The organism is Arthrobacter zhaoguopingii (genome assembly GCF_009828605.1).
Classification (GTDB): Bacteria; Actinomycetota; Actinomycetes; order Actinomycetales; family Micrococcaceae; genus Arthrobacter_D; species Arthrobacter_D zhaoguopingii.
This window is the reverse complement of sequence record NZ_WIAE01000006.1, coordinates 55,601-111,096: the sequence shown is the minus strand read 5'-3', so window position 1 is coordinate 111,096 and position 55,496 is coordinate 55,601. Positions and strand designations below refer to the sequence as shown.

General features: G+C 70.3%; 53 protein-coding genes (2 of these 53 running past the window's edge). 25 read left to right on the top strand and 28 right to left on the bottom strand.

From position 1 onward, the window contains the following. A protein-coding gene (locus GVV77_RS10115) for an ATP-dependent DNA helicase UvrD2 (protein WP_159617994.1) crosses the window boundary here: on the bottom strand, window positions 1–1,194 show its 5' portion. 909 nt of this gene lie to the left of the window's left edge; the window shows 1,194 of its 2,103 coding nt (coding positions 1–1,194); its start codon is at window positions 1,192–1,194; its stop codon lies off the left edge, out of view. After that, on the bottom strand, window positions 1,191–2,150 hold the full coding sequence (gene nudC, locus GVV77_RS10110; protein ID WP_159617993.1) for an NAD(+) diphosphatase: 960 nt from the start codon (window positions 2,148–2,150) through the stop codon (window positions 1,191–1,193). The genes GVV77_RS10115 and nudC overlap by 4 nt, the downstream gene beginning before the upstream one ends. A 157-nt stretch (window positions 2,151–2,307) precedes the next feature. On the opposite strand from nudC, the gene GVV77_RS18565 reads away from it, so the two are divergent. Further along, window positions 2,308–3,927 (top strand): phosphotransferase, encoded by a 1,620-nt coding sequence (locus GVV77_RS18565; protein WP_425483355.1) that lies wholly within the window; start codon window positions 2,308–2,310, stop codon window positions 3,925–3,927. 235 nt (window positions 3,928–4,162) lie between these two features. On the opposite strand, the gene GVV77_RS10100 is transcribed toward GVV77_RS18565, so the two are convergent. Genes GVV77_RS10100 through GVV77_RS10090 form a run of 3 tightly spaced genes read right to left on the bottom strand, consistent with a single transcriptional unit; the run spans window position 4,163 to window position 11,352 of the window. After that, entirely contained in the window at window positions 4,163–7,612 is a 3,450-nt protein-coding gene (locus tag GVV77_RS10100; protein ID WP_159617991.1) for an ATP-dependent helicase, read from the bottom strand. Beyond that, entirely contained in the window at window positions 7,609–10,914 is a 3,306-nt protein-coding gene (locus GVV77_RS10095) for an ATP-dependent helicase (RefSeq protein WP_159617990.1), read from the bottom strand. The genes GVV77_RS10100 and GVV77_RS10095 overlap by 4 nt, the downstream gene beginning before the upstream one ends. A gap of 30 nt (window positions 10,915–10,944) precedes the next feature. After that, window positions 10,945–11,352 carry an MGMT family protein gene (locus GVV77_RS10090; RefSeq protein ID WP_159617989.1) on the bottom strand — a complete coding sequence of 136 codons (408 nt, stop codon included), beginning with the start codon at window positions 11,350–11,352 and terminating at the stop codon, window positions 10,945–10,947. Between the two features lie 64 nt (window positions 11,353–11,416). Between GVV77_RS10090 and GVV77_RS10085 the strand changes: the two genes are divergently transcribed. From GVV77_RS10085 to GVV77_RS10070, 4 genes are all read left to right on the top strand, one after another. Further along, complete coding sequence (locus tag GVV77_RS10085) at window positions 11,417–12,133, top strand: 3'-5' exonuclease (RefSeq protein WP_159617988.1); 717 nt, start codon at window positions 11,417–11,419, stop codon at window positions 12,131–12,133. Window positions 12,134–12,362: 229 nt separating this feature from the next. Beyond that, entirely contained in the window at window positions 12,363–13,370 is a 1,008-nt protein-coding gene (locus GVV77_RS10080; RefSeq protein WP_159617987.1) for a methionine ABC transporter ATP-binding protein, read from the top strand. Further along, a complete protein-coding gene (locus tag GVV77_RS10075) occupies window positions 13,367–14,110 on the top strand; it encodes a methionine ABC transporter permease (RefSeq protein ID WP_159617986.1) in 744 nt (247 codons plus the stop codon). Before GVV77_RS10080 ends, GVV77_RS10075 begins: the two co-directional genes overlap by 4 nt. Before the next feature lie 160 nt (window positions 14,111–14,270). Continuing rightward, window positions 14,271–15,113 carry a MetQ/NlpA family ABC transporter substrate-binding protein gene (locus GVV77_RS10070; RefSeq protein ID WP_159617985.1) on the top strand — a complete coding sequence of 281 codons (843 nt, stop codon included), beginning with the start codon at window positions 14,271–14,273 and terminating at the stop codon, window positions 15,111–15,113. 98 nt (window positions 15,114–15,211) lie between these two features. Here the strand turns inward: GVV77_RS10070 and hemL are convergent, their stop codons facing one another. From hemL to hemE, 8 genes are all read right to left on the bottom strand, one after another. After that, entirely contained in the window at window positions 15,212–16,534 is a 1,323-nt protein-coding gene (gene hemL, locus GVV77_RS10065; RefSeq protein WP_159617984.1) for a glutamate-1-semialdehyde 2,1-aminomutase, read from the bottom strand. Window positions 16,535–16,545: 11 nt separating this feature from the next. Further along, the gene (hemB, locus tag GVV77_RS10060; RefSeq protein ID WP_159617983.1) at window positions 16,546–17,532 is read right to left on the bottom strand and encodes a porphobilinogen synthase; all 987 of its coding nucleotides are present in this window, start codon (window positions 17,530–17,532) and stop codon (window positions 16,546–16,548) included. Further along, window positions 17,529–18,395: a uroporphyrinogen-III synthase gene (locus GVV77_RS10055; RefSeq protein ID WP_159617982.1), complete on the bottom strand. Its 867-nt coding sequence runs from the start codon at window positions 18,393–18,395 to the stop codon at window positions 17,529–17,531. Before GVV77_RS10055 ends, hemB begins: the two co-directional genes overlap by 4 nt. Window positions 18,396–18,400: 5 nt before the next feature. After that, entirely contained in the window at window positions 18,401–19,348 is a 948-nt protein-coding gene (gene hemC, locus GVV77_RS10050) for a hydroxymethylbilane synthase (RefSeq protein ID WP_159617981.1), read from the bottom strand. Further along, a complete protein-coding gene (locus GVV77_RS10045; RefSeq protein ID WP_159618190.1) occupies window positions 19,348–20,502 on the bottom strand; it encodes a ferrochelatase in 1,155 nt (384 codons plus the stop codon). Before GVV77_RS10045 ends, hemC begins: the two co-directional genes overlap by 1 nt. A 44-nt stretch (window positions 20,503–20,546) precedes the next feature. After that, window positions 20,547–21,272 (bottom strand): hydrogen peroxide-dependent heme synthase, encoded by a 726-nt coding sequence (gene hemQ, locus GVV77_RS10040; protein ID WP_159617980.1) that lies wholly within the window; start codon window positions 21,270–21,272, stop codon window positions 20,547–20,549. 72 nt (window positions 21,273–21,344) lie between these two features. Then, window positions 21,345–22,820: a protoporphyrinogen oxidase gene (gene hemG / locus GVV77_RS10035; RefSeq protein WP_159617979.1), complete on the bottom strand. Its 1,476-nt coding sequence runs from the start codon at window positions 22,818–22,820 to the stop codon at window positions 21,345–21,347. A 2-nt stretch (window positions 22,821–22,822) separates the two neighbouring features. Then, the gene (gene hemE, locus GVV77_RS10030) at window positions 22,823–23,884 is read right to left on the bottom strand and encodes a uroporphyrinogen decarboxylase (RefSeq protein WP_159617978.1); all 1,062 of its coding nucleotides are present in this window, start codon (window positions 23,882–23,884) and stop codon (window positions 22,823–22,825) included. Window positions 23,885–24,067: 183 nt separating this feature from the next. Between hemE and GVV77_RS10025 the strand changes: the two genes are divergently transcribed. After that, entirely contained in the window at window positions 24,068–25,465 is a 1,398-nt protein-coding gene (locus tag GVV77_RS10025; protein WP_159617977.1) for a glutamyl-tRNA reductase, read from the top strand. 32 nt (window positions 25,466–25,497) lie between these two features. Here GVV77_RS10025 and moeB read toward each other — a convergent pair whose 3' ends face one another. Then, window positions 25,498–26,694 carry a molybdopterin-synthase adenylyltransferase MoeB gene (gene moeB, locus GVV77_RS10020; RefSeq protein WP_159617976.1) on the bottom strand — a complete coding sequence of 399 codons (1,197 nt, stop codon included), beginning with the start codon at window positions 26,692–26,694 and terminating at the stop codon, window positions 25,498–25,500. A gap of 106 nt (window positions 26,695–26,800) precedes the next feature. On the opposite strand from moeB, the gene GVV77_RS10015 reads away from it, so the two are divergent. Beyond that, window positions 26,801–27,421 carry a TetR/AcrR family transcriptional regulator gene (locus tag GVV77_RS10015; protein ID WP_246199746.1) on the top strand — a complete coding sequence of 207 codons (621 nt, stop codon included), beginning with the start codon at window positions 26,801–26,803 and terminating at the stop codon, window positions 27,419–27,421. Window positions 27,422–27,468: 47 nt separating this feature from the next. Continuing rightward, window positions 27,469–27,693 carry a DUF3107 domain-containing protein gene (locus GVV77_RS10010; protein ID WP_120165026.1) on the top strand — a complete coding sequence of 75 codons (225 nt, stop codon included), beginning with the start codon at window positions 27,469–27,471 and terminating at the stop codon, window positions 27,691–27,693. Between the two features lie 37 nt (window positions 27,694–27,730). On the opposite strand, the gene GVV77_RS10005 is transcribed toward GVV77_RS10010, so the two are convergent. Continuing rightward, window positions 27,731–28,465 (bottom strand): ferritin-like fold-containing protein, encoded by a 735-nt coding sequence (locus tag GVV77_RS10005; RefSeq protein WP_159617974.1) that lies wholly within the window; start codon window positions 28,463–28,465, stop codon window positions 27,731–27,733. 124 nt (window positions 28,466–28,589) lie between these two features. Here GVV77_RS10005 and GVV77_RS10000 point away from each other — a divergent pair, with 124 nt between their 5' ends. The 3 genes from GVV77_RS10000 (at window position 28,590) to GVV77_RS09990 (ending at window position 32,930) form a co-directional block, all read left to right on the top strand. Then, window positions 28,590–30,092, top strand: a complete 1,503-nt coding sequence (locus tag GVV77_RS10000) for an RNB domain-containing ribonuclease (protein WP_159617973.1) — start codon at window positions 28,590–28,592, stop codon at window positions 30,090–30,092. Window positions 30,093–30,335: 243 nt separating this feature from the next. After that, window positions 30,336–32,051, top strand: coding sequence for a DEAD/DEAH box helicase (locus GVV77_RS09995; protein WP_159617972.1), 1,716 nt, complete (start codon window positions 30,336–30,338; stop codon window positions 32,049–32,051). A gap of 6 nt (window positions 32,052–32,057) precedes the next feature. Next, the gene (locus GVV77_RS09990) at window positions 32,058–32,930 is read left to right on the top strand and encodes a DNA-methyltransferase (protein WP_159617971.1); all 873 of its coding nucleotides are present in this window, start codon (window positions 32,058–32,060) and stop codon (window positions 32,928–32,930) included. A 15-nt stretch (window positions 32,931–32,945) separates the two neighbouring features. On the opposite strand, the gene GVV77_RS09985 is transcribed toward GVV77_RS09990, so the two are convergent. Continuing rightward, window positions 32,946–33,788, bottom strand: a complete 843-nt coding sequence (locus GVV77_RS09985) for a PHP domain-containing protein (RefSeq protein WP_159617970.1) — start codon at window positions 33,786–33,788, stop codon at window positions 32,946–32,948. A gap of 83 nt (window positions 33,789–33,871) precedes the next feature. Here GVV77_RS09985 and GVV77_RS09980 point away from each other — a divergent pair, with 83 nt between their 5' ends. Beyond that, on the top strand, window positions 33,872–35,503 hold the full coding sequence (locus tag GVV77_RS09980) for an aminopeptidase P family protein (protein ID WP_159617969.1): 1,632 nt from the start codon (window positions 33,872–33,874) through the stop codon (window positions 35,501–35,503). Window positions 35,504–35,597: 94 nt separating this feature from the next. Here GVV77_RS09980 and GVV77_RS09975 read toward each other — a convergent pair whose 3' ends face one another. Further along, window positions 35,598–36,488, bottom strand: a complete 891-nt coding sequence (locus GVV77_RS09975; RefSeq protein ID WP_201293208.1) for a YflT domain-containing protein — start codon at window positions 36,486–36,488, stop codon at window positions 35,598–35,600. Between the two features lie 126 nt (window positions 36,489–36,614). Beyond that, a complete protein-coding gene (locus tag GVV77_RS09970; protein ID WP_159617968.1) occupies window positions 36,615–36,974 on the bottom strand; it encodes a hypothetical protein in 360 nt (119 codons plus the stop codon). Window positions 36,975–37,063: 89 nt separating this feature from the next. Between GVV77_RS09970 and GVV77_RS09965 the strand changes: the two genes are divergently transcribed. Continuing rightward, window positions 37,064–37,738 carry a winged helix-turn-helix transcriptional regulator gene (locus GVV77_RS09965; RefSeq protein ID WP_159617967.1) on the top strand — a complete coding sequence of 225 codons (675 nt, stop codon included), beginning with the start codon at window positions 37,064–37,066 and terminating at the stop codon, window positions 37,736–37,738. Between the two features lie 44 nt (window positions 37,739–37,782). On the opposite strand, the gene GVV77_RS09960 is transcribed toward GVV77_RS09965, so the two are convergent. Further along, window positions 37,783–38,463: an SDR family NAD(P)-dependent oxidoreductase gene (locus GVV77_RS09960; protein ID WP_159617966.1), complete on the bottom strand. Its 681-nt coding sequence runs from the start codon at window positions 38,461–38,463 to the stop codon at window positions 37,783–37,785. A gap of 102 nt (window positions 38,464–38,565) precedes the next feature. Here GVV77_RS09960 and GVV77_RS09955 point away from each other — a divergent pair, with 102 nt between their 5' ends. The 4 genes from GVV77_RS09955 to GVV77_RS09940 all read left to right on the top strand — a co-directional run bounded on the left by GVV77_RS09955 (window position 38,566) and on the right by GVV77_RS09940 (window position 42,479). Then, window positions 38,566–39,417, top strand: coding sequence for a helix-turn-helix transcriptional regulator (locus GVV77_RS09955; protein WP_159617965.1), 852 nt, complete (start codon window positions 38,566–38,568; stop codon window positions 39,415–39,417). A 68-nt stretch (window positions 39,418–39,485) separates the two neighbouring features. Then, entirely contained in the window at window positions 39,486–40,769 is a 1,284-nt protein-coding gene (locus GVV77_RS09950) for a magnesium transporter MgtE N-terminal domain-containing protein (RefSeq protein WP_159617964.1), read from the top strand. Beyond that, window positions 40,762–41,361 carry a DUF1003 domain-containing protein gene (locus GVV77_RS09945; RefSeq protein ID WP_159617963.1) on the top strand — a complete coding sequence of 200 codons (600 nt, stop codon included), beginning with the start codon at window positions 40,762–40,764 and terminating at the stop codon, window positions 41,359–41,361. Before GVV77_RS09950 ends, GVV77_RS09945 begins: the two co-directional genes overlap by 8 nt. Further along, entirely contained in the window at window positions 41,358–42,479 is a 1,122-nt protein-coding gene (locus GVV77_RS09940) for an Mrp/NBP35 family ATP-binding protein (protein ID WP_246199745.1), read from the top strand. Before GVV77_RS09945 ends, GVV77_RS09940 begins: the two co-directional genes overlap by 4 nt. Before the next feature lie 79 nt (window positions 42,480–42,558). On the opposite strand, the gene GVV77_RS09935 is transcribed toward GVV77_RS09940, so the two are convergent. Both GVV77_RS09935 and sigE read right to left on the bottom strand, forming a co-directional pair. Further along, window positions 42,559–42,942 (bottom strand): sec-independent translocase, encoded by a 384-nt coding sequence (locus tag GVV77_RS09935; protein WP_159617962.1) that lies wholly within the window; start codon window positions 42,940–42,942, stop codon window positions 42,559–42,561. Window positions 42,943–42,996: 54 nt separating this feature from the next. After that, the gene (sigE, locus tag GVV77_RS09930) at window positions 42,997–43,620 is read right to left on the bottom strand and encodes an RNA polymerase sigma factor SigE (RefSeq protein WP_159617961.1); all 624 of its coding nucleotides are present in this window, start codon (window positions 43,618–43,620) and stop codon (window positions 42,997–42,999) included. Window positions 43,621–43,871: 251 nt separating this feature from the next. Here sigE and GVV77_RS09925 point away from each other — a divergent pair, with 251 nt between their 5' ends. Beyond that, window positions 43,872–44,510 carry an O-methyltransferase gene (locus GVV77_RS09925; protein WP_159617960.1) on the top strand — a complete coding sequence of 213 codons (639 nt, stop codon included), beginning with the start codon at window positions 43,872–43,874 and terminating at the stop codon, window positions 44,508–44,510. A gap of 55 nt (window positions 44,511–44,565) precedes the next feature. Here the strand turns inward: GVV77_RS09925 and GVV77_RS09920 are convergent, their stop codons facing one another. The 5 genes from GVV77_RS09920 to GVV77_RS09900 all read right to left on the bottom strand — a co-directional run bounded on the left by GVV77_RS09920 (window position 44,566) and on the right by GVV77_RS09900 (window position 47,958). Beyond that, window positions 44,566–44,733, bottom strand: a complete 168-nt coding sequence (locus GVV77_RS09920; protein WP_081737717.1) for a DUF3117 domain-containing protein — start codon at window positions 44,731–44,733, stop codon at window positions 44,566–44,568. Between the two features lie 177 nt (window positions 44,734–44,910). Further along, entirely contained in the window at window positions 44,911–46,131 is a 1,221-nt protein-coding gene (locus GVV77_RS09915; RefSeq protein ID WP_246199744.1) for a hypothetical protein, read from the bottom strand. Next, window positions 46,128–46,745: a DNA-3-methyladenine glycosylase I gene (locus tag GVV77_RS09910; RefSeq protein WP_159617959.1), complete on the bottom strand. Its 618-nt coding sequence runs from the start codon at window positions 46,743–46,745 to the stop codon at window positions 46,128–46,130. The genes GVV77_RS09915 and GVV77_RS09910 overlap by 4 nt, the downstream gene beginning before the upstream one ends. Then, the gene (locus tag GVV77_RS09905; RefSeq protein WP_246199743.1) at window positions 46,742–47,095 is read right to left on the bottom strand and encodes a DivIVA domain-containing protein; all 354 of its coding nucleotides are present in this window, start codon (window positions 47,093–47,095) and stop codon (window positions 46,742–46,744) included. Before GVV77_RS09905 ends, GVV77_RS09910 begins: the two co-directional genes overlap by 4 nt. 53 nt (window positions 47,096–47,148) lie before the next feature. After that, complete coding sequence (locus tag GVV77_RS09900; protein ID WP_159617958.1) at window positions 47,149–47,958, bottom strand: LOG family protein; 810 nt, start codon at window positions 47,956–47,958, stop codon at window positions 47,149–47,151. Between the two features lie 116 nt (window positions 47,959–48,074). On the opposite strand from GVV77_RS09900, the gene GVV77_RS09895 reads away from it, so the two are divergent. From GVV77_RS09895 to GVV77_RS09880, 4 genes are all read left to right on the top strand, one after another. Then, complete coding sequence (locus tag GVV77_RS09895) at window positions 48,075–48,851, top strand: amino acid ABC transporter ATP-binding protein (protein ID WP_159617957.1); 777 nt, start codon at window positions 48,075–48,077, stop codon at window positions 48,849–48,851. A 65-nt stretch (window positions 48,852–48,916) separates the two neighbouring features. Then, on the top strand, window positions 48,917–49,771 hold the full coding sequence (locus GVV77_RS09890; protein ID WP_159617956.1) for a glutamate ABC transporter substrate-binding protein: 855 nt from the start codon (window positions 48,917–48,919) through the stop codon (window positions 49,769–49,771). A 76-nt stretch (window positions 49,772–49,847) separates the two neighbouring features. Next, window positions 49,848–50,525 carry an amino acid ABC transporter permease gene (locus GVV77_RS09885; protein ID WP_159617955.1) on the top strand — a complete coding sequence of 226 codons (678 nt, stop codon included), beginning with the start codon at window positions 49,848–49,850 and terminating at the stop codon, window positions 50,523–50,525. Then, window positions 50,522–51,400: an amino acid ABC transporter permease gene (locus GVV77_RS09880; RefSeq protein ID WP_159617954.1), complete on the top strand. Its 879-nt coding sequence runs from the start codon at window positions 50,522–50,524 to the stop codon at window positions 51,398–51,400. The genes GVV77_RS09885 and GVV77_RS09880 overlap by 4 nt, the downstream gene beginning before the upstream one ends. A gap of 148 nt (window positions 51,401–51,548) precedes the next feature. On the opposite strand, the gene dapE is transcribed toward GVV77_RS09880, so the two are convergent. Beyond that, complete coding sequence (gene dapE, locus GVV77_RS09875; protein ID WP_159617953.1) at window positions 51,549–52,643, bottom strand: succinyl-diaminopimelate desuccinylase; 1,095 nt, start codon at window positions 52,641–52,643, stop codon at window positions 51,549–51,551. Between the two features lie 33 nt (window positions 52,644–52,676). Here dapE and dapD point away from each other — a divergent pair, with 33 nt between their 5' ends. Both dapD and GVV77_RS09865 read left to right on the top strand, forming a co-directional pair. Next, window positions 52,677–53,654: a 2,3,4,5-tetrahydropyridine-2,6-dicarboxylate N-succinyltransferase gene (dapD, locus tag GVV77_RS09870; protein WP_159617952.1), complete on the top strand. Its 978-nt coding sequence runs from the start codon at window positions 52,677–52,679 to the stop codon at window positions 53,652–53,654. Between the two features lie 6 nt (window positions 53,655–53,660). Then, the gene (locus tag GVV77_RS09865; RefSeq protein WP_159617951.1) at window positions 53,661–54,527 is read left to right on the top strand and encodes a hypothetical protein; all 867 of its coding nucleotides are present in this window, start codon (window positions 53,661–53,663) and stop codon (window positions 54,525–54,527) included. Between the two features lie 77 nt (window positions 54,528–54,604). Here the strand turns inward: GVV77_RS09865 and GVV77_RS09860 are convergent, their stop codons facing one another. Next, on the bottom strand, window positions 54,605–55,216 hold the full coding sequence (locus GVV77_RS09860; protein ID WP_159617950.1) for a hypothetical protein: 612 nt from the start codon (window positions 55,214–55,216) through the stop codon (window positions 54,605–54,607). Window positions 55,217–55,340: 124 nt separating this feature from the next. Here GVV77_RS09860 and galE point away from each other — a divergent pair, with 124 nt between their 5' ends. Beyond that, window positions 55,341–55,496, top strand: partial view of a UDP-glucose 4-epimerase GalE gene (gene galE / locus GVV77_RS09855; protein WP_159617949.1) — the start only. It continues 858 nt past the right edge of the window; only the first 156 of its 1,014 coding nucleotides appear in the window; the start codon lies at window positions 55,341–55,343; its stop codon lies off the right edge, out of view.

Here is a 55,496-nt window from a genome sequence, read left to right as displayed (position 1 = left end):
GCGTTCCCCGCCGCGCAGCTGGTAGCCGATGCCGGCGCTGGCGAGCGCCTGCTCGTACGCCTCGGACTGCCCGTTGGTCCGGAAGAGAATGGCGATCTCGCTCGCCGGGACGCCCGAGGCCAGCAGTTCGCCGATGCGCCGTGCCACCTCGGCGGCCTCGGCCTCGTCGTCGGTGCACTCGGTGAAGGCCGCTTCGGGCCCTGCCGGGCGCTGCGCGACCAGTTCGAGCGGAGCCGACCAGGAGGTGGCCCCGGCCCGCCGATCCACCTCGCTGCTGCGCGCAGCGAGGAGCGTGTTGGCCAGCCGGACGACCTGGGGGGTGGACCTGTAGTCCCGGACGAGCCGCACCACCTGGGCTCCCTCGTAGCGGCTGGTGAAGTCCAGCAGGTGCCGCGAGGTCGCCCCGGTGAAGGAGTAGATGGTCTGGCTGGCGTCGCCGACCACGCACAGCTCCCGCCGGTCTCCGAGCCACAGGTCGAGGAGGCGCTGCTGCAGGGGCGAGACGTCCTGGTACTCGTCAACGACGAAATGCCGGTACTGGCTGCGGACGGTCGCCGCCACCTTCTCGTCCTCCTGCAGGATCCCCACCGTGGTCAGCAGGACGTCCTCGAAGTCGATCAGGTTCCGGTCGATCTTGAGGTCCTCGTAGGCCGAAAAGATCCGGGCGACGGTCGTGAGGTCCATGCCCGCGGGTTCCGCCCGGCCGGCGGCGGCCACGACGTAGCTGTCGGGCATCAGCATCGACACCTTCGCCCACTCGATCTCTGCGGCGACATCCCTGATGGCCGCACGGTCGGTGGAGAGGCGCAGGCGCCGGGCGGCCTCGGCGATGAGCTGGGCTTTGTGATCGACAAGCGCCGGCAGGGGTCCGCCGACCGCCGAGGGCCAGAAGTACTGGAGCTGCCTCAGCGCGGCGGCGTGGAAGGTGCGCGCCTGGACGCCGCCTGCTCCGAGGTCGCGCAGCCGGGTGCGCATCTCGGCGGCGGCCCGGGCGGTGAAGGTGACGGCGAGGACCTGCTGGGGCTTGTACACCCCGGTGTGGACGCCGTACGCGATGCGGTGCGTGATGGCGCGGGTCTTGCCCGTTCCGGCGCCGGCCAGGACGCACAGGGGGCCCGCCAGCGTCGTGGCCACGGCGCGCTGTTCGTCGTCGAGGCCCTCGAGAATGCGTTCTTCAATCGGCTGATCGCTCACTGGAGGAGGGCTCCGTCCGGTTCGGCCTCGAGCGGTCCGCCGTACCAGCGCTCGATCAGGGCGCGGGCGATGGAAATTTCCCCCGCCACGGTGATTCGGCCGTCGCGGAGTTCGTCGTGCAGTTCGCGGCGGGTGAACCACCTGAGCGTCTCGATTTCGACGCCGTCCGGCCGCAGGTCCGTTTCTGCCGCCACAGCGGTGTAGCCGAGCATGAGGGAGGCGGGAAACGGCCACGGCTGGGAGCCAAGGTACTGCGGGGAATGCACCTCAACCCCGGACTCCTCGGCCACCTCGCGGAGAACGGCCGCCTCAAGCGACTCGCCGGGCTCGACGAAGCCGGCGAGGGTGGAAAACCGGTTGGCAGGCCAGGCCACCGCCGAGCCAAGCAGGATCCGGTCCTCGGCGTCGATCACCGAAACGATGATGGCGGGATCGGTGCGCGGATAGTGAAGCGAATCATCAACCGGGCAGCGGCGCACCCAGCCGCCGTCCTCGGGCACGGTGGGGCTGCCGCAGCGCGGACAGTGGGTGTGGGTGGCATGCCAGTGCGCCAGTGCCGCGGCCTCGACGAACAGGCCGACGTCGCGGGCGTCGAGGAAGGCGGCAACCTCGCGCAGCCCGTGCCACTCCGCGCCCGGGGCGAGCGCTTCGTCGAGGTCATCGAGCATCACCAGCACCACGTGGGCGCCGGCGGCCCGCGCCCCGGGCAGGACCCGGCCCAGATAAACCGGGTTCTCCGGGCGCGGCACCTCGTCCGTCCCGAACAGCCCCAGCGCACCGCCGGCCAGCGGGGTGCGCCCCTGGGCCAGGACCAGCACTTGGGTGTCGGCGGACGCCCACAGCCCGGCGAACAGGTTGGGGGTGAGCCGGAAATCTGCTCCGCGGTCGGCGTGGGAGCGGGAAAGCGGAAGGGTAACGAGCGGCGGCTGGAGGAGAGTGCGCAGGGGTTCGCTCATCCTTCTACGGTACTAACTCGGTCCCCCAAAAGACATTTGGGGGCCGGGGCGGTGGAGGAGAAGTCGCGGAATTTCGAGGCATTCGACGACTCGCCGCCGCTGAGTTGTCCCGAGGTGCATCGATGCACCTACCGTTGACAGTGTGAAACGGACTCCCATGGAACTAGCTGCCATCGCCAGCGCCGCTGTGCCTGGGCTCGCACCCACCGGTGTCACCGGCGCCCCGGACGACAGCGCGGATTTTGACGCCGCCCTGCTCGTGGACGCCGCCGGCAAGCAGTGGAGGGTCCGTTCCCCCCGTCACCCGGAGGCCAGCATGCGCCTCGAAACCGAGCTACAGGCCCTGAGGGCGTTCACGCCGGCCGTCCGCGCCGAGCTTCCCTTCCTCATCCCGCACATCGCCGGGAGCGTCCGCCAGGGCAACCTGAGCACCTTCGTCTATTCACACCTTGAGGGCAGCACCAGGGACCTCGAGACCCTCGCGGCCGGCGGCCGCGGCATGGCAGCCGAGATCGGCCGGGCGCTGGCAGCCATCCATGAACTGCCCAAGGCGCTCGTGCAGCAGGCCAACCTTCCAAGCTATGAAGCGAACGAGTTTCGAACACGCAAGCTCAACGAGCTCGACCAGGCGGCGACGACGGGCCGGATCCCCTCGGTCCTGCTGCGCCGGTGGGAGCACGCACTCGAAGACGTGACCCTGTGGCGCTTCAGCCCCACGGTGGTCCACGGGGACCTGCACGAGGACCACCTCCTGATTTCGGGCAGCCGGATCTCGGCCGTGACCGGGTGGACCGACCTGCGGATCGGTGATCCTGCTGACGATTTCGCCTGGCTCGCGGCCGTCGCGGATGCGGCGTTCGTGGATTCGGTCTACGCCGCCTACGCCAAGGCACGCGGCGCAGCCGACCAGCACCTCGCCCGGCGCGCGGCGCTGGCCGCCGAGTTCGCCCTGGCCCAGTGGATGGTGCGCGGCCTGGCCATGGAGGACCCCCAGATGATCGCCGAGGCGCACGACATGATGGCCTCCCTCGAGACCGATGTTGTGGCCTTCGACCTCGCCTCCCCGGGCGACGGCCACAGTCCCGGACGCGATGGCGGCCCCTCCAACACCCCGGGGACCACGGGCCCCGGCACCGCAGGCACCGCAGGCACCGACATCACGGGAGCAGCGACGGTGGTCACCGCCACAGCCGGACCCACGACGGCGGGCAGCACGTCGGTTGCCGGCAGCACGACGACCGGCACCACGTCGATCGGCACGGCGGCGGGCAGCACCCAGGCAACCAGCACGACGGCGGGCGGCGAACGCCCGGAGGCCTCGGCCGGTACCGCCGGAGGACCGAAGCCGGCGGTGGCGACGCCGACCGTGGTGACGCCAGCGGTGATCGCCCCGACAATGATCGCCCCCTCAGTCATCGCGCCCCTGGCGGTTCCGTCGGTGGACCCGATGCCGTCACCGGACCTCCCGGCTCCAGAGCTCGGACAGCAGGGAAAGACTTCCGCCCAGGATGCCGCACAGCCCTCGCCGGAAGAGCCGGCCGAGCCTGCTGCCGGTCCTGCGGCACCGTCCGTCCCCGCCCCTTCGACCCTGCCTGTGGCCCAGCGGGCCGACAGCCGGGCCGGTGCCGCTACCCACCGGGTGCAGGCCGATGGCGCGAAGGAAAACCTCCCAGCGGTGACGCTGCTCCGCCCCGCGGGCACGCCCTCACCACCGGCCGTCGGGTCGACCGACCACCTTGCCACCTCGGCAATGCCGATCATCTCCTCCAACCGCTAGGAGCCACGCGCCGGAAGGCAATCCTCGTGGCTGCCCCACCCCCGGCGTAATCAGCCCGGGGTCATCAACCCGGCGTCATCAACCCGGCGTCATCAACCCGGCGTCATCAACCCGGCGTCATCAGCCCGGTGTCAGCGGCCCCCGGTGTAAGCAGCCCCGGGTAATCGACCGGACCGGTGAGCGCTCCGGTGAGCGCTCCGGTGAGCGCTCCGCCAGCCGCGCCCCGCAGGCGGCCCTACCCGCCGAGCTCGACAGCGGCGGCGATGATCCCTTCGAGTTCGGCTTCCCCGGCGAGGTCGTGCGGGCGGATCAGGGCCTTGTCCGCCACATAGAAGAAGGCTGCCCGGACCGATTCCAGCGGCACCTCCTTGAGGCGGGCCCAGGCCAGCCGGTAGAGGGCGAGCTGGACCGATTTTGCGGCCCGTTTCGCCTCGCTGGGCGGCCGGCCGGTCTTCCAGTCGATGAGGTCCCACCCACCGTCGGCGTCCTGGAACACCGCATCGATGCGCCCACGCACAATGACTCCGCCGACCTTCGTCTCAATAGGGACCTCGATCCCAGCCGGGGTGCGGGCGGCCCAGGACGAGTTTCGAAAGGTCTCGGCCATCTCGTCAAGGCCGAGTGCCTCATCGACATGGGCGTCGGCGGCTCCCGGGTACTCCCCCAGGTCGAGCATGCCGCTGGTGCCGTAGAACTCCTCGATCCAGGCATGGAAGGCCGTTCCCTTGCGGGCGGCGGAACCGGGCTGGCGCGGCACCGGCCGGCGCAGCTGCGCCAACACGGCGGCGGGGTCTTCGCCCAGTTCGACGAGCGTCGACGCGGAGATGTGGGCCGGCAGGGTCACCGGGAGTTTCTCCTCGTCCTGGGCGCGCCGGGCGAGGGCGAGCTCGACCTCCCGGCTCCACCGGCCGGCCGGGGGGGCCCACGCGTCCCGCGCGGCCGGCCCGGCGGCGGCGAAGGCCTGCGCCGCTCCCGCGACGGCACCGGCCGCCTCGCTCAGGGCCGGACGCCGGGGACCGAGCGGATCGATGGGCCACGTTGCGCGCTGCGGTACGGCAGCGGCAGGGTTCTCGTCGCCCTCGTCCTTTGCGGCCAGCCAGTGCAGGACGGCGAAACCGTCCTCCCCCTGTTCGGCCAGGGTGAGCAGGTCGAGCAGGTAGCCCGAGGCGGGCGTAGGCCGCGTGCGTCCGCCGCCCCAGGCCGAGGAGGTGCAGACCAGGACGTGCTTGGCCCGGGTGAAGGCCACATAGGCGAGCCGGCGTTCCTCCCGTTCGGCATGGGCCCGTGCCTCGTCGGCATACCGCTTCTCGCTTTCCAGCCACTCCTTCGAATCGGGCTGCTCCCAGTCCCACTGGGGCAGTTCGGGAGCGTCGCCACGCAGGGTCCAGGGAATGGCCGAATCGCCGCTGCTCCATCGGGACGCCGTCCCGCTGGGGAAGGATCCCTCATTCAGCCCCGGAACGAGAACCACATCCCATTCAAGGCCCTTGGAGGCGTGAACGGTGAGCAGCTGGACCGCCTCGCGGCTTGCTTCAAGCTGGGTGACCGGGAGGCCGTCCTCCTCGGCGTCGGCCGCCTCAAGCCACGCGAGGAAGGCCGGAAGGTCGACCCTTTCGGCCGTCGAGGTGAATCCGGCCACCGCCTCGGAGAAGGCATCGAGGTTCCGGCGGGCGTCGTGGATGCCGACGCCGGGCTTGGCCGCCACCTCGATATCGAGCAGGATGCTCCGCTCCACCTCGCCGATGATCGTGCCGAGGTCGTCCCCCACGTAATCGCGGAGCCGCCTCAGCTCATCACGCAGGCGCCCGAGCCGATCCCTTCCCTCACTTGTCAGGCTGCGGCCTGCCCCGGACTCCCAGCCTTCGGGCGGGAGGTGGTCAACGGCCTCGACCAGGCTGCCGCTCTCGGCCGCGTCGGGGGCGATGACGGCGTCGTCGTCATCGCCCTGCACTTCCCCGGCACGTGCGGAACGCCCGGCCGCCGCTTCCCGTGCCCGGGCCAGCTGCCGGGACCAGTCGCCGAGCGCCATCAGGTCAGCGGGCCCGATGCGCCAGCGGGCTCCGGCCAGGAGCCGGAGCATCGAGTCGGAGCGGTCAGGGTCGCCAAGGACCCGCAGCACGGCGAGCATCTCCACGATCTCGGGGGTCCGCAGCAGCCCGCCGAGGCCGACGATCTGCACCGGGATGCCGTTGCGCTCAAGCTCACGGCGGATCGGCTCGAACTGTTTCCGGCCACGGCACAGCACGGCGATGGTTGGGCGCAGCCGGTCACCCGAATCGTCGCGCTCGAAGGTGCGCCGGGAGTGGAACATCACCTCGGCCGCCACGGCCTCCGCCTCGGTGACCGTGCGGCGCGCGCCGGGACCGGCCGACCCTGAGGCCTCCGCCGCCCGGTCGCCGGCCGGGGCATCCGCGAGGAACCTTCCGATCCGGACCTCCCCCAGCGGTGCGCCGGGCCGGGGGCTCAGGCCGGGAACCGTCAGCGACGGGGCGGAGCGGAGCCAGGGGGCGGGCATGTTGAGCGCGGCGGAGACGGTGTTGGCGGCGGCCAGGATCGCCGTTGAGTTCCGCCAGGCGACCGAGAGGTTCGAAACCGGCGACGGCGCCAGGGCCCCGCCCGGCGCCCCGACCGGGAAGGCCGTGCGGAAGGTGCCGAGCTGGCCTGCCGAGGCTCCCCGGAATCCGTAGATTGACTGGTGCGGATCACCGACAGCTGTGACGGCCCTGCCGTCGGCGAACAGGCGGGAGAACAGGACCATCTGGGCGTGGGAGGTGTCCTGGAACTCATCGAGCAGGACGACCTCGTACTTCTGCCGTTCCATTGCGGTCGCCTCGGGAATCTCCTGGGCGATCCGGGCCGCGAGGGCCACCAGGTCGCCGAAGTCGAGCTGCCGCCGGGCCAGTTTCGCCGCCGCATACTGGTCGACCAGCTCGGTGACGCTCACCCGTGTCCTCAGCTTGTCCAGCAGGTTCGCGACCGCCTGGGTCGGTTTGCGCGCCGAGGTCAGCGAATACTGAAGCCCTTCGACGGCCTCGATGTGCTCCCGCAGAACGGCCCGCACAACCGAGGGGGGCGTCAGGTGCTCGGCGCATTCCCCGGCCATGCCCAGCACGGCGTTCACGAGGGTCGACTTGGCGGCGGTGAAGTGGCTCCACTCCCCGCTGTAGGCCTCGACGACGGACACCGCGAGCTGCCAGGCCTGAGCGGTTCCGAGCATCACCGAATCGCGTTCCACCCCGATGCGGAGTCCGTAGTCCTGGACGATTCCATTGGCGAAGGAATGGTAGGTCGACACTGTCGGGTCCAGCCGGTCCTGCCCCGGGGCCTCCTCGCCGTCGAGGGCGCGGTACAGGGCCGCCAGGCGCTGCCGGATCCGGGTCCCGAGCTCGCCGGCGGCCTTGCGGGTGAAGGTCACCCCGAGGATCTGCTCGGGGCGGACCAGTTCGTTGGCGACAAGCCACACCACCCGGTCCGCCATGGTCTTGGTCTTGCCCGAGCCTGCCCCGGCGACCACCAGCAGCGGCTCCAGGGGGGCCTCGATGACACGCGCCTGGTCGGCGGTGGGGTACTGAACCGGCGAGGCCGGGTCGGTGTGGAGCAGCTCGGCCAGCGCCCGGGCCGAGAAGCGCCTGCCTGCCGCCCCAGCGGGCCCGCCGGCGGGCCGCTCCTGGACGTCCCGGGTCACTCGGTGACCTGCTTTCCCTCGGCGCACAGCGGGCAGATCTCCGGAAGCCGGCACCCGCTGCCGCCGAATCCGGACCGGCCGGGGTCGTGCACCGAATCGAATTCGGCGGCGGCCATCAGCAGCGCCGCCTGGCCGATCATGTCCTTCGCCCAGGTATCCCCCGGCTCAAGGGGGGGTTGTTCCTGCACCGAGGCGCCCTTCGCCGTCGTCCCGAGCTGCACCAGGGCGGCGCCGCCCGGGGTGTCCGACCCGGCGGCCTCGAGCAGGCCGCCTTCGCCCACCGCCGCCTGGTAGGCGGCCAGCTGCGGGTGCTGGCCCAGCTCATTCTTGGCCGGCGCGGACTTTCCGGTCTTCAGGTCCACCACTACGAGGCGTCCAGCGGTGTCGATTTCGAGCCGGTCGATCTGGCCCTTGAGCCGGGCCGTGCGCTCGGCGTCACCGGCCGGCACGGGAATGTCGACGGTGAAGTCGACCTCGGTGGCGACGAGGGACCTGCCGGCCTGGCGGGCGTCGACAATGTAGGAGGCGAGCTTGCGCACCATGGTTTCCGCCCGCCGATAGTCGAGCTTGCCCTCCCAGTTTTCCTTCATGCCCAGCGTGGGCCAGCGGCGCTGCAGCTCCGCGACGTACTCCCCGCCGCTGGCATGCGGGAGGTCCTGGGCGATCTGGTGCACCAGGGTCCCCAGCGAGCGGGCGAAGTCGGTGGCCGGTTCCCCGCCGGCGGCCGAGACGAACCAGTTCAGCGGGGAGCGGAGCACCGATTCCACCTTGGAGGGCGAGACCGGGATGGCCGCGTCGGGCGGGACCACCGGGCCGTCGGAACTCAGCGGCAGCAGGCCCCACCACTGGGAGGGGTGCGCACCGGGCACCGGCGGTGAGACCCCGGCCATGCGTCCCAGGTGCAGGACGGCTTCCGCGGCCAGGGCCGGACTCCGCACCGGTTCCTGCACGAACTTGCGCAGTTCGGCCACGAGGGCGCGCAGCGTGAGGGGACGCTGGACCTCGGTGCGGGCCCGCTCGTCCACTCCCGGTGGCAGCGGGTCCACGAGGTCGAGGAACTGCGAGGGCTGCTCGTCCGGGGAGGACACCCCGATGCACAGCAGCTGCTCCGTGGCGCGCGACACGGCGGTGGCGAAGGTCCTCAGCTCGTCGAACCGGATGTCCTGAAGCAGGCTCAGCGGGTCCCGGTGCTGGCGGAAGGAGGCACCGTGGTCGAGCAGGGCGCGCAGCTCGCCCGATCCGAGCAGCTCCCCGCGCAGCCTCAGGTTGGGCCACACCCCTTCCTGCAGCCCGGCGACAATCACCAGGGGCCAGTGCCGCCCGGCGGCGCTGGCCGGGGTCAGCACGGACACCGACGCCCGCCGGTGGGCCCGGGGAGCGAGGGTGTCCATCGGGAGTTCCTGGCTCAGGAGGTATTCGAGGAAGAGCCCCGCCGGTGCCCCCGGCATCTGGTCGACGAACCGCTCGGCGGCCTGGAACAGGGCAAGGACGGCGTCGAGGTCGCGGTCGGCGCGGGCGGAGGACGGGCCTTCGGCAACGGCAGCGGCGGACCAGGTGGCGGAGAGCCCCGAGGCCGACCAGAGGGCCCACACCACCGACTCCGGATCGCCGGCCGCGGCGAGCGCGTTCCGGCCCGCCTCGATCATCCGGGCGATGCGGTGCACCGGGCGGGCTTCCCGCGGCAGGGTTCCTGCCGGCACGGGCGCCGACAGCAGTTCAACGAGGAGTTCGTCGCTGGTGCGTCCACCGCCCTCGGTGAGCTCTTCGCGGCGCAGCACCTGGCGCAGGCGCCGCAGCTCAAGCGGGCTGGCGCCGCCGATGCGCGAGGTGAGCAGCGACACGCACAGTTCGGGGGTGATCTCGGTGGCGCCCACGACCACCGAGAAGATGTCCAGGAGGGGGCGGACGGCCGGTTCGTCGCGGATCGCTGTCTCGGCGGCCGGCACATTGACCGGGATCCCCTGGGCGGTCAGGAACCGCTGGACCGCCTGGACCTGCCCGCCGTTGCGGACGATCACGGCGATGTCATCGAAGCTGCGGCCGTCGTACAGGTGCGCCTCGAGGATCCGCTGGGTGAGGTAGCGCTGTTCGTGGAACACGGAGTCGACGAGGTGGACCTCGACCCCGGGCGTTCCGCCGGCCGGGACGGATCCGGCGTCCGGCGGGGTGGGGGAGGTCCCGGCGATCGAGCCCCGCCCGGCCTGCTCGGGTGCCGGCCGCCCCGCCAGTTGGCGGTAGGCACTGCCGGCGCCGGCCGTGGCGATGCGGGAGGCGACATTCCGCCACGCCCCCAAAAGGTGCTCGTGCAGGGTGAAGGAGGTGGGAAGCACCACGGTGCGCAGGCCCTGCCCGGCGTCGAGGAGCTCCTCGAGCCGCCCGGTGAGTTCAGGTCGGGCTCCGCGGAAGCCCTGGACGGCGGTGTCCGGGCAGGAGGTGATGACCGCCTCGCTCCCCCGCGCCAGGAGGCCAAGCAGGGCGTGGATAGCCGGGTTCGCCTCCTGGTAGTCGTCGACGAGGATCAGTTTCAGCCGCGCCCGTTCCTCGTCGAGGAACTCCGGGTCCTGCTCCAGCAGCTGGCGCGCCCCGGTGAGGATACCGGCCGGGTCGAAGGCCTCGGGCATCCTCAGGTCGAGGACGTCGCGGTACTCCTGGTAGAGGGCGGCGGCCGCGCTCCAGTCGGGCCGGTCGAAGCGCAGGCCCCACGCGTGGAGTTCCTCGGCGGACGCTCCGTACTCGCTGACCCGGTCGAAGAGCTCGCGGATCTCCTGCCGGAAGCCGCGCGTGCCCAGGGCCAGCGCCAGGCTGGCCGGCCAGGCAGGGGCCGGAGCGCCCTCGCCTCCGTGGCCCGCAAGGAGCTCCTTGATGATGAGGTCCTGCTCGGCGCCCGAGAGCAGCCGGGGAGGCCGGCTCAGGTGGGGCATCCGGCCCTCGATCTTCGCGCGGCGGATCAGGTCGAAGGCGTAGGAGCCCCAGGTGCGGGCCGGGGCCGTGCTGAGGCTTCGGTCAAGGCTGCTGGTGAGCTGATCGCGCAGCCGTGCCGCCGCGGCGCGGGTGGGGGCCAGGAGCAGGAGCCCCGAGGGCTCGAGCAGGCCCGAGTTGATGCGGTGGACCGCCAGGTCGACGAGCAGCCTGGACTTCCCCGCCCCCGGGCCTCCGAGCACGAGCGTTCCCCCGGGGGCCGGCGGAGCGGTCACCACCGACGCCGCGTCCGCGAAGCCGCGCGGGCGGCCGGGCTTCGCCGTGTCGGTGAACGCACCGGAGGTTTCGGCGTCGGTCCCGGGGCCGGAAAGGGTGGTGGTCATGCCTTAAGCCCATCACGAGGTACCGACAATTCAGGCGAGGGTCGGCGCTGTGTCGGTCTCGGACTGCCTGCGCAGCCGCTCCCGGATCCGCGTCAGCTCCCCAAGTTCCTCCGCCGAGGGCGTCCACCGGGCGGAGCGGAGGTCGACGGCGTAGTCGCCGTCCTGACCCGGGCCGCCCCGGGCGGCGCGCAGCGGGGTGCCCTCGGCGGTGTAGTGGGGGTGGGCTTCCCCGGCGAGCCCGCGGGGAGGGAATCCGCCCGCCCTGATCACCCGCCACCAGGGCACAGCCGATCCGCTGCGGCTCATCGCCGCTCCGACCTGCCGCGGCCCGCCGCTCTCGAGCAGTTCGGCGATATCCCCATAGGTCAGAACGAACGCCGGCGGGATGAGCCGGGCCACGTCGAGCACCGACTCCTGGTAGTCGGCAGCATTCCTCATGGTTTCAAGCCTAGCCGGAGCGTCGCCGCCGGAAACGTCGGTGGCTGCCGTTAGCGTGGAATCCATGACCAGCTGGCACTCCCTCCCCCGGGCAGGGTTCGACCTCGAAACCACCGGCCGCGATCCGTTGGACGCCCGCATCGTCACGGCCTCCATCCTGGTTGTGGACGGCGGCGGATCCGTCGTTGAGCAGCACGAGTGGCTTGCGGATCCGGCGGTGGACATCCCGGAGGAAGCGGCGGCGATCCACGGCATCAGCACCGCCTACGCGCGGGCCCACGGCCAGCCGGCCGGCACCGTGGTGGCGGAGGCGGCGGCGGTCCTTCGTCGGCTGTTCTCCGCCGGCGTTCCCGTGCTGGCGTTCAATGCCCGGTACGACTTCACGGTCCTTGCGCGCGAGAGCGTCCGGTACGGGATCGACGCGCCCACTCCGTCGCCTGTGCTTGACCCGTATGTGATGGACAAGCAGGTGGACCGCTACCGGCGCGGCAAGCGGACCCTGACTGCTCTGTGCGAGCACTACGGCATCGAATTCAAGAACGCCCACACCTCAGCCGCCGACGTGCTGGCCACCCTGCGCGTGGCCGAAACGCTCGCGGCCCGCTATCCGAGCCTTGCCCGCCCCGCCGGAGACCTGCACGAGGCGCAGGTGGTGTGGGCCGACCGCCAGGCCGCGAGCCTCGAGGAGTACCTGCGCCGCGCCGATCCCGACGTGGTCGTGGAGCGGGCCTGGCCCGTGATTCCAGCCCCGGCGGAGGAGACCCTGCTCGTCGCCGGCTGAGCCGGCCCTGGGCACCGAACGGCCCGGAGAGGTTCCGGAGGGCGCCTGGAATAGACGGAAGCGGGCAAGGCTGCGGCCCGGACTCCAAATTTCTTACGACACATGACGCGTGTCGGCGTGATCTCCAGCACACGATTTCCCCGCGTCCTGCGTCCGTGCGACTATCGAAGAGATATCTTCCTGCCGCAGCGCCGCGCCGAATCCATCCCCAGTCAAGCCATGAGGACACATGATTACGGTTACTGAGCTGCGCAAATCTTACCGCCAGGGCGGACGCACCATTGATGCCCTCGACGGCGTCAGCCTTGAGGTTCCGCGCGGGACGATCCACGGTGTCATCGGCCATTCCGGAGCCGGCAAATCGACACTGGTGCGCTGCCTGACCCTGCTCGACCGCCCCACCTCCGGGTCGGTCTCCATCGACGGCCGGGACCTCACCTCCGTTCGGGACTCCGAGGTGCGTTCGGCGCGCCGCCGGATCGGCATGGTCTTCCAGCACGCCAACCTCCTTGACTCCCGCACCGCCGCGGGCAACGTCGCCCTTCCCCTGGAACTCGTGCGGCTCCCCAAGAGCGAAAAGGACGCGAAGGTCGCACGCCTGCTCGGCCTCGTGGGCCTTGCGGAATTCGCGGACGCCTATCCTTCCCAGCTCTCCGGCGGCCAGCGGCAGCGGGTGGGCATCGCCAGGGCGCTCGCCGCGGATCCGACGGTGCTGCTGTGCGACGAACCGACCTCGGCACTCGACCCGGCCACAACCAACGAGATCCTCGATCTGATCCGTGAGCTGGCGGACACCCTCGACCTGACCGTCCTGATCATCACCCATGAAATGAACGTCGTGAAGCGGATCTGCGACTCCGTCTCGCTGCTGGAGAAGGGCCGCGTTGTGGAACAGGGCCTCCTGCGCGAGGTGGCCGGCTCCCTCAACGGCAGGCTGGTCCAGGCGCTGCTCCCGCTGCCGCCCCACAGCCCTTCCGGCACCGGCCCTGTCCTCGACCTGCTCACCGCGGGCGGCCCCGGCTCGGGCCCGGTGCTCTCTGAACTCTCCCGGCGCTTCTCCCTCGACGTGACGCTCCTTGCCGGAAGCGTTGAAACCCTCGCCGGCGAGCAGTTCTCACGGATGCGCGTAGGGCTAGCACCGGCTCTGGAGGACAACGCTCCGGCCGGGCCCTTTGAACTGAACGAGGTGGTGTCCCATCTCCGGGCCCGCGGAGTCACGGTGGAGGTGGCGGCATGAACTTTCTTGAGGAGATTGCAAACAATCCCGGGCTGACCGAGGCGCTGCCCAAGGAGTTCGGCGCAACGCTTCAGATGATCACCATCTCCGGTTTCTTCACGGTGCTCATCGGACTCCCCCTCGGGGTCTTCCTCATCGCCAGTGCCCCGGGTGGGCTCCGCCCGATGCCGGTGACCCACCGCATCCTCTCGGATGTGGTCGTGAACATCACGCGCTCGGTCCCGTTCGCGATCCTCATGGTGTCCCTCATTCCGCTGGCACGCCTGATCACCGGCACCTCGATCGGCCCGGTCGCGGCATCGGTGTCGCTGAGCATCGGCAGCATCCCCTTCTTCGCCCGGATCGTGGAGACGAGCCTGCGCGACGTGGCCGCCGGCAAGGTCGATGCGGCCCTGGTGATGGGATCCACCCGCATGCAGGTGATCCGCAAGGTGCTCCTTCCCGAGGCGCTGCCCGGGCTCATCGCCGGTTTCACTTCCACCCTCGTCGCCCTCGTCGGATACTCGGCGATGGCCGGCATCATCGGCGGCGGCGGCCTCGGCCGGCTCGCCTACAACTACGGGCTCCAGCGCTTCGATACCACCGTGATGGTGGTGATCATCGTGATCATCGTCGCGATCGTCCAGCTGATCCAGCTGGCCGGGGACCGGGCGATGGCCCGGGTGGACCACCGCAACGCCGCCACCGCGGGGGCGGGACGGCGCCGCCGGCGCACCCCGGCCGTCGAGGTCTCCGCCTAGGCGGGTCCCGCACTCCACCAGATTTCGACCTCCACAGGTCGACCGATGCAGGTTTCCGCATGCCGGACCACCATCCGGCCGCTGCGGTTCGGCAGCCAGTAGCCGCTAGCTGCCCCGTTTCCGGCCCCTGGGCGCCGGACTTCCGAAAGGAAACGCACCCGTGCGTAAACTGCTCTCCCTCGCCGCCACCGGCCTTGCAGCCACCCTCACGCTCTCCGCCTGCGGCGACTCCGCTGCCGAGAATGAGACCGTCGAATCTCTGGATCCGGCCAACCCCGTCACCGTGACCGTCGGGGCCAGCCCGCTGCCGCACGCCCGCATCCTCGAATTTGTTGACGAGAACCTCGCCGAGGAAAGCGGCATCGACCTCGACATCGTCGAGTTCGACGACTACACCACCCCGAACATCGCCCTGAACGACGGGGACCTCGACGCCAACTACTTCCAGCACCTGCCCTACTTTGAGCAGCAGGTGGAGGGCCAGGGCTACGAGTTCTCCCATGGGGAGGGCGTCCACGTCGAGCCGTACGCCGCCTTCTCGGAGAAGCACGACGACGTCTCGGAACTTCCCGAGGGCGCCCGGATCGCCATCACCAATGACCCCTCGAACCAGGCCCGCGCGCTGACCCTGATGCAGGAAGCCGGGCTGCTGACGGGGATCGAGGAGGACGCCTCGGTCCTCGCGCTCACCGAGGCGCAGAACCCGAGCGGCTACGAGTTCGTTGAGAACCAGCCGGAGCTGCTGCTCAACGACGTCAAGGACCCGTCGGTGGACCTGGCAATCATCAACGGCAATTACATCCTCGACGCCGGGCTCAACACCGAGGACGCCCTGATCGTAGAGTCGACGGAGGAGAACCCGTACGCGAACTTCCTGGCCTGGAACACCTCTTCCGAGGGTGATGCCCGGATTGAGAAGCTCGACGAACTGCTCCACTCCGACGAGGTCCGTGCCTTCATCGAGGAGCAGTGGCCCAGCGGAGACGTCACCCCCGCCTTCTAGGAGGGACTTCCACACCGCTTAAACATCTACTGCGCAGTAATGCCGGACCCCGAGGGGTTCTCCGGTCATTACTGCGCAGTGGATGCGTTTAAGGCTCCCTAGGCCGGCTGGGCAGCCGCTGCGGCCTGAGCCGCCGCCGGAAGCGCCGCGAAGATCTCCTCCATGGCGGCGTCGTCGTGCGCCGCGGAAAGGAACCACGCCTCGAACACCGACGGCGGCAGGTACACCCCGGAGTCGAGCATCGAGTGGAAGAACGGCCCGTACCGGAAGGACTCCTGCGCCTGGGCGTCGGCGTAGTTGCTCACGCCGCGCTCCGAGGTGCCGAAGGCGACGCTGAAGAGGTTTCCGGCGCGCTGGATCGAGTGGTCCACCCCGGCGCGGTCCAGCTCCTCCGAGAGCGCGGTCGACAGTTCGAGGGACCGGGCGTCGACGTGGCGATAGACCTCGTCGGTCGCGGCCGTCAGCGTGGCGACGCCGGCGGCCATGGCCAGCGGGTTCCCGGAGAGCGTCCCGGCCTGATAGACCGGCCCGATCGGGGCGAGGTGGTTCATGACGTCGGCACGGCCGCCCAGTGCCGCCGCGGGGATGCCGCCGCCGATCACCTTGCCGAAGGTCAGCAGGTCCGGCGTCCACGGTTCGGCGGCGTCGGGGGCTCCGCCGGTCAGTTTCCAGTACCCGCCGGGGTGGGTCCGGAACCCGGTCATCACCTCGTCGACGATGAACAGGGCGCCGTGTTCGGTGGTGATGCGGGACAGGAAGGCGTTGAACCCCTCCCCCGGGGTCACCACGCCCATGTTCGCCGGCGCCGCCTCGGTGATCACGGCGGCGATGCGGTCCCCGTGTTCGCGGAACGCCTCCTCGACGGCGGCGGTGTCGTTGTAGGGAAGCACCAGGGTCTCGGCGGTCGTCGCCTCGGTCACCCCGGCCGAGCCGGGCAGTGCGAGGGTGGCCACCCCGGAACCGGCTGCGGCGAGCAGGCTGTCGACGTGCCCGTGGTAGCAGCCGGCGAACTTGATGATCAGGCTGCGGCCTGTGAAGCCGCGCGCAAGGCGGACCGCCGTCATGGTGGCTTCGGTGCCGGTGGAGACCATGCGCAGCAGTTCGACGGCGGGGACGCGCTCCTTCACGAGCTCGGCGAGGTCGGCCTCGGCCGGGGTGGAGGCCCCGAAGGTGAGTCCGTGGTCGACGGCGCGGTGCACCGCCTCGATCACCGCCGGGTGGGAGTGTCCGAGCAGCGCCGGGCCCCAGGAGCCGACGAGGTCGACGTAGGTCTTCCCGTCGGCGTCGGTGACGCGGGCGCCGTGGGCGTCGACGAGGAAGCGCGGGGTGCCGCCGACCGAGCCGAAGGCGCGCACGGGCGAGTTGACGCCGCCGGGCATGAGGGCACGGGCGCGGTCGTACAGTTCTTCCGAGGTGCTCATTGTCTCTTCCTTCAGCTGCGGGTGTCGTTGAGCCAGAGCGCCAGCTCCGAGGCCCAGTAGGTCAGGATCATGTCGGCGCCGGCCCGGCGGATGCCGAGGACGGACTCTTCGATGGCCCGGCGCCGGTCGATCCAGCCGTTCGCGGCGGCCGCTTCGATCATGGCGTACTCCCCCGAGACCTGGTAGGCGGCCACGGGGATCGGGGACATCGCGGCGACGTCGGCCAGGATGTCGAGGTAGCTCATGGCGGGCTTGACCATGACCATGTCGGCGCCTTCCTCGAGGTCCAGTTCGACCTCGAGCAGCGCCTCGCGCCGGTTCGCGGCGTCCATCTGGTAGGTGCGGCGGTCGCCCGTGAGCTGGGAGTCGACGGCCTCCCGGAAGGGGCCGTAGAAGGCCGAGGCGTACTTCGCCGAGTACGCCAGCACGCCGGTGTTTGAATGTCCGGCGGCGTCCAGGGCCTGCCGGATGACCGCCACCTGCCCGTCCATCATGCCCGAGGGGCCGAGCACGTGCGCCCCGGCGTTGGCCTGCTCCACGGCCATCTGCGCGTAGACGGCCAGGGTGGCGTCGTTGTCGACCGACCCGTCCGGGGCGAGGACGCCGCAGTGGCCGTGGTCGGTGAACTCGTCGAGGCACACGTCGCTCATCACCACGAGGCCGTCGCCCACCTCGGCGCGCACGTCGGCGATGGCGCGGTTGAGGACGCCGTCGGGGTCGATCCCCGCGCTGCCGGTGGCGTCGCGGCGGGCCGGGATGCCGAAGAGCATGATGCCGCCGACGCCGAGGCTGACGGCCTCGGCGGCGGCCCGCCGGAGGGTGTCGGTGGTGTGCTGGACGACGCCGGGCATCGAGGAGATGGGCGCGGGCTCGGTCAGGCCCTCGCGGATGAAGGCCGGGAGGATGAGGTCGGCGGGGCTGAGCCGGTGCTCGGCGGTGAGCCGGCGCATCGCCGGGGTGGTGCGCAGCCGGCGCGGCCGGTGCTGGGGGAAGCTCATGGGGTGACTCCGTTCGTCGGCGATGGTGGTGGTAGGGCGACGGCGACGGCATCGGCGACGCCGCGGGGGGTTGGGGCGTCGGCGGTGGCGGCGAGCCGCAGCCCCACCCGGGCGGCTTCGGCCGCCGTGCTGGGTCCGATGGCGACGGTGGCCAGGCCGTTCGGGGGCGTGCCGTCCAGCAGGGTGGAGAACCGGCGGGCCGTGCTGGGGGAGGTGAGCACCACGGCGTGGACGCCTTCGGCCGCCAACTGCCGGTAGGCGGCGGCGTCGAGCACTTCCGGTGCGGAGGGCGGCGGCGTTTCGGCCTCCGAGAGGCGGAGCGCGGGATCGGCCGGGTAATCGACGGTGCGGTACGCCTCGATCCGGTCCACCCGCCACGCCCTGCCGGAGAGGCCTACGTCGAGCGCGTCGTCGGCGAGGGACGCCTGCGGCAGCAGCAGCGCCCCGGGTCCGGGGGGAAGTTCGGCGAGCAGGCCCTGGGCGGAGCTGTTCCGGGCGGTCAGCGCCACCGGAACCCCGGCGCGGGAGAGGGCGGCCGCGGTGGCCTCCCCGACCGCGGCGGTCCGGGTGCCGGCTGGTACGGCTCCGGCCAGCGTTGAGCCGGTGCGCAGGGCGCAGCCTTCGAGGGCCGTGACCGTGGTGGCGCTGGTGACCACGAGCCAGTCGTACCCGCCCGCGGCGAGCCGCTCCAGAGCCCGTTCCAGCGGAGCGGGATCGGCGGGCACCTCGAAGTCGATCAGCGGCAGGCACAGTGGGAGCGCCCCGCGCCGGGCGAGTTCCTTGCCAAAGTCCACCGACTGGCCCGGGGTGCGCAGCAGGACCACCCGGAGGCCGTTGAGGCGCTGGCTGTCGGGCAACTGCATGGTCCTCAGGCGCTGAGGGGCGCGATCCGGGCGGCCCCCGCCTCAAGGAGTTCCTCCGCGAGGGACACCCCGAGCCGCGCCGCTGCCTCGGGCCCCTCGTTGGGCGCGGAGCGGCTGCGCCGGAGGAGATGGCGCCCGTCGAGGCTGGCCACCACCGCCTCAAGGGTCAGCGTGTCGCCCTGCACCGAACCGAGCGCCCCGATCGGCGCGGAACATCCGGCCTCGAGCCGCAGCAGCACCGCGCGCTCGGCCGTGACGGCAGCCCGGGTCTCGGCATGGTCGTAGGCGGCCAGGGCTGCGCCGAGGCCGTCTTCCTCGCCGTCGGTCCGGAACTCCACGGCCAGGGCGCCCTGCCCGGGAGCGGGAAGCATGACCGCCGGGTCGATGTACTCGGTGATGGCGGCCTCCCGGCCCAGCCGGTGCAGGCCCGCCGCGGCGAGGACCACGGCGTCCAGGTCACCCACGCCGCCGTCGACGGCGCCGGCCACGCGGCCCAGCCGGGTGTCGACGTTGCCGCGGATGTCGACGACCTCGAGGCCCGGACGGGCGGCCCGGAGCTGGGCGGCCCGGCGCGGCGAGCCGGTGCCCACACGGGCACCATCGGGCAGGGTGGCAAGGGTCAGGCCGTCGCGCGCGCACAGGGCGTCGCGGGTATCGGCGCGCTCGGGGACGGCAGCGACCCGCAGCCCCGGGGCCGGGGTGGTGGGCAGGTCCTTCAGCGAGTGCACGGCGAGGTCGCACCGGCCGTCGAGCAGCGCCTCGCGCAGGGCCACGACGAAGACCCCGGTGCCGCCCATCTGGGACAGCGGCCCCTTCAGGACGTCGCCCTCGGTGCGGATCCGCACCAGTTCATAGTCCCGCCCCGCCAGTTCGGCGACCCGCTCGGCGACGGTGGTGGTCTGAGTGAGGGCCAGGGCGCTGCCCCGCGTCCCGACCCGGATGCCGGAAGACATCAGGATCCGGGATTGGGAAGGGGCGTTCCCACAGTCGAATCCACTGCGGCGATCGTCGGCTTCTCGCCCCGCCGGTTGGCGCAGCAGTTCGGCCGGCAGACATCGAACCAGGGGCCCAGCGCGGTGGCCGCGGGCCGGTCGGCGATGTTGTTCTCGATGGTGCGTTCGGAGACGAGGTCGATCAGCCCGGCGACGAATTTTTCGTGGGTGGCCGGGGTCGGCACCCGGTCCGCGACGAGGTCCAGCTCCCGGCAGGTCTCCAGCGCCTCCGTGTCGAGGTCCCAGGCCACTTCCATGTGGTCGCTGACGAAGCCAAGCGGCACGATCACGACCCCGCGGACGCCGGCGTCGGCGCGTTCGCGCAGCGCGTCGTTCACGTCGGGTTCGAGCCACGGGATGTGCGGGGCGCCGGAACGGGACTGGTAGACCAGGGACCAGTCCACCCCTTCGGCCTCGGGGATGCGGTCGAGGACCGCCTGGGCGGTGGCGAGGTGCTGGGCGACGTACGCGCCATCCTCGTAGGCCGGGCCGCCGTCGGCGGCGCGGGGGCCGGAGGCCTCGGCGTCGCCGGTGGGGATCGAGTGGGTGGCGAACATGATGTGCACGGGCGCATCCGCCTCGCCGCGCTCGGCCAGTGAGGCGCGGACCTTCGCGAGTCCGCCGGCCACCCCTTCGACGAAGGGTTCGACGAAGCCGGGGTGGTCGAAGTACTGCCGGGTCTTGTCCACCTCGAGCAGGCCTTCGAGCCCTGTCTCCACCAGGGCCATGCCGAGGTCCTCGCGGTACTGGCGGCAGCTCGAGTAGGAGGAGTAGGCGCTGGTGGTGACCGCCAGGATGCGCCGGTGGCCGGCGTCGTAGGCCTCGCGCAGCGTGTCGGCGATGAACGGTGCCCAGTTGCGGTTGCCCCAGTACACGGGGAGATCGATGCCGCGCCGGCGGAGTTCGGCCTCCATGGCCGCCCGCAGCGCGCGGTTCTGCCCGTTGATCGGGCTGATCCCGCCGAACGCGCGGTAGTGGTGGGAGACCTCTTCGAGGCGCTCGTCGGGGATGCCGCGCCCGCGGGTGACGTTGCGCAGGAAGGGGAGCACGTCGTCCTGGCCCTCCGGCCCGCCGAAGGAGGCGAGGACGATCGCGTCGTAGTTTTTCGGGGCCATCCGGCCGGAGTCGTCGACGCCGTCGAGCGGGTTGAAGGTCTGGGTCACTGGAGAACCTCTGCGATCTCTTCGGGGGTGATGCGCCGGCCGGTGTAGAACGGGACTTCCTCCCGCACGTGGCGGCGCGCTTCGGTTTCGCGCAGGTGGCGCATGAGGTCGACCAGGTCGACCAGTTCGGGGGCCTCGAGGGCGAGGATCCACTCCCAGTCCCCCAGCGCGAAGGAGGAGACGGTGTTGGAGATGACCTGGGGGTACTGCCGGCCCTTCATACCGTGGTCGTAGAGCATTTCGCGGCGTTCCTCGGTGGGCAGGATGTACCAGTCGTAGGAGCGGACGAAGGGGTAGACGCAGACCCACTCCGCCGGCTCGACGCCCCGGGCGAACGCCGGCACATGGCTCTTGGAAAACTCGGCGTCCCGGTGGACGCCCATGGCCGACCAGGCGATGGTGGTGCCGGCAAAGGGTTCCGACCGGCGGATCCGCCGGACTGCGGCCTGCAGGTCCTCGGGGCGCGGACCGTGCAGCCACACCATCACGTCAGCGTCCTCGCGCATGGCCGAGACATCGTAGAAACCGCGCACGGTCACCCCGCTGCCGAGGGTACCCAGGACCTCCGTGAGCGGCAGGCCCGTGGCGCCGGAGCCCGAGCCGGCCCGCCGGAAGACCGTCCACAGGGTGAAGAACTGCGCCGTCTGCGGCTCGTCACCGGCGCTTCCTGGGGCTTCGGAGGAGGTGGTTGGGGAGACCCTGTCGCCGGTTAGCTCGCTCATGCTACTAGTCTGCCCCCTGCACTGGAGCAAAGAAAATCTCGGTGTTCTACAAGACGTAGAAAGTAATGAAGATCACAGGAGATCGTCCTGCGGCCCCCCGGAAAGGCCCAGTTCGGCGGCGAGCGCCCGCGCCCGGGCGGTGGCATCGTCGATGACCGACACCAGTCCGGTGCCTGCGAGCCAGCCGCCGGTGACCTCGAGTGCCGCGAGGGGGCGAACCGCCTCCCGGAGCCGGGCCACGCGGTCCCGGTGCCCGACGGCGGCGTGCGGGAGAGCTCCCGCCCAGCGCACGACGTCCCAGTCGAGTACGTCGGCGGCCTCGAGGCGGACCCCGAGCAGCGCCGAGGCGTCGGCGAGGGCCTGCCGGAACAGGTCCTCATCCCCTGTTGAGGCACCGGAATCCGCTGGGGAGTCCCCGGCCCGGCCATAGGAGACCCGCAGGATGTGCGAACCTGGGCCCGCCTGCTCCCGCAGCCATTTCCATTTGGCGGTCGAGTGGGTCAGTGCCTTGGCCTGGACCCCTGCCACGCCGCGCGCCACCAGGACACCGGTGCCCCGGGGGCTGGCGTCGAGTTCGGGCTGGTCGACGATCAGGGTGACCAGTGCGACGCCGGGCACCGGGTCGGGGCGTTCCGCAGCGGCCTGCGGCAGTACCCCGGCGAGCAGATCGACGGCGCCGGGGCCGTCGGCGGCCAGCACCACCGCGGAGGCGCTGACGCTGTGCTGGAGGGTCGAATGTTCGGTGGAGACGGTCCACCCGCCTCCGGGTGCGCGCCGGAGGGCCCGGACGGTTTCGGAGGTGCGCAGGTCGACTCCGCCGTCCCGCAGGGAGGCGACGAGGGCATCGCGCAGCTGGACCATGCCGCCGCGCAGCCCGGCGACTGCGGAGCCGGCGGGCGCCGCCTGCCGCAGGGCGCCGGCGGCCGCGCCCAGGGAGCCGAGCCGCGCCAGAGCCGGCCGCAGTCCGGGGGCGACGGAGTCGACGTCGAGCGTGTCGGGGTCGGCGGAGAAGACTCCCCCGGCGACGGGGGCCACCAGCCGGTTCAGGACCTCTTCGCCCATCCGGGCCCGCACGAGTTCGCCGAGGCTCACGCCCGGGCGGGTGGCCAGGGCTCCGGGCGGCAGCACCTTGTCGAGGGCGGCGCGCAGCGCTCCGGCCCTCCCGATGAGCGCGGCGGTGCCCGGCTCGGTGGGATCCGCGGGGATGCCCAGGACGCCGGAGGCGGGCAGGGGGTGGGCGCCGGCCGGGAGATCCCGCGCCGGCAGCTGCACCCACGCCCCGGGGGCGTCCGGGGTGACGATGAGGCCCTCGAGGCCGAGCTCGGCCGCGAGGGCGGGCACCGTGTCGGAGCGGGTGGAGAAGGACTCGGCGCCGCTGTCGAGGACGAATCCGCCGAGTTCGCGGCCGCCGAGGTTGCCCCCGAACCCGTCCGCACGCTCAAGCACGGTGACCTGCGCCCCGCGCAGCATCAGGACCCGCGCCGCGACCAGGCCGGCGACGCCACCGCCGACGACGACGACTGCCGGACGTGCGCTGCCCCCGGCCATGCTCAGGGCTCCACCGAGTGGATCAGCTTCACCACGCGCGTCAGTACGTCCGGGTCGGTCTCCGGCGGCACGCCGTGGCCGAGGTTCACCACGTGCCCTGGCGCGGCCGCCCCGGCCTCGAGCACGGCCAGGACGTGCTGTTCGAGCACCGGCCAGGGGGCACCGAGCAAGGCCGGGTCGATGTTGCCCTGAAGCGGGACGGTGCCGCCCAGCCTCCGGCTGGCCTCCGCCAGATCCAGCCGGTAGTCGACGCCGATCACGTCGACGCCGACGTCGTGCATGGCTCCGAGCAGCTCGGAGGTTCCGGTGCCGAAGTGGATCAGCGGGGCCCCGAGCCCGCGGACGGCATCGAGGGCCCGGGCCGATGCGGGCGCGGCGTACTTCCGGTAGTCGGCCAGTCCGAGGGAACCGGCCCACGAATCGAAGAGCTGGGCAGCGCTCGCGCCGGCCTCGAGCTGGGCCCGCAGGAACCGCCCGGAGGCATCCGCCGCCCACTCGGCCAGCGCCTGCCAGGTCTCGGGGTCGGAATGCATCATCGTGCGCGGGCCCAGATGGTCGCGGGAGGGCTTGCCCTCGACCATGTAGGCGGCCAGGGTGAAGGGCGCCCCGGCGAAACCGATCAGGGGGGTGCTGCCCAGTTCGGCGACCGTCAGGGCGACAGCGGCGCGGATCGGATCGAGGGCCTCGTCGGTGAGGACGGGAAGGGCAGCGACGTCGGCGGCCGTGCGGACCGGGGAGCCAAGGACCGGGCCCACCCCCGGGACGATGTCGACATCGACCCCGGCGAGCTTGAGCGGGATCACGATGTCGGAGAAGAAGATCGCGGCGTCCACGTCGTGGCGGCGGACCGGCTGGAGGGTGATCTCGGCGGCCATCCCCGGGTCGAGGCAGGCCTCGAGCATCGCGGTTCCCTCGCGCAGCGCCCGGTACTCCGGCAGGGACCTGCCCGCCTGGCGCATGAACCAGACGGGACGGCGGGACGGTTTCCGCCCGCGGTAGGCAGCGATCAGCGGGGAATCTGCGGTGCGGCCGTCCACCAGCGGGTGGGATGCTCCAAGGGTCATACCCTGATTCTGCCCAAGATCCCGGGCGATGGTTAACCGGCGGGCGTTCCGGCGGGCACCCGGGTGGTGAAAATCACTTGTACCCCGGCCCGTGGAATTCCGCGGAAGTCCAGTGAAACGATGCCCGCACTTAGGGTTTCCTATTACCATCCGCAACCATCGGCTCGCTATGCTTGGAGAGCTGTGGTTCTACTTTCTCTCGTTGCGACTCACTCGAATGTGGACCTGGAAACCGTTGCCCGCCTGAGCGTGGGGGCGCCCCAGGTTCCTTCAGCCGTGCTCGCGGACGACCGCCCCGTGTCCGGCGCCGTGGTGCTCTCCACCTGCAACCGCTTCGAAATCTACTTCGAGGCCCCGTCCGAAGAGGACGTCGAGGCCGCCCGCTCCGCGATCATCTCCACCATCAGCAGCTACTCCGGCATCCCCGAGCCCTCGGTGTCCTCCGCCTTCGTCACCAACAAGGGCGGCTCGGTCGCCAAGCATCTCTTCGCGGTGGGGGCCGGCCTCGATTCCGCCGTCGTCGGTGAGCGCGAAATCGCCGGCCAGGTCCGCCGCGCGCTGATCGAGGCGCAGGCCTCGGGTGCGGCAAGCAAGGGCCTCGTGCGCCTCTTCCAGGCCGCCTCCCGCACAGCCAAGGACGTTGGAGCCCGTACCGTGCTCGGCAGCGACGGACGCTCCATTGTTTCCGTGGCGCTCGAACTGGCCGGGGACATCTCCGGCAGCGCCGACTGGTCGCAGAAGTCGGTCGTCCTCTTCGGGACCGGCGCCTACGCCGGCGCGACCATGGCCCTGCTCAATGAGAAGAAGGCCGGCGGGGTCGCCGTGTTCTCCTCCTCCGGACGCGCTGAGGCCTTTGTCGCCTCCCGCGGCGGCCGCGCCCTCGACGCGGACAGCCTCGCCGGGGCGATCCGGGAGGCCGATGTTATCATCGGCTGCAGCGGCAGCGACGCCCGCATCGAGGCCTCGGACCTCGCATCGATCCGGGAGGGCTCGTCCAGCCCCCTGGTGGTCATCGACCTGGCGCTGAGCCATGATTTCGATCCGGCCGTCGCTAATCTCGACAATGTCGAGCTGATCACCCTGGAGTCCGTTCGGCTCGCCGCCCCCGAGGAGCAAGCCGAGACCCTGCGCCAGGCCGGTGAGCTCGTGCAGGAGGCGGCCGATGCCTTCGAGGAGCAGCAGAACACGAGGGCCATGGACGCGGCGATTGTCGCCCTGCGCAAGCACACCCAGCAGGTGCTCGACGCGGAGATGAAGCGGGTGCGCTCACAGCACGGGTGCACCGCGGCGGCCGAGGAGGTCGAGCTTGCGCTGCGCCGGATGGTGCGCCAGCTGCTTCACACCCCGACCGTGCGCGCCCGCGAACTCGCCGCGGAGGGACGCCAGGACGACTACACCGCGGCGCTCGAGGCCCTCTACGGCATCGACCTGCGCCCCACGGCCGCCCTCGAGGTCCCCGAGGCCCCCACAGCGCCGTCCCGCCCCGCGCTGCACCCGGCCGGCGTTCCGCACCCGGCCGGCAGCGGGGACCCCGCCCAGTGCCCAGTCAGCCACGAACCGCCCGCTGCCGCCTCCGCCTGACCTCGCGGGGCGGTGTGCGCCGGCCACCCCGCTCAGTAGACCGGCTGGCCCGGTTCGATCGCCGAGACCCAGGCCAGGATGCCGCCGTCGACGTTGAAGACCTGCCGGTGCCCCTGGCTGCGCAGGTGGCGCACCACCTCGGCCGAGCGCTTGCCGGACTTGCAGTGCACGTAGACCGGCCGGGACGGTTCCGGGGTATAGCCGCCGGCCAGCACCCGGTCCTTCGGAATCAGCTGCGCACCCTCGATCCGGACGATGCCGTACTCCCCGGGCTCCCGGACATCGATCAGGTCGAACGCCGCCTCGCCGCGTTCCCTGCCGCTCAGCAGCTCGGCGAGTTCCCGCACCCCGATCGACGGGACCTCCTCCTCCGCCGTCGGCGCCAGTCCGCAGAACGCCTCGTAATCCATCAGGGCCGTCACCGGCACGGCCGTGGGGTCCCTGCGCACCGTGATTTCCTGCCAGGACATCTCGAGCGCGTTGAAGATCAGCACCCGGCCCAGCAGGGTCCTGCCCACACCGGTGATGAGCTTGACGGCCTCGGTGCCCATGAGGGAGCCGATCGACGCGCACAGGACGCCGAGGACCCCGCCCTCGGCGCAGGAGGGAACGGACCCGGGCGGCGGGGCCTCCGGGTAGAGGTCCCGGTAGCCGGGGCCGTGCTTCTCCCAGAACACGCTCACCTGCCCGTCGAAGCGCAGGATGGAGCCCCACACATAGGGTTTGCCGAGCAGCGCGGCGGCGTCGTTGACGAGGTAGCGGGTGGCGAAATTATCGGTGCCGTCCACCGCGAGGTCGTACCCGCCCAGCAGCTCCAGGGCGTTGTCGGAGGTCAGGCGTTCGGGGTGCAGGACCACCTCGACGAGCGGGTTGATCTCGGCCAGGCTGCGCTGCGCGGAGGCCGCCTTCAGGTCGCCCAGGTCGCCCACCCCGTGGATCACCTGGCGCTGCAGGTTTGAGATTTCGACGGTGTCGTCGTCGACGATGCCCAGGGTGCCCACGCCGGCGGCGGCCAGGTACTGCAGGACGGGCGAGCCGAGCCCCCCGGCCCCGATCACCAGCACCCGGGCGTTCTTGAGCCGCCGTTGCGCCTCCAGGCCGAACTCGGGGATCAGCAGGTGGCGCGAGTAGCGGACCATCTCCTCGGCGGTGAGTTCGGGGTGCGGATCGACCAGCGGCGGCAGCGGAGGACGCTCGGGCATGCCGGCGGCCCGGTGGTGTGCGCTCATGCCTTCAATGTATGCCCGCGCCGGCCGCGCTGCCAGCCGAATCGGTCCCTTGAAGCACCGTGGGTAAACTGAACCGAACGGAACTCCAGAACAGAGGTTGCAGGTTGTGAGCGCAGAGGCTTCACCGAATGGAAAAGCGCTGCGGCTGCCGCGCGACGAGCGCCGCCGCCAGCTCCTGAATGCCGCGCACGAGGTCTTCGTGGCCCACGGTTTCCACGGCGCGGCGATGGACGACATCGCCGAGGCCGCGAAGGTCAGCAAGCCGGTGCTGTACCAGCACTTTCCCGGCAAGCGGGAGCTCTACCTGGCGCTGCTGGAGAACCACCTCGCCGAACTGACCAGCCTGCTCATGGAGGCGCTCCGCTCCACCGGGGACAACAAGGTCCGGGTGCAGGCCACGATGCGCGCCTATTTCTCCTTCATCGCCCGTGACAGCAAGGCCCACCGGCTGGTGTTCGAGTCCGATGTCAGCAACGACCCCGAGGTCAGCGCCCGCCTTGAGGCGTTCAACGCCCACTTCGCCAACGCCATCGCCGAGGTCATTGCCGGGGACACCCAGCTGTCGCTGGTGGAGGCCACCCTGCTCGGGCGCGGCCTGGCCGGCATGGCGCAGATCAGCGCTCGGTTCTGGCTTGAAACCGACGGGACCCTCGATATCGAAACGGCCAGTGAGCTGATCTACCGTTTAGCTTGGCGCGGAATTAGTCGGTTCCCCAAGGAGATCTAGAGTAGGTTTCCAAGGGCTAAAGGTTCACTACACAGGAGGCACCCGCCGTGGAAATTAAGATCGGTATTCAGAACGTCAACAGGGAGATTGTTCTGGAGTCCTCCGAAACCGCCGATGCGATTGCGGAGGTCGTCGCCTCGGCGATGAACGGCGGCTCCGAACTCCGGCTCACCGATTCGAAGGGCCGCACGGTGATCGTCCCGTCGACGGTCCTGGGGTACGTCGAGATCGGCGCCGAGGAGCAGCGCCGCGTCGGCTTCGGGGCTCTCTAGAGTCCACCTCCCGGCCCGCCTCCGGCGGGCCGGGCCCTCAGGCCGTCAGGCCCAGGGCGCTCATCCTGCGCGAATGGTTGCGCGTGAGCTCGGCGAACAGCGCTGTTGTATCGGCGGCAGGGTCGGTCGTGTCGGCGAACAGCAGCCCGCCGAGGAATTCGCGCTCAATGCCGATCCGCTGGGCCTGGGTCAGGGCCTCCCCCACCAGCCGGCGCCCCCACAGGGCCAGCCGCGAGGCGAGCCGGGGATCGTCGGCGAGCGCCTCCTTGAGGCGCCGCCCGAGCAGCGCGGTGTCGGCGTCGGCGTCGATCCGGCCGATCAGCCCCCGGGTCTCGGTATCCAGCCGGCCAGCCAGGGCCCGGTAGAAATCCCCCGACATCGCATCGATCACGTACGCCTTCATCAGGGACTCGAACCAGTCGGCGGGCCGGGTCCGCTCGTGGAAGGCATCAACGGAGGCCACGAACGGCGCCATCGCCTGCTCCACGTCGATCCCCCGGGCTGCCAGATGGCTGCTGACCAGCTCGAAGTGCGAGAACTCCTGCACCGCCAGGCGTCCGATGCCGGCCCGGTCTGCGAGGGTCGGGGAGAACCTCGCATCCGAGGAAAGCCGTTCGAATCCGGAAAGCTCCCCATAGGCGATGACCCCCAGCAGATCCGCGATGAAGCGGGCGTAGCGGGGGTTCTGGACCCGGTCCGGGTCGGCTGCGGCGAAGGAGGTTTCAGCTCCGTCGGGGCCGGGCTGAACGCCTTCGTTCGTGCGGTTGTTCATTCTCCTAACACTACAGAAGGCTAGGCCGTGCCGGGCCTTCCTCCCCGCGCCGCCCGACGAAGCGGCACCGCGCCCTGCGTGCCGTCCCCTCCCGGCGGCGCGGTGCGTGTATTACGGTGAGCGTGTGCCGTATTTGCATCCGGGTCTCGGGGACAGCGCCTCACAGCAGCACCTCGCCGTTGCCCTGAAGGCGCTGCGTGACGAACTTGAGCTGCGGACCGTCTTCCCTCCGGAGGTCCTTGCGGAGGCGGAGGCCGCGGTGGCGGCCTACGAGTTCCCGGCCGAGGACCTCACCGGACTGGACTTCATCACCATCGATCCCCCCGGCTCGGTTGACCTCGACCAGGCCGTGCACCTGCAGCGCCGGGGTGCCGGCTACCGCGTCTGGTACGCGATCGCCGACGTCCCGGGCTTCGTCCGGCCGGACGGGGCCGTCGATACGGAGGCCCGGTTGCGCGGCCAGACCGTATACGCCCCCGACGGGCGGATCTCCCTCCACCCCGAGGTGATCGCCGAGGACGCGGCCAGCCTCCTGCCCGGGGTGGTCCGCGGCGCCTACGTCTGGGAGTTCGACCTCGATTCCTCCGCCGCGGTGGCCACAGCGTCAGTGCGCCGCGCCTCCGTCCGCAGCCGGACCCAGCTGACCTACGCCGAGGTTGAGGAACACCTGCGCTCGGGCGGAGCGCCGGAGAACCTGGTGCTGCTGCGCGAGATCGGCCTCAAGCGCATCGAACTCGAGCTCCGGCGCGGCGGAGCCAGCCTGAACCTTCCCGCCCAGGAGATCGGCTTCGAGCGGGGCCGCTACTTCCTGATGACCGCCCCGGCGCTGCCCTCGGAGGACTGGAACGCCCAGATTTCCCTGATGACCGGGATGGAGGCCGCCCGGATCATGATCGAGGGAGGCATCGGCATCCTGCGCACCATGCCGGCACCGGACGAGGCGGCGCTGGCGAAGTTCCGCCGTCAGGCGGAGGCCTGCGGCAGGGCGTGGCCTGAGGGGATGGCCTACGGCGGCTTCCTGCGGAGCCTTGACACCGACCGGCCCGAGCAGCTCGCCCTGATGCACGCCGCCGCGTCGCTGTTCCGCGGCGCCGGGTACACCGCCTTCGACGGCGAGGTGCCCGACGCAGTGGTGCAGGCCGCGATCGCCGCGCCCTACGCGCACACCACCGCACCGCTGCGCCGCCTGGTCGACCGGTTCGTGCTGGTGATCTGCGAGGCCCTGTGCGCGGGGCGGCCGGTGCCACAGTGGGCCCGGGATGCCCTGCCCGACCTGAATTCCCTGATGGCCGCGGCGAACCAGGCCTCGGCCCGGATGGAATCCGGGGCCATGGACGCCCTGGCGGCGGCGCTGCTGAGCGACGACGTGGGCAAGGACTTCACCGCCGTGGTGCTGGCCGGTTCGAAGCCCAGCAACGGCGACGCCGGGCCCCGCAGCCGCCCCTCGGGGACGGTGCAGTTGATCGATCCGGCGATCGAGGCCAAGTGCTACGGAGAGCTGACCGCGGGTTCCCTGGTCACGGTGCGGCTCGTCGAGGCCGATACCGCCCGCCGCGTCGTGCGTTTCGAACTGGCTGCACCGGCCGCCACGGGCGGCCTGCCCGTATCCGCTGCGCCCTCGGGGTAGACTGACGTCGTAGTAATGGATGCCCGGTCGTTATCGACATACCCCGATGACCCGCAGTACCTACTCGGTCCCGAGTTTTTCCCAGCCGGCGCTGGCGCTCAAACCGCCAGCCGGCACGCAGTTGCAAGCCCGCGATCGGCTTCCACTGGACGCCCTGCGCCTCCGATACGCTCCGAGCTGGATGCCAATCCCAGCTACCCGTCGAGCCTCGGTGGCCGCTTGGCCTTAATGAACGGTACGTAATTGAACACTCAGAACAGCCCGGTTGCGGATTCGCACCACCTCCTTGCCGATAACAGCGACGACGCCATCGACGTCGAGGACACGCTCGTCACCACCGAGGAACCCCATAAGGAGGTCCCCGAGACCTTCGCCGACTTCAACGTCCGCCCCGACATCGTGGAGTCGCTGGCCGACGCCGGCATCCTCCACCCCTTCCCCATCCAGGCGATGACCCTGTCGATCGCCCTGGGCGGCCACGACATCATCGGCCAGGCCAAGACCGGAACCGGCAAGACCCTCGGTTTCGGCATTCCCGCCCTGCAGCGCGTCGTCGGCCCCGACGACGCCGGCTATGACAAGCTGCCGGTCCCGGGCGCACCCCAGGCCCTCGTCGTCGTGCCGACCCGCGAACTCGCCGTGCAGGTCGCCGGCGACCTCACCACCGCGGCGAAGAAGCGCAATGCGCGCATCGTCACCATCTACGGCGGCCGGGCCTACGAGCCGCAGATCGAGGCGCTGCAGCGCGGCGTCGAGGTCGTCGTCGGCACCCCGGGCCGGCTGATCGACCTGCACCGCCAGAAGCTCCTGGTGCTCAAGAACGTCAAGATTGTGGTGCTCGACGAGGCCGACGAGATGCTCGACCTCGGCTTCCTGCCCGACGTCGAGACGCTGATCGCCGCCACGCCCCCGGTGCGCCAGACGCTGCTGTTCTCCGCCACCATGCCCGGCCCCGTCGTCGCCATGGCCCGCCGGTACATGACCCAGCCCACGCACATCCGCGCCGCGGACCCCGAGGACGAGGGCATCACCAAGAAGGATATCCGCCAGGTCATCTACCGTGCCCACAACCTCGACAAGGCCGAGGTCGTCGCACGGATCCTGCAGGCGCGCGGCCGCGGCCGCACCATCATCTTCACCAAGACCAAGCGCACCGCCGCGAAGCTCTCCGAGGAACTCATCGACCGCGGCTTCGCCGCCGGCGCGATCCACGGCGACCTCGGCCAGGGCGCGCGCGAGCAGGCGCTACGCGCCTTCCGCGGTGACAAGATCGACGTGCTGGTCGCCACCGAGGTCGCGGCCCGCGGGATCGACGTCGAAGACATCACGCACGTGATCAACTACCAGTGCCCCGAGGACGAAAAGGCGTACCTGCACCGCGTGGGCCGCACCGGCCGCGCCGGAAAGAAGGGCACGGCCGTCACGTTCGTCGACTGGGACGACGTGCCCCGCTGGGGCCTGATCAACAAGGCGCTCGGGCTGGACTCGCCCGAGCCGATCGAAACGTACTCCTCCTCGCCCCACCTTTTCACCGACCTCGACATTCCGGAGGGGACGAAGGGGCGGCTGCCGCGCGGCGCCCGCAAGCTGGCCGGTATCGACGCCGAGGTGCTTGAGGACCTCGGCGAGACCGGCAAGAAGGGCCGCACCGGAACGCCGACCGGCCGCGGAGACGGTCAGCGCCGGGACAGCGCCCGCAGCGACGGCCAGCGCAGCGAGGGCGGGCGCGGCGAGGGCGGGCGGAGCCGTTCGCGCTCCCGCTCCGGCGGCCGGGGTTCCGGTTCCGCCGACGAGGGCAGCGACGCGCAGGGCTCCCGCCGGCGCCGTTCACCGGCCGCGGAGGGCGCCGCCGACACGGCCGCCCCGTCGGCCGCCTCCCCCGAGCGTCCCCGCCGCACCCGCACCCGCAGGCGCAACGGCGAGGTCGTCGCCCAGCCCACCAGCGGCTCGGAGGAGTAGCACCCGATGACAGAACCTGCCTGGACCCCGGGCGGCAGCAACCTCGTGGTCCACGCAGACAACGCCGCCTATCTCCCGACCCTGCCCGACGGCGCCTTCACCATGATCTACGTCGACCCGCCCTTCAACACGGGGCGGGCCCAGCGGCGTCAGCAGCTGAGCATGGTCCGCAATGCCGACGGTACCGGGGACCGGGTCGGGTTCAAGGGGATGAGCTACTCCACGGTGAAGGGCATGCTCGCCAGCTACGACGACGCGTTCGAGGACTACTGGAACTTCCTCGCGCCGCGGCTGGCCGAGGCATGGCGCCTCCTCGCCGAGGACGGCACGCTGTACCTTCACCTTGACTACCGCGAGGTGCACTACGCCAAGGTGATGCTCGATTCGCTGTTCGGCCGCGAGTGCTTCCTCAACGAAATCATCTGGGCCTACGACTACGGGGCCCGCGCCAAGCGGAAGTGGCCGGCGAAGCACGACAACATCCTCGTCTACGTCAAGGACCCGGCCCGGTACCACTTCGACAGCGCCGAGGTGGACCGCGAACCCTACATGGCGCCGGGGCTGGTGACCGCGGAGAAGGCCGCACTCGGCAAGCTGCCCACCGATGTCTGGTGGCACACCATCGTCTCGCCCACCGGGCGCGAGAAGACCGGTTATCCGACGCAGAAGCCGGAGGGCCTGCTGCGCCGGGCGGTCGCCGCGAGCAGCCGCGAGGGCGACTGGGTCCTCGATTTCTTCGCCGGGTCCGGAACCCTGGGCGCCGTCGCCGGGAAGCTGGGTCGCCGGTTCGTGTGCGTCGACCAGAACCCGCAGGCCGTCGAGATCATGCGCAGGCGCCTGGCCCCCTACTGCGAACCGGCCGGACGCAGCAGCGCGTAGCAGTCGGCGCCTGCCCTAGCGGACGCGGTGGCCGCCGGCGTGCTCAATAATGCGGTCGAGGGTTTCGGGCGCCGTCACGTTCTCCCCGAGCAGGTTCGGCTTGCCCGCGCCGTGGTAATCGCTCGAGCCGGTGATCAGCAGGTCGTACTGGGCCGCTGTGCGCCGGAGCGCGTCCCGCGCATCTTCGGGGTTGTCGCGGTGGTCGACCTCCAGGCCGAGCAGCCCCGCATCGATCATCTCGTTCAGCACCGCGCTGCCGATCACCCGCCCCCGGGCGAAGGCCGACGGGTGGGCGAACACCGGCACACCCCCGGCGCTGCGGATCAGTTCGACCGCCAGCGCCGGATGCGGAGCGTAGTGCCCCACCCAGTACTTGGAGCGCACGGTGAGGATCCGCTCGAATGCCTCGGAGCGGTCGGCGACGATCTTCAGGGCGACGAGCGCGTCGGCGATGTGGGGGCGTCCCACGGTGGCCCCGTCGGCCACATGGTCCTCGACCACGTCCCAGCTGATCGGGAAATCCTCGGAGAGCCGCTCGACCATACGCCGCGCGCGGCTCAGGCGCGCCGCGCGCGATTTCTCGATCTCCGCGAGCAGGCCGGCGTGGGCGGGGTCGTGCAGGTAGGACAGGACGTGCACGCTGATGCCGGTGTCGCTCTGGCACGACACCTCCATCCCCGGGATGAAGCGGATGCCTTCCGCTGAAGCCGCCTCCGCCGCCTCCGCCCAGCCCGCCGTGGAATCGTGGTCGGTCAGCGCGACGGCATCGAGCCCGGCCCGCCGCGCCGAACGAATCAGCGCCCCGGGGCTTTCCGTGCCGTCGGAGATGTTGGAGTGCGTGTGCAGGTCGATTCTCACCAACCCAATCTACGCCAGCGGACGCGGATTCCTCGTTCCTTGAAGGGGCGGCCCGCGCTTCAACACGCGCACGCCGCGGCGGTATGTTTGGCCGCCCGCGGGACCGGTGGGACCATGGACCAGTGAGTACAGCAGAGAATCCTCAAGCGTTCCAGCCCGAGCCCGGGGCCACCCCGGTCACCCCCGAAGACCAGCCGCTGTCGAGCCGCAACGAAAACCGGTCCCAGCGTCCGGACTCCGAGGCGTTCAAGGCCTTCATGGCCGGCAGCTGGGCACCCACCGATACCGCCCTGCCGGAGAAGGCGCCCGTGGCGGACTTCGCCGCGCAGCGCCGGCGCGCAGTTTCGGAGCAGTTCCCCGGCGAGCGGCTCGTCATTCCGGCCGGCCCGCTGAAGGTCCGCTCCAATGACACGGACTACCGCTTCCGCCCGCACTCCGGCTTCGCCCATCTTACCGGCCTCGGCCTGGACCACGAGCCCGACGCTGTGCTCGTGATGGAACCGGTCGGCGAAGGAACCGGCGACGACGGCGGCCACCACACCGCCACCCTGTACTTCCGCGAGCTGGCCGGCAGGGACAGCTCGGAGTTCTATGCCAACGCGCGCTACGGCGAGTTCTGGATCGGCCCGCGCCTGTCCCGCGCCCAGGTGTCATCCCTGCTGGCACTTGAGACGGCCGACCTCGACGGCCTCGAGACGGCGGTGACCAAGGGCGCCGGCGTGCCGCAGATCGGCGGCATCAGCATCCGGCTCCTCCGCGAGGTCGACCTCAACGCCGACGCGCTCGTCGATACCTCCCGCATCAACACCGGAGTGGACCTGGAGAAGGCCGACGCCCTCGACGCGAAGCTCGCCGAGGCCCTCTCGGAGCTGCGCCTGATCAAGGACTCCTGGGAGATCGAGCAGCTGCAGTCCGCCGTGGATGCCACCGTCAACGGCTTCCATGAAGTGGTCCGGCAGCTCCCCCGGGCCATCTCCCACCCCCGCGGCGAGCGCGTGGTGGAAGGGGCGTTCTTCACCCGGGCCCGGGAAGAAGGCAACGACCTCGGATACGACACCATCGCCGCCTCGGGGAACAATGCGACGGTGCTTCACTGGATCAGGAACAACGGCCGCGTCTCCGCCGGGGACCTGCTCCTGCTCGACGCCGGCGTTGAGGCCGAAAGTCTTTACACCGCCGACGTCACCCGTACCCTGCCGGTGAACGGCACCTACTCCGAGGTGCAGCGCCGGATCTACTCGGCGGTCCTCGAGGCCGCCGACGCCGCCTTCGCCGCCGCCCGGCCCGGTCGGAAGTTCCGTGATATCCACACCGCGGCCGTCACCGTCCTCGCCGAGCGCCTCAACGACTGGGGCCTGCTCCCGGTGCCGCTCGAGGAGGTTCTCGCCCCCGAGGGCCAGCAGCACCGCCGGTGGATGCCCCACGGCACCAGCCACCACCTCGGGATGGACGTTCACGACTGCGCCCAGGCGCGCCGGGAACTCTACCTCGACGGTGTGCTCACCGAGGGAATGGTGTTCACCATCGAGCCCGGGCTGTACTTCAAGAACGAGGACCTGTCGGTGCCCGAGGAATACCGCGGCATCGGCGTCCGGATCGAGGACGACATCCTCATGACCCAGGACGGTCCGGTGAACCTCAGCTCCGCCCTGCCCCGCGATCCCGACGACGTGGAGGCCTGGATGGCCGGCATCTACAGCCCGACCGGCGAGTAGGCGCGCCGGCGGCGAACCGCCCGGGCACGCGAAAGAGCCCGGCACCCCTGGGGTGCCGGGCTCTTCGCGTGCCGGAGCTGCTCGTGCCTGGTGTCTACCGGCCGTCGCGGGGAGGCTCGACCCTCGTCGAGCCATGCTGGCCCGCGTTCCCCGCCGGCCCGTCCGCAGCCGCTCCCTCCGGCTCCGCGGCCGGAGGCTGCCCGCCTCCCGGACCCTCGGCGCGGGGGACGTCCTCCTGGACGGGGGCGTCGACCCGGATTCCGTACTGGGGCCTGCCATCGGGAAGATCGGGATACTTGCCGCGCCGGGGTCCCGCCGGATCTCCAGGCGCACTGCCAGGACCGTCCGCAGCCGGTGTGCCCGCGTCGGGCCGGGCCGGGCCGGGGGTCTCCTCGGGACCGCCCGAGGGGATGCCGCCCTGCGGGGCGGGAGGCTGATAGCCTCCCGCGGGCTGGTCCCAGCCGCCCGCCGGACCTCCGGGATGCAGCGCCTGGCCGTTCATGGGAAGCTGCTGGAGCCGGCGGCGCGCCTCCCCCGCGACCGAGGGGTCGACAATCACGTCGTAACTAGTGGCGATGACCTGGTTCGTGGAGGTGAAGTCCCGCTTCCCCCGCTGGAACGCGTAGGTGATGACTCCGAAGAGAAGCCAGAACATCGCACCGAGCGCCATGGAGGACAGGACACTGGTGAAGGGTTCGCTGCCGCCGAAGAGGGTGAGGATGAGCCCGACGAAGAAGCCGAACCAGGCGCCGGTGGCCGCACTGGCCAGGGCCACCCGCGGGTAGCTGAGGCGTCCGGTGACCCGCTCCACCGTCTTCAGGTCGTTGCCGATGATGGAGACGCGTTCCACCGGGAACTTGTTGTCGGCGAGGTAGTCCACCGCTTTCTGCGCCTCGAGGTAGGCCGTGTAGCGGCCCACCGTTTCACCGCGCGGCAGAGCGCGGCCTTCGTCACGGGAAGGGGTGCGTCCAAGTACATTCGCCATGGGCCCATTGTTCACCACATCCGGACGCCCGGGATGGAGTATCGCTTGCAGTGAACTCGCGCCGCGGCCGCCGAAGGGCCGCAGGCGATGGTGGGAGGTTCCGGCGGGCCGGGACGGCGGTTCAGCCTAGGCGGCGTGCGCGAACGCCCGGTCGGAGGGGACGGCGTTTTCGCCGGCAGCGAGCGGAGTCAGCAGGAGTGAGGCCTGCTCCTCGGTGAGCAGCTCAGGACAGCTGAGCGCGAGGTGGGCCACCGCGAGGGCGGCAACCATCCAGTAGGTCCCCTCGACCCGTCCCATGGTGCGGGTGACCAGTGCCCGCAACGACGGCATGTCGACACGGTCCGTCCGGGAGGCAAGCCGCACCACCGTGCTGTGGAACGAGGTGTGGGACTGGACCACCTCATAGCTTGCGGCCGCGGCCTGAAGACGCTCCGGCGTCCACTCGATTCCGAAGATCCGGTCCAGCGGTGCAGCTGACTTCTCCATAATTCGCCTTCCGTGCAACGTTGATCCTGTTGCAGGATCACAGAATTTTATTTCCATACCAACCCGTGCAGCTGCGATATAATTCCTTCATGGCACAGCGAACTTATGACGACTCGTGCGGAGCGGCCCTCGCGATGGATGCGGTCGGCGAGCGTTGGTCGATGCTGGTGGTCCGTGAGCTCCTGCTCGGACCCAAGCGCTTCAGCGACCTGCGCGCCGGCCTGCCGAACGCCAGCCCGAATGTCCTGAGCCAGCGGCTCAAGGAACTTGAGGCCTCGGGCCTGCTTCGGCGTGTGAAGCTCGGGCCCCCGGCAAGCGTCTCGGCCTATGAACTCACCGACAGCGGGCACCAACTCGAACCGATCCTCCTTGAGCTCTCGCGATGGGGATCGAGGATCTCGCACCGGCCGGAGAAGGGCATGAGCACCGACGCTTTCATGCTGATGCTCAAGGCCCTCTACTTTCCGCCCGAAGGAGCCCGCTTCGACGCGAGGATCCGGATCCGGGTCAACGGGGACCAGTTCACCGTGGTGGTGACCCCCCAGGCCATCGACGTCAGCCGGTCCGGCGCGGGAACCGTCGACGTGGAGGTGACCGGGGATGTCCTGGCCCTCTGGGACCTGATTTTCAGCGGCGAGACCGTGCCCGACGCGCTCGAGTCCGAACGGATCGCCGTGGCGGGCGACGCCGGGCTGGCTGCCGAGTTCTTCACCCTGTTTTCCGTCGCCCCGCCGGCGGTGCTCTCACCCGTGCCGGTGGGCTGACGCAGGCCCTCCCCGTCGACGGGACCGCACCGCACGTTGGGCCGTCAGTAGTTAATACGTCCGTGGCGGTTGTGAAATTCCCCGGTGGGTCCTTCGGGGCCGATGAGGGCGAGTGCGACGGTCGCATCGGTGCCCTCGGTCACCGTCTGGCGGCCGCCGTGTCCGTTGAAGTCGGTTGCGGTGTATCCGGGGTCGCTGGCGTTGATGCGGAACCCGGGCAGGTTTTTGGCGTACTGCACGGTCAGCGTGATGACCGCGGCTTTCGATGCCGCGTAGGGGATCGCCGGTACGGCGTGCTCATCGGTTCCCCCGGTGGTCAGGTATTTGGGCCAGCCCACTCCCGAGGCAACGTTCACGATGACCGGGTGTCCCGAGCGGCGCAGCAGCGGCAGCACGGCCTGAGTGGTGCGGACAATGCCCAGCACGTTGGTATTGAGGACATCGAACATGGTGTCCGTGGTGAGGTCATCGACGCCAAAAGAAGCCCCGAGGATCCCGGCATTATTGACGAGCACGTCCAGCGCCGGCAGTGAGTCCATGGCGGTGTCGATGCTGGCCTGGTCGGTGACGTCAAGCTGCACGAGGTGGGCGCCGAGGGCCCGCGCGGCGCCGCCGTTGGCGGTGTCGCGCATGCCGGCATACACGGTGTGGCCGGCCTCGATGAGGCGGCGGGCGGTTTCAAGTCCGAGGCTCTTATTGGCCCCTGTGATCAGTGTGGTTGTCATGCATCCATCGTGGGCCCCGCCGGGCCGGGCCCCAAGGTACCGCTCGACGGTAGGACCGGCAGTACCACCCACAATCTCCACGGTAGGAGCAGGATAGGTAACGTGAGCGAATTTGCGACTGTCCTGAGGTCCTGGCGGGACCGAACCACTCCCGCAGAGGTCGGGCTGCCCCCGGGATTGGGCCGCCGAAGCACGGGGTTGCGCCGGGAGGAACTGGCCATCCTGGCGAACGTGAGCGTGGACTACCTGGTGCGGCTTGAGCAGGGCAGAGCGAAGAACCCGTCCCCGCACGTCCTGGCGGCGCTGGCGGTCGCACTCCGGCTGACAGTGAGCGAACGGGACCACCTTTACCGGGCAGCCGGCGCCGCAGCCCCTTCTGCCCAGGTGGTGCCGCGCCATATAACCCCCGGCGTGCAGCGCATCGTCGACCGCCTCAATGATGTGCCGGTCGCTGTCTTTACTGCTGCTCACGACATCCTCCTGTGGAATCCCCTCTGGGCGGCGCTGATCGGAGATCCGTCCACACTCTCGAAAGCCGATCGCAATCTGGTCTGGCGGCACTTCACCTCGGGCCACCCTGGAGTAACCTTCGACACCCAGCACGAAGCGGATTTTGCAGGCGATCTCACGTCCGACCTGCGCGCAGCGGTAGGCCGGTACCCCCAGGACGCCGCACTCACCCAACTCGTGTCACGGCTGTCCGCCACGTCACCGGAGTTTCGACGCCGCTGGGCCGAAGCCCGCGTCGCGGAGCACCGGTCCAGCCGCAAGACGATCGCGAATACTCCCGTGGGCCCGATCACCGTCGACTGCGACGTCCTGAGCGCACCAGGCAGTGACCTAAGGATCGTCGTCTACACAACGACGCCCGGCAGCACCGATGACGACAAACTCAGACTCCTGCGCGTCACCGGCCTCCAGCGCTTCTCGACAGTGGGAACTGACCCCGGCTGAACAGCCCCGGCACCGGTGAAACCGTCACCGAATACACCGGATCCCGCTCCGCGAAGTAGCCTTGCCTTGTGAGTACCAATCCAACCCGCGTCTTTGTGGCCCGCCTCCTTGGCCTCGACGTTTTCGACCCCCTGGGCGATCGTCTGGGCCGGCTGCGTGATGTCGTGGTGCTCGACCGCGGCGCCCTGAAGGAGCCGCAGGTCGTGGGCATCGTCATCGAGGTTCCGGGCAAGAAACGCATCTTCGTGCCCATGACCCGGGTCACCTCGATGGATACCTCGCAGATCATCTGCACGGGCCTGGTCAACCTGCGCCGCTTCGAGCAGCGGGGGGCGGAACTGCTGGTGGTCGGCGAGCTGTTCGACCGGAGGGTCACCCTGCAGGACGGCTCCGGGGACGCCGTCATCGAAGACATCGCCATGGAGAAGAACAGGGCCGGGGACTGGCACGTCTCCCAGCTGTTCATCCGGCGCGGCGGGCCGACCTCGGCCCTGCGGAGCCTGCGCAGGAGCGGCGAGCGCCTGATCATCAACTGGCTCGACGCCTACCACGGGGCCACGAACGAACCGCAGGGGGCCTCGCAGTTCGTCGCCCAGCACGAGGACCTCAAGGCCGCCGACTTCGCCGAGGCCCTCCACGAGATGAGCAACAAGCGCCGCCTCGAGGTGGCCGGCGAGCTTCAGGATGACCGGCTTGCCGACATCCTCCAGGAGCTGCCCGACGACGACCAGGTCCAGATCCTCTCATCGCTCAATCGCGAACGGGCCGCCGACATCCTCGAGGAGATGGACCCCGACGACGCCGCGGACCTGCTCAATGAGCTCCCGGAGGCCCAGAAGGAGGAACTGCTCCAGCTGATGGAGCCGGAGGACGCCGACGACGTGCGCCGCCTGCTCGAGTACGAGGAGGACACCGCCGGCTCGCTCATGACCACGGTGCCGGTCATCCTCCCGCCCGAAGCCACGGTGGCCGAGGCGCTGGCGCACGTCCGGCGCGAGGAACTCACCCCGGCGCTCGCCTCGTCGATCTTCGTGTGCCGCCCGCCGCTGGAGACCCCGACCGGGCGTTACCTCGGCGTGGTGCACATCCAGCAGCTGCTGCGTTTCCCTCCGCCCGAGCAGTTGGGCAACATCCTCGATGCGGACCTCGAGCCGGTCAGCGACCAGGCCAATGTCAGCGAGGTCTCCCGCATCCTCGCGACCTACAACCTCAACTCGCTGCCGATTATCAACAAGGAGGGCCGCCTGGTAGGTGCGGTGACGGTGGACGACGTGCTCGATCACCTGCTGCCGGACGACTGGCGGGCCCAGGACGACGCACGCGCGCTACGTCGGGGAGGAACAAATGGCTGAGAGAATCCGCTCGACCTCGACCGGTCTTGACACCCCACGGGAGAGCCGCAAACGGGTGTTCCCCCGGCTGCGTCCCAACCCGGACCGGTTCGGCAGCGCCACCGAGAACTTCGCACGCTTCATGGGAACCCCCCAGTTCCTCTTCTATATGACGGTGTTCTGCGTGCTCTGGCTGGTCTGGAACACCTGGGGACCCGAGAACGCCCGGTGGGACAGCGCGGCGCTGGGCTTCACCGCCCTGACGCTGATGCTGTCCCTGCAGGCCTCCTACGCGGCCCCCCTGCTGCTGCTGGCGCAGAACCGGCAGGACGACCGCGACCGGGTGTCGCTGCGTGAGGACCGGCACCGGGCCGAACGGAACCTGTCCGACACCGAATACCTGACCCGTGAGATCGCCGAGCTGCGCATCGCCATCCGCGAGGTCGCCACCCGCGACTATGTGCGTTCGGAGCTCCGCTCGGCACTCGAGGAACTGCTTGAGGCAGCGGACGGCCAGGAGCCGACCCTTTCGAAGAAACCGCGGAGGAAGCCGTCGGATAACACCATGAGCCTGCCCCGGGTCGCCCCGCCAATCGGAAGCGACAGCCAGTGATCACTGAGGCAGCAGTGCTCACGGCACTCGGCTCGGTGCTCGACCCCGAACTCCGCCGGCCCATCACCGACCTCGGGATGGTCGAGGCCGTCGAGGCCCCCGGCGACGGCACCGTGACCGTTCGTGTCCTGCTGACCATCGCCGGGTGCCCCCTTTCCACCACCATCACCTCGGACGTCGAGGTGGCCCTGGCGGGACTGTCCGGCGTCGAGCGCGTGCGCGTCGAACTCGGTGTGATGAACCAGGACCAGCGCGATGAGCTGAAGGCCAGGCTCCGCGGTCCGGGCGGGGCCCGGGGCATCCCCTTCAATGAGGAAGGGTCCCTGACCCGCGTCTACGCCGTCGCCAGCGGCAAGGGCGGGGTCGGTAAGTCGACCGTCACCGTCAACCTCGCAGCCGCCATGGCCGCGCAGGGACTGCGGGTGGGCATCATCGACGCGGACGTCTACGGATTCTCAGTGCCGGCGCTGATGGGAATCACCCAGCAGCCGACGAAGGTCGATGAAATGATCCTGCCTCCCGTGGCCCACGGGGTGAAGGTGATCTCGATCGGCATGTTCGTCAGCGGCAACCAGCCCGTGGCCTGGCGCGGACCGATGCTCCACCGTGCCCTCGAGCAGTTCCTGACCGACGTCTATTTTGGCGACCTCGATGCGCTCTTCCTCGACCTGCCCCCGGGCACCGGGGACATCGCGATCTCGGTGGCGCAGCTGCTGCCGCGCTCCGAGCTGCTCGTGGTCACCACCCCGCAGAGTGCGGCGGCGGATGTGGCGGAACGAGCCGGGGCGATGGCCGCACAGACGGGCCAGAAGGTGGCCGGGGTGATCGAGAACATGTCCTGGCTCGAACTGCCCGGCGGCGGGCGGCTCGAGCTGTTCGGCGCCGGCGGCGGCGCTACCCTCGCCTCCCGGCTCACCGACACCCTTGGCACCGACATCGGGCTGCTGGGCTCGGTGCCCGTCGAGGTGGCCCTGCGGGAGGGCGGCGACGCGGGCCTGCCCATCGTCCTGACCGGGGAGGACTCCCCCGCGGCCGCTGAACTGAGGAAGGTTGCGGACGGACTAGCGCACCGCCCACGCGGGCTCTCGGGAACCAAGCTGACGCTCTCCCCGCGCTGAGCCCGGTCCTCACCAGACCCCCGGCGGGCCTGAAGGTCCAGGTCGCTTGGTTCAGGTTGCTCGGTCCAGCGTGCTCGATCTAGGTCGCCTCGGCGTCATAGGGGGCCGCCTGCCCGGCGGACAGCCGGGCCGCCTGAGGCGCGCTGCGGAGTTCTGCAGGGGCGACGGGTGCGGGCGCGCCGCTGCTGACGGGCTTGAGGACGTCGTCGAAATCTTCGAGGAGCGCTTCGCGGATGATCCGCCGGGGATCGTACTGGCGGGGGTCGAGCTTGCGCCAGTCGACCTCGTCCAGCTCGGGGCCCACTTCCTCACGCAGCTGCTCACGGGCGCCGGTGGCCATCCTCCGGAGTCCCTTGACGAGCCGGGCGAGCTGGGAGGCGTACTCGGGGAGGCGCTCCGGGCCGAGGATCACAACGGCAAGCAGCGCCAGAACGACAAACTCGAGACCGTTGATTCCCAACACGAGAAAAGACTACCTTCCTGGGCCGCACCCGGACCATTTGGTCCGACGCAGGGCCTAGCCGACGCCGGCGATGCGCGGGATCGACAGGGCCGGCCTCCGCGGAGCCCGGTGGGCAAGCTTCTCCCGGAGCATGGTGCGCCCCCGGTGGATGCGCGAGCGTACGGTTCCGAGTTTCACCCCGAGCACCGCGGCCACCTCGTCGTACGCCAGCCCCTCAAGGTCGCAGAGCACGACGGCGGCCCGGAAGTCCGGGGGCAGTTCCTCGAGCGCGGACTGGACATCGATGTCGAGGTTGTTGAACTCGTAGCTGCGCTCGGGGCCGGGATGGCCGCTGGGGAGCCTGCTTTCGGCCTCCTCGGTGAGCCCGTCGAACCGGATGCGGGTCTTGCGCCGCGCCTGGTCGAGGAAGAGGTTCGTGGTGATGCGGTGCAGCCAGCCGTCGAGGGTGCCCGGCTTGAAGTTGGCCAGCGAGCGGAAGACCCTGACGAACACCTCCTGTGTGAGGTCCTCGGCGTCGTATTTGTTGCCGGTGAGCCGGTACGCGAGCCGGTACACCTTCGGTGAGTAGTTGGTGACGACTTCCTCCCAGGACGGCGCAACCCACTCACTGTCGCCCGTGCCGGCTTCGGCCGGAGGGATCGCCGGCCCCGCGGCCGCTGCCGCCCGTACTGTAGACATCAGTTTCCTCTTCCCGCCGTCGAACTGTTCCCGCTCCGGGCTGCTGCGAGCTGAAAATGCAGCCAGAAGGAGTTCGACGCCGTACGTGCGTTGGATGTCCCGGAAAGAAAATACTTTCGCATCAAGCTGGGAGCACGCTGATAAAAGCAGGTGCGTTGGATGGACACCGGTGCGCGCCCCGAGGGGCATTAACAGTAGGGTTGAAGCGGGGTGGGGGCCCGAACCAGAAATCACCGACAGAACGGACACCGATGGCCGCGGATAAGCAGAGCAGCTGGTCCTACACCGAAGGGCTTCCGGAGGAGGACGACGTCCTCCTGCGCGCCCGGGACCGATCCCACGAGCTCGGAGTGACCCCCGTGTCACCGGGTGTGGGAGCAGCGCTGACGGTGCTTGCCGCGGGGTCCAAGGCGCAGACCGCCGTCGAGGTCGGCGCGGGCGCCGGGGTCTCGGGCGTGTGCCTGCTGCGCGGGCTTGGCCGCAGCGCCGTGCTGACCACCATCGACTCCGACGTCGACCATCTGCGCACCGCCCGGGAGGCCTACGCGGAGGCGGGGATCCCCGCCAACCGCACGCGCACCATCTCCGGGCGAGCCGCCGATGTGCTCCCCCGGCTGACCGACGCCGCCTACGACCTTGTGTTCATCGACGCCGACAAGCCGAATCTTCCCCTGTACGTGGATCAGGCCATCCGGCTGCTGAAGCCCGGCGGAATGCTCATCGTCAATGACGCGCTCGATGCGGACCGCGTGGCCGAACCGGCCGTACGCGAGGCCTCGACCAATACGCTGCGCCAGATCGGCAGGACCGTCCGGGAGCACGAGAAGCTCCTGTCGGCGCTTCTGCCGACGGGATCGGGCCTGCTGCTCGCGGTGAAACGCCAGGCCTGACCCGGCCGGCCGGGCGGCCGGGCGGCCCGACGCGGCGCGGCCCGACACGGCGGACTCAGCCGGTGACGGTGAGCAGGCAGTCCTTAAGTTTTCCGGCTTCCTCCGCGTTGAGCTCGACAACGAGCCGTCCCCCACCGTCGATCGGGACCCGCATGATGAGGCTGCGCCCCTCCTTGGTGACTTCCATCGGTCCGTCGCCGGTTCGCGGTTTCATGGCAGCCATAAGGAGTGTCCCTTTCAACAGTGCGCTGCCGGATGAGGGCCGCGCGTCGGTAAGCGGTGTGCGCGGAACGCACCCCCTGAGAGAGAAGCGCGCCGATACACGTCATCACCAAACATTATCCAGCACAATCGCGCGCAGGGACTAATTCAGTGCGGTGCGGATCACAGTGTCGCGCCCTCAGGGGGGGAAGTCGCTGGTACCCCCGGAGGGGTTCCACATCCACAACAGGGCGATCCAGACGGCCTGCAGCAGCACCGACACGCCGAGGACCGCGCACCGGGCCGGCGTGGACCGAACGGCGAAGACGGCGGCCAGCGCGAGGGGAAACAGCGGCAGCAGGATGCGGTAGGTGCTGGTCTGCGGGTTCCAGAACGCGGCAAGGTACAGCAGGTAGGAAGCGCACCACCAGACGGGCACCCGCCCGAGGCGCCGCACCGGCTCCAGCCGCAGGAGCAGGACGCACGCGGCCGCGGCTGCCAGCACCGCCACCGGCCCACCGACGGGCCCGAGCAGGTTCGTCCCGGCCTGCAGCCATGGCAGGAAGGGCGCCAGGTGCGATCCCCGCCAGGCTGTCTCGGTCTCCACGTAGGCGTCGAACCGCCCGGTCACCGCCCATGCCGTGGCGGGCCAGCAAAGCGCCGCGGCACCCGCGGCCAGCGTCAGCACCGCGAGCCGGGCCACGGCCGGACCGGGGGGCTCCTCCCGGGACGGGCCGGCAGGCCTCCGCCAATACCTCACCGCCGCCCGGACCAGCAGGGCAAAGACGAGCACCGCGAACGGAACACCCGCCGGCCGGGCCAGGCCCATCACCAGGACCACCGGGACCGCGCCGAGGTAGCGGCCCGTCGCCACCAGATAGAGCGCCAGCACCAGCAGTAGCAGGTGGAGCGACTCCGCATACGGAACCTGGAGGACCGGCGCCACCGGCAGGAACGCCACGAACGCCACGCCCCACAGCGCTTCCCGATGGGCGGCGGCCAGGCGGAAGAGGCGGTAGAGCATCAGGGCGGCGGCGAAGCCGCAGGCGGTGGCCACGGCCGGGGCCAGGACATTCCAGCCGCCTCCGGTCAGGACAGTGAGCAACCGGACCAGTGCCGGGAAAAGGGGATAGAACGCCCACTGGTTCTGGAGCACGGACCCGTCCTCGGCGCGCGGCAGAACCTCGGGATATCCCTCGTCGTAGATCCGCCGGTACCAGCCGCTGTCCCAGAATTCGACGAAGGACAGGTAGTTCGGGGAGGCCGGCCCCCAGGGGCTGGCCGACTGGCGGGAGGCCGCAGCGGTGAGCAGGGCAGCGGAGACGGCACGGGCTGCGCCGAAGACAAGAAGGACCTGCACCGGCCAGGGCCACCGGAGCAGTGCTCCGCGCCTGCCGCCCTGCAGTCCCGGGCGCGTCACGGCACCGGCGCCGCCGCGCCGTCCGGCCCACCGGCGGCGGTTTCCGCGCGCACCCAGCAGGAGGCGAGATGGTCGTTCACATAGCCGGTGGCCTGCATCATGGCGTAGGCCGTCGTGGGCCCGACGAACCGGAAGCCGTGGCCGCGGAGTGCCTTCGCGAGCGCCGTCGACTCGGCGGTGATCGCGGGGACCTCCTGCAGCTCCACCGGCGCCGGGCGCGGGGCGGGCCGGTGGGCCTCGAGCAGACCGGCGAGGCTCACCTCCGGGGGCAGGGCCGCCAGCGCCCGGGCGTTCGCGATGGTGGCCAGGATCTTGGCCCGGTTGCGGACGATCCCGGCGTCGGCGAGCAGCCGGGCGACGTCCTCGTCCGTGAAGGCCGCGACCCGGGACGGCTCGAACCCGGCGAAGGCCTCACGGAAGGCGGGGCGCTTGCGCAGGATGGTGATCCAGCTCAGCCCGGACTGGAAGGCCTCGAGGCTGAGGCGTTCAAACAGGGCAGCCTCGCCGTGGACCGGCCGGCCCCACTCCTCGTCGTGGTATCGCTCGTACTCGGCGCTGGAGACCGACCACCCGCAGCGCAGCTTCCCGTCGGAGCCCGCGGCGGCCGGTGTCACGGCTGTGCCCCGCCGTGGCCGGCGGGACCCTGGGAGCTCCGGCGCAGAGCCTCGATCTGGGCGTCCCGATCCGCGAGCGCCCCGGCGAGGGAGTTCAGGACCTCATGCACCTGGTCGGTGCGGTAGCCCCGCAGGGCCCTCCCGAACCGGATCGCGGTGACGTCCTCGGCGGCCGGGGTGTCCGGCAGCAGGATCGGCGGCAGCACCGGAAGCTGCCCGGCAAGGCCCGGAAGCACCCAGCCGGGGCGGGCGGACCGGCGCAGCGCGGTTCGCCCCTGCGGGAGCCGCCAGGCCGCGGCGGCCGTACCGGCCAGCAGGGCCACAGCGACGAGGACGAGGAAGATACTCACAGTGCCATCGTGCCAGAAAGCCCTCCGGCACCGGCAGCGGTTCTCGCCCGGCCTTACGGCGCGGTGTGGGTCTTGGTGTCGGCAATGACGAAATTGACGGCTTCCTCGGCGGTGTCGACGAGGTGCACCAGGCCCAGGTCCGCTTCGGCGATCATGCCCTCGGCGAGCAGGGTGTTCTTCACCCAGTCCCACAGCGGGGTCCAGTAGTCGATGCCGATCAGCACGATGGGGAACGAGGTGACCTTGCGGGTCTGCACGAGGGTCATGGCCTCGAAGAGCTCATCGAGGGTGCCGAAACCGCCGGGCAGCACCACGAACCCCCGCGCGTACTTCACGAACATCGTCTTGCGGGCGAAGAAGTACCGGAAGTTGATGCCGAGGTCGACCCACTCGTTCATTCCCTGTTCGAAGGGAAGCTCGATCCCCAGCCCGACCGACATGCCGCCGGCCTCGCAGGCGCCCTTGTTCGCGGCCTCCATAGCGCCCGGGCCGCCACCGGTGATCACCGCGTAGCCGGCACCGACGAGCCGCCGGCCCACCTCCTCGCCCACGGCGTAGAACCGGGAGTCCCGCGGCGTCCGCGCCGACCCGAAGACGCTGATCGCGGGGCCGAGTTCGGAGAGGGTGCCGAAACCTTCGACGAATTCGCTCTGGATCCGCAGCACCCGCCACGGATCGGTCTTGGTGAACATCGGCTCTTCCTCGGCGTCCAGGAGGAAGCTGTCCGACTGCGGCTCGGCCGCCTGCCCCCGGCGCAGTTCGACCGAGCCGCGTCGTCGGGGCTCTCCCCCGGGAGCCCGTGAAGGCACCTGGCGGGAGGGTGTGCTGGCGTCGGCGTCGGAGTCGCGGTTCAGGTGAGGCATCCTCCTAGGCTAACCGCCCGGCCCGCCGTTCGGGCTTTGGTTGCTCTTGAATCACAATTCCTCCTTTTGGGCGCGCTTGTATTGCCAGAGGGCATTCGTTCGCTAGATTCTTCTGCATGACAAGCGAACCGCAGCCGTCCACGTCCGCGTCTTCTGCGCACCCTCTCGTCTCTCTGAAGAAGGTCAACAAGCACTACGGTCCCCTGCACGTCCTCAAGGACATCGACCTTGAGGTTGCCCGCGGCGAGGTCGTCGTCGTGATCGGCCCGTCCGGTTCCGGAAAGTCGACCCTGTGCCGGGCCATCAACCGCCTGGAGACCATCGACGACGGCGAGATCCAGGTCGATGGCAAGGTGCTGCCCGCGGAGGGCAAAGCGCTGGCACGGCTCCGCGCCGACGTGGGAATGGTCTTCCAGTCCTTCAACCTCTTCGCGCACAAGTCCATCCTTGAAAATGTGACCCTCGGGCCGGTCAAGGTCAAGGGCATGAAGGGCGGCGAAGCGAAGGAGCTTGCCCTGTCGCTGCTCAAGCGTGTGGGCGTCGACAACCAGGCCGACAAGCTGCCCGCCCAGCTCTCCGGCGGCCAGCAGCAGCGGGTGGCGATCGCCCGGGCGCTGGCGATGAAGCCCAAGGTGATGCTGTTCGACGAGCCGACCTCGGCGCTGGACCCCGAGATGATCAACGAGGTCCTCGACGCCATGGTTTCCCTCGCCAAGGAGGGCATGACGATGATCGTCGTCACCCATGAGATGGGCTTCGCCCGGAAGGCCGCCGACCGGGTGGTGTTCATGGCCGACGGGCAGATCGTCGAGCAGGCAACCCCCGAAGAGTTCTTCACCAACCCCAAGAGCGAACGGGCCAAGGACTTCCTTGGCAAGATCCTCGCCCACTAGAGTTCCACGACTTACCCATACCGCATCGTCAAGGCCTCACAAGGGCCGCAACGCAAGGAGAAATCATGCGAAAGACCCGTTATGCAGCCGCTATGGCAGCGGCAGCAGCACTCACCCTCTCGGCCTGTGGAGGTGGCGGCGGCAATGAAGGAGGCGGCGGCGGCGAAACCGGCGGCGCCGGCGAGGGCGGCGGCGAGACCGTCAAGATTGGCATCAAGTACGATCAGCCCGGCCTGGGCTTCGACGAAGGCGGCTCGTACTCGGGCTTCGACGTCGATGTCGCCAAGTACGTCGCCGGGGAACTCGGCTACGCCGAGGACCAGATCGAGTTCGTCGAGGCCCCCTCGGCCAACCGCGAAAACCTGCTCTCGAACAACCAGGTCGACATGATCTTCGCGACCTACTCCATCACCGATGAGCGCAAGGAGACGGTCGACTTCGCCGGACCGTACTTCATTGCCGGCCAGGACCTCCTGGTGCCGGTGGACAGCGACATCGCCGGGCCCGAGGACCTCGAGGGCAAGAACCTCTGCTCGGTCACCGGTTCCACGTCGGCGCAGAAGATCAAGGATCAGTACCCCGGAGTCAACCTGGTGGAGCAGCCCGGCTACGCCGAGTGCGTCAGCGTGATGGGCGGCGGCCAGATCGACGCCGTCACCACCGATGACATCATCCTGGCCGGCCTGGCCGCCCAGGAAACCAACGCCGGCCAGTTCAAGGTCGTCGGCAACCCCTTCTCCGAAGAGCGCTACGGCGTCGGCCTGCCCAAGGGCAGCGACATGTGCGAGGACATCAACGCCGCGATCACCAAGATGATCGAGGAAGGTGCCTGGGAAGAAGCCATTGAGGCCAACACCGAAGGTGCGGATTACAGTTACAACGAGGAACTGAACCCGCCGGAGCCGGAAGACTGCGCCTGATCACCTCCCTCTATTGGTGGGGCGGCCGATCCCGGCCGTCCCACCAATGCATGTCCCCCAACGAATGAGGTGAACCGTGGATAATTTCCTGACGCTCTTCGAGACCTACAACGTCCCGGCGGCCTTCTGGGTGAACATCCAGCTGACCTTCTGGGCCGCTGTGTGGTCCCTGGTGCTCGGCACCCTGCTGGCGCTCATGAGAATTTCCCCGATCCCCAGCCTCCAGTGGCTGGGCGCTGCGTACGTCAACATCTTCCGCAACACTCCCCTGACGATCATCATCGCCTTCGGGGTGCTCGGTCTCTTCGGGCAGCTCCAGGTGTCCCTGACGGACGACTTCAACCTGAACTTCTTCCGCCTGGCCATCCTCGGGCTCACGGTCTACCACGCCGCCTTCGTCTGCGAGGCGATCCGCAGCGGCGTCAACACCGTCCCGCTAGGGCAGGCCGAAGCCGCCCGGGCGATCGGGCTCAGCTTCCTCCCGGCGGCCCGCCTGATCATCCTCCCGCAGGCCTTCCGGGGAGCCATCGCCCCCCTGGGCAATGTCCTGATCGCGCTGATCAAGAACTCGACGGTGGCGGCGGCCGGCTCGGTCGCGGCCGAGGCTTCGAGCCTGATGAAGACGATGATCGAGTTCCGCGGCGACCTGGTCATCCCGATCTTCTTCACGTTCGCCATCGGCTTCGTGATCCTCGTGATCCCGGTCGGACTCCTCACAACCTGGGCCTCCAGGAGATTGGCGGTGGCCCGATGAGCGCCCAGAACGTCCTCTTCGACGCCCCCGGCCCCAAATCGCGGCGCAATATCTTCATCGGCAACATCATCGGGGCGCTGCTCATCGCAGGGCTCCTCGCCTACGTGGTGTTCCTGCTCGGCGGGAAGGGACAGCTCGCGGCCGGCAAGTGGACGCCCTTCCTCGAGGGACGCACCTGGGAGTTCTTCCTGCTGCCCGGCCTGCTGAGCACGCTGAGGGCGGCGGCCATCGCCGTCGTCACCTCGGTCCTGTTCGGGCTGATCTTCGGCCTCGGCCGGCTCAGCCACGTGAAGCCCATCCGCTGGTTTGCCGGGCTCGTCGTCGAGTTCTTCCGGGCCGTGCCCGTCCTGCTGATGATGATCTTCCTGTGGCTGGCCCTCGGGCGCTCCAACCTCGTCGAGAACGCCCCCTTCTGGGCCGTCGTGATCGCCCTGACCCTCTACAACGGCTCGGTCATCGCGGAGCTGATCCGCTCCGGGGTGCAGGGCCTGCCCAAGGGCCAGCGCGAGGCGGGCCTGGCGATCGGCATGACCCAGATGCAGTCTTTGCGCACCATCGAGGTGCCCCAGGCGCTCATCGCCATGCTGCCCGCGCTGGTGAGCCAGTTCGTCGTCATCCTGAAGGATTCGGCGCTGGGTTACATCATCGGCTTCCCGGAGCTGCTGCAGAACGCTCGACGGCTCGGGGTCGGTGAGGGCAACCTCCTGCAGTCCCTCCTCATTGCCGCCGTGATTTTCATCATCATCAACTTCGCGCTGTCGTCCCTCGCGACGAGGCTCTCCACGCTGCTGAGCTTCCGCAGCAAGGGCACGGCACGTGATGACAAGCAGGACGGGGTGATCGCCGCGGAGCCCGAGGGCACCCTCTCCCGCTGAGTCCTACCGGGCTTCTGCCCGGACGACGATGATCACGCAGGACAAAGGGCCCCGGTCAGCTCGGCTGACCGGGGCCCTTTCCGATGGGAAACCCGAAAGCGGGAGCACCGCCCCGGGCGGTCCGCTGCCGTTGACGTTCCGCCGCGGATCAGCGGGAGAGCCAGGTGGTCAGCACGCGCAGGCACTCGCGCACCTCGCCGGCGTACACGTGCTCGTCGTCGCTGTGGGCCAGCAGGGCGTCGCCGGGCCCGAAGTTGACCGCGGGGATGCCCAGTTCGCTGAAGCGCGCAACGTCCGTCCACCCGTACTTGGGCTTCGGCTCGGCACCGACAGCGGCCACGAAGCTCGCCGCGGCCGGATGCTGCAGTCCCGGCCGCGCGCCGGCCGCGGCGTCGGTCCGCTCGATCTCGAACCCCTCAAGCACCCCCCGCACATACTCTTCGGCCTCGTCGGGGCTCTTATCCGGGGCGAAGCGGTAGTTCACCTCGATGACGGTGCGGTCGGGGATGACGTTGCCTGCAGTGCCGCCGCTGATCAGCACCGCGTTGAGGCTCTCGCGGTAGTCAAGCCCGTCCACCGGCACGGTCGCCGGCTGGTGCTCCCGCAGCCGCACGAGTACCTCTGCGGCCTTGTGGATGGCGTTCTCCCCGCGCCAGGCGCGGGCCGAGTGGGCGGCCTTGCCGGTGGTGGTGACATTGAAGCGGGCCGTGCCGTTGCATCCGCCCTCGACGGTGCCCGCGGTGGGTTCGAGGAGCACGGCGAAATCGGCACTCAGCCACTCAGGGTAGCGCTCGGCCAGCCGGCCCAGGCCGCTGAGCGAGGCCTCGACCTCCTCGTGGTCGTAGAAGACATAGGTGACGTCGCGGACCGGGTCCGTCAGCGTGGCGGCGAGCGCCAGCTGGACCGCGACGCCGCCCTTCATGTCGGTCGTCCCCCGGCCGAACAGCACCTCGCCGTCCCACCTGCCCGGGACCGTCGCCCGCGCGCCCGCCGCGGTGGGCAGGGGCACCGTATCAAGGTGGCCTGCCAGGATCACTCGCTCGCTGCGGCCCAGGGAGGTGCGCGCGATCAGCGCGTCGCCGTCCCGTACCACCTCGAGGTGCGCAAGGCCCCGCAGGGCTTCCTCCACCGCGTCGGCGATGGCGCGCTCCTCGCCGGAGACGCTGTAGATGTCAACGAGATCTGCTGTCAATTGGGCAACATCGACGCCGAGATCGAGGCGCCGCAGGCTGGGCTGAGTCATTTTCCCACCCTATCCCTCGGTAGACTTCTGCCCATGACCCAGAGCGCAGATCATTCCCCCACGCCCGCGCCCGGCGCACGGACCGCTTTTGGCCTCGGCCTCGCCACCCTCGCCGCCGACGGCAGCGTGCTTGAGGTGTGGTTCCCGGCCCCCCGGCTCGGGGAGGCCGAGGATCAGGAATCCGACCGGGCCCTGCGGAGCGAACTGGAGGCCCTCGCCGGGGCGGGCGCCGATCCGGTGCGCCGGACAACGAGCGCGCTGGTCTCCCCCTCGATCGACCTCGGCGCCCCGCCCGCCGACGCCGTCGACGCGTACCTGCGCCTGCACCTGCTCTCGCACCGGCTGGCCACCCCGAACAGCATCAACCTCGACGGCATCTTCGGTCTCCTGGCCAACGTCGTCTGGACGAACCACGGGCCCTGCGCCGCCGCGGACTTCGAGGGCGTGCGCCTTGCCCTGCGGGCTCGCGGCCCGGTGAGCGTCCTGTCCGTCGACAAGTTCCCGCGCATGGTCGACTACGTGGTGCCCACAGGCGTACGCATCGCCGACGCCGACCGGGTGCGGCTGGGAGCGTACCTTGCAGAAGGCACGACGGTCATGCACGAGGGCTTTGTGAACTTCAATGCAGGCACCCTCGGCACCTCGATGGTCGAGGGACGCATCTCCGCCGGCGTTGTCGTCGGCAACGGCTCCGACATCGGCGGCGGAGCCTCGATCATGGGGACGCTCTCCGGCGGCGGCACCCAGAAAATCACCATCGGCGAGCGCTGCCTGCTCGGCGCCCAGGCCGGGGTGGGCATTTCGCTGGGCGACGACTGCGTGGTGGAGGCCGGGCTCTACCTGACGGCCGGCACGAAGGTCACCCTGCCCGACGGCAGCACCACGAAGGCCGCAGCCCTGTCCGGGGAACCGGGCATCCTCTACCTCCGCAACTCAACCACCGGCGTCGTCGAGGCCCGCCCCCGCCGCGGCGAGGGCATCGCCCTCAACGCCGCCCTGCACGCCAACTAGCAGAGCATGCCTGCCACCGGCCCCTCGCGGGCAGTCCTCAGGCGCAGGAGGATCGGAGCCGCCGCGCTGCTCGCCGTCGTCGGCGGAGGCGTGTGGGCGGCGGCCGCTCAGTTTGAGCCCCCGGAGGTCCTCCGCACCGAACGGTGCACCGCCACTGTAGGCTCCGACAGCTATGACCTCACACCGGTGCAGGCGCAGAACGCCGCCCTGATCGCCGGGGTCGCCGTGGTCCGCGGTCTGCCCGCGCGGGCGGCCTCGATCGCGATTGCCACCGCAGTGCAGGAGTCCCGGCTCGAGAACATCGACTACGGCGACGAAGCCGGACCCGATTCGCGAGGGCTGTTCCAGCAGCGGCCCTCCCAGGGCTGGGGCACCGAGGCGCAGGTGATGGATCCCCTGTATGCGGCGGGCGCGTTCTACGACGCGCTGGTGCGCATCCCGGGCTACGAGACGCTGCCCATCACCGACGCCGCCCAGCGCGTCCAGCGCAGCGCCTACCCCACCGCCTATGCCGACCACGAACCGGAGGGACGGGCCTTCGCCTCCGCGCTGACCGGACAGTCCCCGGCCGCCCTGACGTGCGTGCTGCGCAAGGCCTCCGCCCCGGGCGATCCCGCCGCCGTGGCCGCGGCCGCCGAGCGGATCTTCGGCCCCCTCGGCGGTGTGGCCGACGGCAACGCTCTGGTGGTTCCGGCCACCGAGCCCGGGGGCTGGACCACCGCATCCTGGGCCGTGGCCTCGGCCGACGCCCTGTCCATCACGGAGGTCTCCTTCGCCGGCCAGGTGTGGACCCGCGCATCGGGCGAGTGGAGCCCCTCCCCTACCGACGCGGGAAACCTCACCATCACCGTCGCCGGCGATCCGGCCTCCTGAGGAGGACTCCCGGACCGGCGCCTCGAACCCGCGCCCCGGCCTTGAACCTGCCCCTGGCCCTAGCCCTAGCCCTAGCCCTAGGCGAGCATCTTGATGACCGGCTCGACATAGCTGCGCAGGGCCCCCTCGTCCTCGCACAGGTCCTGGCACATCAGCAGCCGGTCCGGCTCCACCCACCACGCCCGCCGCGCGCCCAGCGGGAGCTCGACGACGTCGAGGGTGAAGCCCCGGGCGCTGCGCCCCAGCTCGAGTTCGCGCTCCTGCACGAGGACGTCCAGCAGCGCTTCGAGCCGCTCCCCCCGGGCGCCGGCGTGAAGGGCGTACTCCGCCCGGCGTTCCTCCGCCCACTCGATCGCGGAACCGAAGTGCGCCTGCGCCACCCGCTGCAGGGCCGCCATGCCGTCGAGCTCGTCAAACTCGGGCGGGATCGGCAGCGACGCCCCGGCAAGGTCCCCGCTGACCAGCCGGTGCCACCAGGCCTCCCACTCGACCCGCAGCGTCTCGGTTCCACCGGCCTCCTCGACCGGCCGGCCCAGCATTGATGCACGGACGGCGGGGCGGACCGCCGGGAGGCAGGGCTGGCCGATCCCGCGCAGTCCTGAGCAGTCACGGAGGTACAGTGCAACGAGCAGGACCTCCGAGGTATCGACGCTGAAGCGTCCGCCGTGCCGGGACGGCTGGTGCGTCATAGGCCTCCTTCGACCGATGTGCTGCTCCAAGAGTAGACCTGACTTCCCCGCCGCTCCAGAGCCTGAGGGTGCACCCGGTGCCCCGCTTTCCTGCTTCGGCCCGCGGGCAAACTAGAGTGGAGGCATGAAGATTCTCGTTACCGGTGGAAGCGGTTATATCGGCTCGCACACCGTCCTTTCCCTGCTCGAGGCCGGCCATGAGGTTGTCGTGATCGACAACCTCTCGAACTCGACGGAGACGTCCCTGCAGCGCGTCCAGAAGCTGGCCGGGCGCCCCCTG

Excerpts from the sequence above, each read along its gene's own strand:
- GVV77_RS09860 (WP_159617950.1), bottom strand. The coding sequence starts at position 55,216 with ATGACGCACCAGCCGTCCCGGCACGGCGGACGCTTCAGCGTCGATACC.
- GVV77_RS10075 (WP_159617986.1), top strand. The coding sequence starts at position 13,367 with ATGAACTTTCTTGAGGAGATTGCAAACAATCCCGGGCTGACCGAGGCG.
- hemE (WP_159617978.1), bottom strand. The coding sequence starts at position 23,884 with ATGACCCTTGGAGCATCCCACCCGCTGGTGGACGGCCGCACCGCAGAT.
- GVV77_RS10055 (WP_159617982.1), bottom strand. The coding sequence starts at position 18,395 with ATGCAGTTGCCCGACAGCCAGCGCCTCAACGGCCTCCGGGTGGTCCTG.
- GVV77_RS09980 (WP_159617969.1), top strand. The coding sequence starts at position 33,872 with ATGTTTGGCCGCCCGCGGGACCGGTGGGACCATGGACCAGTGAGTACA.
- GVV77_RS09900 (WP_159617958.1), bottom strand. The coding sequence starts at position 47,958 with ATGCCTCACCTGAACCGCGACTCCGACGCCGACGCCAGCACACCCTCC.
- hemG (WP_159617979.1), bottom strand. The coding sequence starts at position 22,820 with ATGGCCGGGGGCAGCGCACGTCCGGCAGTCGTCGTCGTCGGCGGTGGC.
- GVV77_RS10095 (WP_159617990.1), bottom strand. The coding sequence starts at position 10,914 with ATGACCACCACCCTTTCCGGCCCCGGGACCGACGCCGAAACCTCCGGT.
- GVV77_RS09975 (WP_201293208.1), bottom strand. The coding sequence starts at position 36,488 with ATGGCGAATGTACTTGGACGCACCCCTTCCCGTGACGAAGGCCGCGCT.
- hemC (WP_159617981.1), bottom strand. The coding sequence starts at position 19,348 with ATGTCTTCCGGCATCCGGGTCGGGACGCGGGGCAGCGCCCTGGCCCTC.
- GVV77_RS10005 (WP_159617974.1), bottom strand. The coding sequence starts at position 28,465 with ATGAACAACCGCACGAACGAAGGCGTTCAGCCCGGCCCCGACGGAGCT.
- GVV77_RS09970 (WP_159617968.1), bottom strand. The coding sequence starts at position 36,974 with ATGGAGAAGTCAGCTGCACCGCTGGACCGGATCTTCGGAATCGAGTGG.
- GVV77_RS09925 (WP_159617960.1), top strand. The coding sequence starts at position 43,872 with ATGGCCGCGGATAAGCAGAGCAGCTGGTCCTACACCGAAGGGCTTCCG.
- GVV77_RS09895 (WP_159617957.1), top strand. The coding sequence starts at position 48,075 with ATGACAAGCGAACCGCAGCCGTCCACGTCCGCGTCTTCTGCGCACCCT.
- GVV77_RS09920 (WP_081737717.1), bottom strand. The coding sequence starts at position 44,733 with ATGGCTGCCATGAAACCGCGAACCGGCGACGGACCGATGGAAGTCACC.
- GVV77_RS10090 (WP_159617989.1), bottom strand. The coding sequence starts at position 11,352 with ATGAGGAATGCTGCCGACTACCAGGAGTCGGTGCTCGACGTGGCCCGG.
- GVV77_RS09865 (WP_159617951.1), top strand. The coding sequence starts at position 53,661 with ATGCCTGCCACCGGCCCCTCGCGGGCAGTCCTCAGGCGCAGGAGGATC.
- hemL (WP_159617984.1), bottom strand. The coding sequence starts at position 16,534 with ATGAGCACCTCGGAAGAACTGTACGACCGCGCCCGTGCCCTCATGCCC.
- GVV77_RS10085 (WP_159617988.1), top strand. The coding sequence starts at position 11,417 with ATGACCAGCTGGCACTCCCTCCCCCGGGCAGGGTTCGACCTCGAAACC.
- moeB (WP_159617976.1), bottom strand. The coding sequence starts at position 26,694 with ATGAGCGCACACCACCGGGCCGCCGGCATGCCCGAGCGTCCTCCGCTG.
- GVV77_RS18565 (WP_425483355.1), top strand. The coding sequence starts at position 2,308 with ATGGAACTAGCTGCCATCGCCAGCGCCGCTGTGCCTGGGCTCGCACCC.
- GVV77_RS10045 (WP_159618190.1), bottom strand. The coding sequence starts at position 20,502 with ATGGCCCCGAAAAACTACGACGCGATCGTCCTCGCCTCCTTCGGCGGG.
- hemQ (WP_159617980.1), bottom strand. The coding sequence starts at position 21,272 with ATGAGCGAGCTAACCGGCGACAGGGTCTCCCCAACCACCTCCTCCGAA.
- GVV77_RS09945 (WP_159617963.1), top strand. The coding sequence starts at position 40,762 with ATGGCTGAGAGAATCCGCTCGACCTCGACCGGTCTTGACACCCCACGG.
- nudC (WP_159617993.1), bottom strand. The coding sequence starts at position 2,150 with ATGAGCGAACCCCTGCGCACTCTCCTCCAGCCGCCGCTCGTTACCCTT.
- GVV77_RS09890 (WP_159617956.1), top strand. The coding sequence starts at position 48,917 with ATGCGAAAGACCCGTTATGCAGCCGCTATGGCAGCGGCAGCAGCACTC.
- GVV77_RS10080 (WP_159617987.1), top strand. The coding sequence starts at position 12,363 with ATGATTACGGTTACTGAGCTGCGCAAATCTTACCGCCAGGGCGGACGC.
- dapE (WP_159617953.1), bottom strand. The coding sequence starts at position 52,643 with ATGACTCAGCCCAGCCTGCGGCGCCTCGATCTCGGCGTCGATGTTGCC.
- GVV77_RS09960 (WP_159617966.1), bottom strand. The coding sequence starts at position 38,463 with ATGACAACCACACTGATCACAGGGGCCAATAAGAGCCTCGGACTTGAA.
- dapD (WP_159617952.1), top strand. The coding sequence starts at position 52,677 with ATGACCCAGAGCGCAGATCATTCCCCCACGCCCGCGCCCGGCGCACGG.
- GVV77_RS09880 (WP_159617954.1), top strand. The coding sequence starts at position 50,522 with ATGAGCGCCCAGAACGTCCTCTTCGACGCCCCCGGCCCCAAATCGCGG.
- GVV77_RS09965 (WP_159617967.1), top strand. The coding sequence starts at position 37,064 with ATGGCACAGCGAACTTATGACGACTCGTGCGGAGCGGCCCTCGCGATG.
- sigE (WP_159617961.1), bottom strand. The coding sequence starts at position 43,620 with ATGTCTACAGTACGGGCGGCAGCGGCCGCGGGGCCGGCGATCCCTCCG.
- GVV77_RS09990 (WP_159617971.1), top strand. The coding sequence starts at position 32,058 with ATGACAGAACCTGCCTGGACCCCGGGCGGCAGCAACCTCGTGGTCCAC.
- hemB (WP_159617983.1), bottom strand. The coding sequence starts at position 17,532 with ATGAGCTTCCCCCAGCACCGGCCGCGCCGGCTGCGCACCACCCCGGCG.